The 57,671-nt window shown below is 38.6% G+C and carries 54 protein-coding genes, 1 other RNA gene and 1 riboswitch (1 of these 56 running past the window's edge); of the genes, 22 read left to right on the forward strand and 33 right to left on the reverse strand.

The window, feature by feature from the left end; translation table 11 throughout:
• Positions 1-19 precede the first annotated feature (19 nt).
• Positions 20-988, reverse strand: coding sequence for an IS30 family transposase (locus H5S41_RS03060; RefSeq protein ID WP_085720378.1), 969 nt, complete (start codon positions 986-988; stop codon positions 20-22).
• Positions 989-1,133: 145 nt separating this feature from the next.
• On the opposite strand from H5S41_RS03060, the gene H5S41_RS03065 reads away from it, so the two are divergent.
• On the forward strand, positions 1,134-1,748 hold the full coding sequence (locus H5S41_RS03065; protein ID WP_375139012.1) for an Abi family protein: 615 nt from the start codon (positions 1,134-1,136) through the stop codon (positions 1,746-1,748).
• Between the two features lie 149 nt (positions 1,749-1,897).
• Positions 1,898-3,013, forward strand: coding sequence for a tyrosine-type recombinase/integrase (locus H5S41_RS03070; RefSeq protein ID WP_182602290.1), 1,116 nt, complete (start codon positions 1,898-1,900; stop codon positions 3,011-3,013).
• A gap of 253 nt (positions 3,014-3,266) precedes the next feature.
• Here the strand turns inward: H5S41_RS03070 and H5S41_RS03075 are convergent, their stop codons facing one another.
• The 5 genes from H5S41_RS03075 to H5S41_RS03095 all read right to left on the reverse strand — a co-directional run bounded on the left by H5S41_RS03075 (position 3,267) and on the right by H5S41_RS03095 (position 8,654).
• Positions 3,267-5,741 carry an ATP-binding protein gene (locus H5S41_RS03075; RefSeq protein ID WP_182602291.1) on the reverse strand — a complete coding sequence of 825 codons (2,475 nt, stop codon included), beginning with the start codon at positions 5,739-5,741 and terminating at the stop codon, positions 3,267-3,269.
• Positions 5,741-6,823, reverse strand: a complete 1,083-nt coding sequence (locus H5S41_RS03080; RefSeq protein ID WP_182598306.1) for a carbamoyl phosphate synthase small subunit — start codon at positions 6,821-6,823, stop codon at positions 5,741-5,743. The genes H5S41_RS03075 and H5S41_RS03080 overlap by 1 nt, the downstream gene beginning before the upstream one ends.
• A gap of 78 nt (positions 6,824-6,901) precedes the next feature.
• Complete coding sequence (locus H5S41_RS03085) at positions 6,902-7,813, reverse strand: RluA family pseudouridine synthase (RefSeq protein WP_182602292.1); 912 nt, start codon at positions 7,811-7,813, stop codon at positions 6,902-6,904.
• 1 nt (position 7,814) lies between these two features.
• Positions 7,815-8,261 carry a signal peptidase II gene (lspA, locus tag H5S41_RS03090; protein ID WP_182602293.1) on the reverse strand — a complete coding sequence of 149 codons (447 nt, stop codon included), beginning with the start codon at positions 8,259-8,261 and terminating at the stop codon, positions 7,815-7,817.
• A complete protein-coding gene (locus tag H5S41_RS03095) occupies positions 8,262-8,654 on the reverse strand; it encodes an EbsA family protein (RefSeq protein WP_182602294.1) in 393 nt (130 codons plus the stop codon). It abuts the gene before it with no gap.
• 41 nt (positions 8,655-8,695) lie between these two features.
• On the opposite strand from H5S41_RS03095, the gene H5S41_RS03100 reads away from it, so the two are divergent.
• Positions 8,696-9,091 (forward strand): ribonuclease HI family protein, encoded by a 396-nt coding sequence (locus tag H5S41_RS03100; protein ID WP_182602295.1) that lies wholly within the window; start codon positions 8,696-8,698, stop codon positions 9,089-9,091.
• Between the two features lie 233 nt (positions 9,092-9,324).
• On the opposite strand, the gene H5S41_RS03105 is transcribed toward H5S41_RS03100, so the two are convergent.
• The 5 genes from H5S41_RS03105 to H5S41_RS03125 all read right to left on the reverse strand — a co-directional run bounded on the left by H5S41_RS03105 (position 9,325) and on the right by H5S41_RS03125 (position 12,730).
• The gene (locus H5S41_RS03105; RefSeq protein ID WP_182602296.1) at positions 9,325-10,479 is read right to left on the reverse strand and encodes a THUMP domain-containing class I SAM-dependent RNA methyltransferase; all 1,155 of its coding nucleotides are present in this window, start codon (positions 10,477-10,479) and stop codon (positions 9,325-9,327) included.
• Positions 10,480-10,577: 98 nt separating this feature from the next.
• Complete coding sequence (locus tag H5S41_RS03110) at positions 10,578-11,039, reverse strand: class Ib ribonucleoside-diphosphate reductase assembly flavoprotein NrdI (protein WP_182602297.1); 462 nt, start codon at positions 11,037-11,039, stop codon at positions 10,578-10,580.
• 270 nt (positions 11,040-11,309) lie between these two features.
• An RNA gene (gene rnpB / locus H5S41_RS03115) (RNase P RNA component class B) lies at positions 11,310-11,687 on the reverse strand.
• Between the two features lie 33 nt (positions 11,688-11,720).
• A complete protein-coding gene (gpsB, locus tag H5S41_RS03120) occupies positions 11,721-12,086 on the reverse strand; it encodes a cell division regulator GpsB (protein WP_182598312.1) in 366 nt (121 codons plus the stop codon).
• A 71-nt stretch (positions 12,087-12,157) separates the two neighbouring features.
• Positions 12,158-12,730, reverse strand: a complete 573-nt coding sequence (locus tag H5S41_RS03125; protein ID WP_182602298.1) for an SLOG family protein — start codon at positions 12,728-12,730, stop codon at positions 12,158-12,160.
• A gap of 176 nt (positions 12,731-12,906) precedes the next feature.
• Between H5S41_RS03125 and recU the strand changes: the two genes are divergently transcribed.
• On the forward strand, positions 12,907-13,521 hold the full coding sequence (recU, locus tag H5S41_RS03130; RefSeq protein ID WP_182598314.1) for a Holliday junction resolvase RecU: 615 nt from the start codon (positions 12,907-12,909) through the stop codon (positions 13,519-13,521).
• Positions 13,522-13,532: 11 nt separating this feature from the next.
• Complete coding sequence (locus tag H5S41_RS03135) at positions 13,533-15,797, forward strand: PBP1A family penicillin-binding protein (protein ID WP_182602299.1); 2,265 nt, start codon at positions 13,533-13,535, stop codon at positions 15,795-15,797.
• 72 nt (positions 15,798-15,869) lie between these two features.
• Here the strand turns inward: H5S41_RS03135 and H5S41_RS03140 are convergent, their stop codons facing one another.
• The 4 genes from H5S41_RS03140 to dinG form a co-directional block, all read right to left on the reverse strand.
• Positions 15,870-16,787, reverse strand: coding sequence for a DMT family transporter (locus tag H5S41_RS03140; protein WP_182602300.1), 918 nt, complete (start codon positions 16,785-16,787; stop codon positions 15,870-15,872).
• Between the two features lie 26 nt (positions 16,788-16,813).
• A complete protein-coding gene (locus tag H5S41_RS03145) occupies positions 16,814-17,518 on the reverse strand; it encodes a DnaD domain-containing protein (protein ID WP_182598317.1) in 705 nt (234 codons plus the stop codon).
• Positions 17,519-17,604: 86 nt separating this feature from the next.
• The gene (locus tag H5S41_RS03150; protein WP_182602301.1) at positions 17,605-18,123 is read right to left on the reverse strand and encodes a cell wall elongation regulator TseB-like domain-containing protein; all 519 of its coding nucleotides are present in this window, start codon (positions 18,121-18,123) and stop codon (positions 17,605-17,607) included.
• 88 nt (positions 18,124-18,211) lie between these two features.
• Positions 18,212-21,076, reverse strand: coding sequence for an ATP-dependent DNA helicase DinG, 3'-5' exoribonuclease type (dinG, locus tag H5S41_RS03155; RefSeq protein ID WP_182602302.1), 2,865 nt, complete (start codon positions 21,074-21,076; stop codon positions 18,212-18,214).
• Between the two features lie 217 nt (positions 21,077-21,293).
• Between dinG and mvk the strand changes: the two genes are divergently transcribed.
• The 5 genes from mvk to H5S41_RS03180 are packed head-to-tail and all read left to right on the forward strand — an operon-like array spanning position 21,294 to position 25,977.
• On the forward strand, positions 21,294-22,244 hold the full coding sequence (gene mvk / locus H5S41_RS03160; RefSeq protein ID WP_182602303.1) for a mevalonate kinase: 951 nt from the start codon (positions 21,294-21,296) through the stop codon (positions 22,242-22,244).
• Entirely contained in the window at positions 22,244-23,215 is a 972-nt protein-coding gene (gene mvaD, locus H5S41_RS03165; RefSeq protein WP_182602304.1) for a diphosphomevalonate decarboxylase, read from the forward strand. The genes mvk and mvaD overlap by 1 nt, the downstream gene beginning before the upstream one ends.
• A 27-nt stretch (positions 23,216-23,242) precedes the next feature.
• Positions 23,243-24,367 carry a phosphomevalonate kinase gene (locus H5S41_RS03170; protein ID WP_182602305.1) on the forward strand — a complete coding sequence of 375 codons (1,125 nt, stop codon included), beginning with the start codon at positions 23,243-23,245 and terminating at the stop codon, positions 24,365-24,367.
• Positions 24,368-24,381: 14 nt separating this feature from the next.
• A complete protein-coding gene (gene fni / locus H5S41_RS03175) occupies positions 24,382-25,428 on the forward strand; it encodes a type 2 isopentenyl-diphosphate Delta-isomerase (protein ID WP_182602306.1) in 1,047 nt (348 codons plus the stop codon).
• Positions 25,429-25,488: 60 nt separating this feature from the next.
• Positions 25,489-25,977, forward strand: coding sequence for a DUF1440 domain-containing protein (locus tag H5S41_RS03180; protein ID WP_182602307.1), 489 nt, complete (start codon positions 25,489-25,491; stop codon positions 25,975-25,977).
• Positions 25,978-26,064: 87 nt separating this feature from the next.
• Here H5S41_RS03180 and H5S41_RS03185 read toward each other — a convergent pair whose 3' ends face one another.
• Positions 26,065-28,254, reverse strand: coding sequence for an alpha-galactosidase (locus H5S41_RS03185; protein ID WP_182602308.1), 2,190 nt, complete (start codon positions 28,252-28,254; stop codon positions 26,065-26,067).
• A 162-nt stretch (positions 28,255-28,416) separates the two neighbouring features.
• Between H5S41_RS03185 and H5S41_RS03190 the strand changes: the two genes are divergently transcribed.
• A complete protein-coding gene (locus tag H5S41_RS03190; RefSeq protein WP_182602309.1) occupies positions 28,417-29,430 on the forward strand; it encodes a LacI family DNA-binding transcriptional regulator in 1,014 nt (337 codons plus the stop codon).
• A 121-nt stretch (positions 29,431-29,551) separates the two neighbouring features.
• Positions 29,552-30,430, forward strand: a complete 879-nt coding sequence (gene scrK, locus H5S41_RS03195; protein WP_182602310.1) for a fructokinase ScrK — start codon at positions 29,552-29,554, stop codon at positions 30,428-30,430.
• A gap of 147 nt (positions 30,431-30,577) precedes the next feature.
• Here scrK and H5S41_RS03200 read toward each other — a convergent pair whose 3' ends face one another.
• On the reverse strand, positions 30,578-31,444 hold the full coding sequence (locus tag H5S41_RS03200) for an SPFH domain-containing protein (RefSeq protein ID WP_182602311.1): 867 nt from the start codon (positions 31,442-31,444) through the stop codon (positions 30,578-30,580).
• Between the two features lie 18 nt (positions 31,445-31,462).
• Positions 31,463-32,830: an RsmB/NOP family class I SAM-dependent RNA methyltransferase gene (locus H5S41_RS03205; protein WP_182602312.1), complete on the reverse strand. Its 1,368-nt coding sequence runs from the start codon at positions 32,828-32,830 to the stop codon at positions 31,463-31,465.
• Between the two features lie 140 nt (positions 32,831-32,970).
• Between H5S41_RS03205 and H5S41_RS03210 the strand changes: the two genes are divergently transcribed.
• Positions 32,971-33,783, forward strand: a complete 813-nt coding sequence (locus H5S41_RS03210) for a Cof-type HAD-IIB family hydrolase (RefSeq protein ID WP_153709806.1) — start codon at positions 32,971-32,973, stop codon at positions 33,781-33,783.
• A gap of 55 nt (positions 33,784-33,838) precedes the next feature.
• Here the strand turns inward: H5S41_RS03210 and H5S41_RS03215 are convergent, their stop codons facing one another.
• A complete protein-coding gene (locus tag H5S41_RS03215) occupies positions 33,839-34,075 on the reverse strand; it encodes a cytochrome b5 domain-containing protein (protein WP_153709652.1) in 237 nt (78 codons plus the stop codon).
• A gap of 517 nt (positions 34,076-34,592) precedes the next feature.
• Between H5S41_RS03215 and H5S41_RS03220 the strand changes: the two genes are divergently transcribed.
• Positions 34,593-35,246, forward strand: coding sequence for a LuxR C-terminal-related transcriptional regulator (locus tag H5S41_RS03220; RefSeq protein ID WP_182602313.1), 654 nt, complete (start codon positions 34,593-34,595; stop codon positions 35,244-35,246).
• Positions 35,247-35,293: 47 nt separating this feature from the next.
• On the opposite strand, the gene H5S41_RS03225 is transcribed toward H5S41_RS03220, so the two are convergent.
• Genes H5S41_RS03225 through sufC form a run of 7 tightly spaced genes read right to left on the reverse strand, consistent with a single transcriptional unit; the run spans position 35,294 to position 41,758 of the window.
• Positions 35,294-36,184: a helix-turn-helix domain-containing protein gene (locus H5S41_RS03225; protein ID WP_182602314.1), complete on the reverse strand. Its 891-nt coding sequence runs from the start codon at positions 36,182-36,184 to the stop codon at positions 35,294-35,296.
• 19 nt (positions 36,185-36,203) lie between these two features.
• Entirely contained in the window at positions 36,204-36,536 is a 333-nt protein-coding gene (locus H5S41_RS03230) for a metal-sulfur cluster assembly factor (RefSeq protein ID WP_163704067.1), read from the reverse strand.
• Between the two features lie 54 nt (positions 36,537-36,590).
• Complete coding sequence (gene sufB, locus H5S41_RS03235) at positions 36,591-38,000, reverse strand: Fe-S cluster assembly protein SufB (RefSeq protein ID WP_153709656.1); 1,410 nt, start codon at positions 37,998-38,000, stop codon at positions 36,591-36,593.
• Complete coding sequence (sufU, locus tag H5S41_RS03240) at positions 37,993-38,454, reverse strand: Fe-S cluster assembly sulfur transfer protein SufU (RefSeq protein WP_153709657.1); 462 nt, start codon at positions 38,452-38,454, stop codon at positions 37,993-37,995. Before sufU ends, sufB begins: the two co-directional genes overlap by 8 nt.
• Positions 38,441-39,679, reverse strand: a complete 1,239-nt coding sequence (locus tag H5S41_RS03245; protein WP_182602315.1) for an aminotransferase class V-fold PLP-dependent enzyme — start codon at positions 39,677-39,679, stop codon at positions 38,441-38,443. Before H5S41_RS03245 ends, sufU begins: the two co-directional genes overlap by 14 nt.
• Entirely contained in the window at positions 39,660-40,949 is a 1,290-nt protein-coding gene (sufD, locus tag H5S41_RS03250) for a Fe-S cluster assembly protein SufD (protein WP_182602316.1), read from the reverse strand. Before sufD ends, H5S41_RS03245 begins: the two co-directional genes overlap by 20 nt.
• A gap of 11 nt (positions 40,950-40,960) precedes the next feature.
• Positions 40,961-41,758, reverse strand: a complete 798-nt coding sequence (gene sufC, locus H5S41_RS03255; protein ID WP_153709660.1) for a Fe-S cluster assembly ATPase SufC — start codon at positions 41,756-41,758, stop codon at positions 40,961-40,963.
• A 227-nt stretch (positions 41,759-41,985) separates the two neighbouring features.
• On the opposite strand from sufC, the gene H5S41_RS03260 reads away from it, so the two are divergent.
• The 3 genes from H5S41_RS03260 to H5S41_RS03270 are packed head-to-tail and all read left to right on the forward strand — an operon-like array spanning position 41,986 to position 44,347.
• Positions 41,986-42,192 (forward strand): FeoA family protein, encoded by a 207-nt coding sequence (locus H5S41_RS03260; protein ID WP_153709661.1) that lies wholly within the window; start codon positions 41,986-41,988, stop codon positions 42,190-42,192.
• A gap of 1 nt (position 42,193) precedes the next feature.
• The gene (gene feoB / locus H5S41_RS03265) at positions 42,194-44,185 is read left to right on the forward strand and encodes a ferrous iron transport protein B (protein ID WP_182602317.1); all 1,992 of its coding nucleotides are present in this window, start codon (positions 42,194-42,196) and stop codon (positions 44,183-44,185) included.
• Between the two features lie 6 nt (positions 44,186-44,191).
• Positions 44,192-44,347: a FeoB-associated Cys-rich membrane protein gene (locus H5S41_RS03270; protein ID WP_163704074.1), complete on the forward strand. Its 156-nt coding sequence runs from the start codon at positions 44,192-44,194 to the stop codon at positions 44,345-44,347.
• Positions 44,348-44,400: 53 nt separating this feature from the next.
• Here the strand turns inward: H5S41_RS03270 and H5S41_RS03275 are convergent, their stop codons facing one another.
• Positions 44,401-45,822 (reverse strand): o-succinylbenzoate--CoA ligase, encoded by a 1,422-nt coding sequence (locus tag H5S41_RS03275; RefSeq protein ID WP_182602318.1) that lies wholly within the window; start codon positions 45,820-45,822, stop codon positions 44,401-44,403.
• Between the two features lie 14 nt (positions 45,823-45,836).
• Entirely contained in the window at positions 45,837-46,658 is an 822-nt protein-coding gene (gene menB / locus H5S41_RS03280; protein ID WP_153709665.1) for a 1,4-dihydroxy-2-naphthoyl-CoA synthase, read from the reverse strand.
• A 33-nt stretch (positions 46,659-46,691) separates the two neighbouring features.
• On the opposite strand from menB, the gene H5S41_RS03285 reads away from it, so the two are divergent.
• The 4 genes from H5S41_RS03285 (at position 46,692) to H5S41_RS03300 (ending at position 51,825) form a co-directional block, all read left to right on the forward strand.
• Positions 46,692-47,066, forward strand: a complete 375-nt coding sequence (locus H5S41_RS03285) for a PaaI family thioesterase (protein ID WP_182602319.1) — start codon at positions 46,692-46,694, stop codon at positions 47,064-47,066.
• Between the two features lie 348 nt (positions 47,067-47,414).
• The gene (locus H5S41_RS03290) at positions 47,415-47,987 is read left to right on the forward strand and encodes an RNA polymerase sigma factor (protein ID WP_182602320.1); all 573 of its coding nucleotides are present in this window, start codon (positions 47,415-47,417) and stop codon (positions 47,985-47,987) included.
• Between the two features lie 154 nt (positions 47,988-48,141).
• Positions 48,142-51,030: a YfhO family protein gene (locus H5S41_RS03295; protein WP_182602321.1), complete on the forward strand. Its 2,889-nt coding sequence runs from the start codon at positions 48,142-48,144 to the stop codon at positions 51,028-51,030.
• Between the two features lie 72 nt (positions 51,031-51,102).
• Positions 51,103-51,825, forward strand: coding sequence for a potassium channel family protein (locus tag H5S41_RS03300; RefSeq protein WP_182602322.1), 723 nt, complete (start codon positions 51,103-51,105; stop codon positions 51,823-51,825).
• 105 nt (positions 51,826-51,930) lie between these two features.
• On the opposite strand, the gene ribH is transcribed toward H5S41_RS03300, so the two are convergent.
• From ribH to rihA, 5 genes are all read right to left on the reverse strand, one after another.
• Positions 51,931-52,389: a 6,7-dimethyl-8-ribityllumazine synthase gene (ribH, locus tag H5S41_RS03305; protein WP_182602323.1), complete on the reverse strand. Its 459-nt coding sequence runs from the start codon at positions 52,387-52,389 to the stop codon at positions 51,931-51,933.
• A gap of 2 nt (positions 52,390-52,391) precedes the next feature.
• Positions 52,392-53,573: a 3,4-dihydroxy-2-butanone-4-phosphate synthase gene (ribB, locus tag H5S41_RS03310; protein WP_182602324.1), complete on the reverse strand. Its 1,182-nt coding sequence runs from the start codon at positions 53,571-53,573 to the stop codon at positions 52,392-52,394.
• Positions 53,573-54,175 carry a riboflavin synthase gene (locus H5S41_RS03315; protein WP_182602325.1) on the reverse strand — a complete coding sequence of 201 codons (603 nt, stop codon included), beginning with the start codon at positions 54,173-54,175 and terminating at the stop codon, positions 53,573-53,575. Before H5S41_RS03315 ends, ribB begins: the two co-directional genes overlap by 1 nt.
• Positions 54,168-55,208: a bifunctional diaminohydroxyphosphoribosylaminopyrimidine deaminase/5-amino-6-(5-phosphoribosylamino)uracil reductase RibD gene (gene ribD, locus H5S41_RS03320; RefSeq protein ID WP_182602328.1), complete on the reverse strand. Its 1,041-nt coding sequence runs from the start codon at positions 55,206-55,208 to the stop codon at positions 54,168-54,170. The genes H5S41_RS03315 and ribD overlap by 8 nt, the downstream gene beginning before the upstream one ends.
• A gap of 163 nt (positions 55,209-55,371) precedes the next feature.
• Positions 55,372-55,516, reverse strand: a riboswitch (FMN riboswitch).
• Between the two features lie 51 nt (positions 55,517-55,567).
• Positions 55,568-56,515 carry a pyrimidine-specific ribonucleoside hydrolase RihA gene (gene rihA, locus H5S41_RS03325; RefSeq protein WP_182602326.1) on the reverse strand — a complete coding sequence of 316 codons (948 nt, stop codon included), beginning with the start codon at positions 56,513-56,515 and terminating at the stop codon, positions 55,568-55,570.
• 304 nt (positions 56,516-56,819) lie between these two features.
• On the opposite strand from rihA, the gene H5S41_RS03330 reads away from it, so the two are divergent.
• A protein-coding gene (locus H5S41_RS03330; RefSeq protein ID WP_085720378.1) for an IS30 family transposase crosses the window boundary here: on the forward strand, positions 56,820-57,671 show its 5' portion. Its footprint extends 117 nt past the window's final position; the window shows 852 of its 969 coding nt (coding positions 1-852); it begins with the start codon at positions 56,820-56,822; the stop codon falls past the right edge of the window.

Raw genomic sequence — 57,671 nt, forward strand, 5'->3', positions numbered from 1 at the left:
CCCGAAATGTCAATTTAAATTAGAAAAATGTTGAAAGCTGTTCATCTGTGACGTGACTTAGGAATACTTCAAGTGGTGTGCGGTAGTGAAGTGACTTCCGTGGAATAGTATTTCGTTTGTGCATCAGCTGGGTGATTAGTTCATCTGGTAAATTACGGAAGTCTAATCGTTTACTGAGACCGTCACGACGTAAGATACCATTATTGTTTTCATTCAGGCCGCGTTGATTGGGCGCTCCAACCTCCGCAAAATAAGTATGAAGATCATGTTTATTGGCAATCTCACGCCAGCCCGCGAATTCCTTACCATTATCAAAGGTAATCGACTTAACGAAATGACGAGGTATTTTAGAAAGCCATTTATCCAAGTGATAGTTAACTGCTTCATCAGTTTTACGATGAACGTTAAGCACAATCATCACCTTAGATTGACGTTCCACCAAGGTCATGACCGCACCACGATGAGCTTTTCCTTGAACAGTATCAGCTTCAAAGTGACCAAACTCGTGTTGGTAGTGAGGAAAATCATGGTATCGCTGGTAAATACTCCGACCGAGATGCCCCGCCTTACCACGTCGTTCGACATAGCCATTGGGGTGTCGCTTGCCTTTCATCGGTAATTGCTGGACGGCAAAATTGTACTGTCCACGAGCAAACATCCGATAAAGTGTCCGCATACTACAGCTAATTGTCCGTTCTGCTCGACCAATGATCGTATCAGGTGTCCAGCCCGCTTTAACCTGCTCATTGATGTAGCTGATCTCATCCTTGGCTAGCTGAGCCTGCTTACGACCACAACGCTGCTTATTCCGTTGGTAAGCCTTAAGATACTGTGCAATGGTCTTACCGCTATCAAGAAATCGATAGACTCGGTAAATAGTTTCTTGGCTTCGTTTAAGCAGTTTAGCAGCTTGATAAGCCTTCGTACCTTGGTGCCAAAAATTAGCTATGAGGGTTAGTTCACGTGTGGTAAGATGTTTATAAGTCATTTGTGATGTTCCTTTACTTTTGTTTGTGGTTATTCAAAAGTCTATCACAAATGGCTTTTTTATTTTTCTAACTTAATTTTACAAACGGCGAGATAAAAGAAATTATAGTAAATCTAAATCTCAACGCGGTAAAATAAATGACTTTATACAAGCAATTGAAGATGCTAAGCAAACTAGCAAAATTGCTCAACACTATATTAAAGAAGAAGGCAATCTTCCACCGTGGATTGCAGCAGAGATTATTAGCTTTGGCTCAATGGTAAATTGGTATTCTGCTTTATCAATTAATGAAAAGAAAGAAGTTGTAAATTTCTTTCTCCAGAAAATGTCTACACAAGGATTAGTTAAAACTGATGATAAATTGCAATTCTGTAAAATTTGTTTGGAACAAGTTTATAGGTTTAGAAATCTTTCTGCTCATGGTAATAGAACTTTCAAATTGCAGCTTAGTGAAACTGATACACAAAAGATCCGCTTTTTAGATGAGTTCTCAATTTCATTTCTTTATAAAGCAGGTAATGAAATTGAACTGCCACGTAATGGACTTTTTTCAATTATAGTTAGTATCATTGTACTCTTAGATGATCAATATCTTATATCTAATATGATTGATGAGTTAGAGTCAATTGCTAATACTTATGGAAATAAGAATTTATTCAACGGTAAAAGTATTTATAATTTATTTGACGTTGATGAAAATTTCATTTCAAGGTTAAAAGAATTTATGAACCTGAAATTTTCTCCTAAAAATAATAATTAATTCTTTGTCCAAACCCTGACGACATAAAAAGCTGGTAAATGAAAAAAGCCCATCCCCTACTGGCATAGGAGATGGACCGAGGTTGAATAAGATTAACAGGTCTCAATTCAACCTCTTCATTATAACAATTAAATAATGGAGGGACAACTATGTCTAACGTCAACTTTTACAAAAAGTATGGAAAGTGGCAAGCACGAATTAGATGGACCGATTCAGTCGGGAAGCGTCATTCTAAATCAAAAAATGGTTTTCCTACTAAAGCAACTGCTAATACTTGGGCGATTGACGAACAAGCTAATTTGAGCAATGGTTTAAAGATTGATTCATCTATTACGTTTTCCGCTTACTACCATGACTGGTATGAAAAATATAAAGAGCCTCAACTATCTTTTGCAGCTAAATATTGGTATATCAATGTTGATGATAGAATCAAAAAAGAATTCAAAAATGTAAGAATGAGAAATATCACTCGTTCTTACTACCAAAGATTCATTAACAAATATGCAAAGGATCACTCTCCGGAAAGTGTTAGAAAAACTAACGGAATTATTCGTAGTTGTGTTAAATCTGCTATCCTTGACGGATATATTATCAAGGATTTTACTGAGCGAATATCTCTTGGAGGTAACAAAGATAAAAAATTAAAAGTTGAGTATCTTAATATCAAAGAAATAAAAGCTCTTCTGAAAGAAGCTAAAAATATTAATAGATCTCACCTATATACATCTCGCTATATGATTATTACCGCTATCTACACTGGTATGCGACTAAGTGAAATCCAGGCACTTACTTGGAATGATATAGATTGGATGCATCAAACTATTACAATCAATAAATCATGGGACGCACGCCATCATAAATTTAAGCCAACAAAGAATGCTTCCTCAAATAGAACAATTAAGGTCAACCAAGATTTACTACAAATACTAAGTGAACTTCGTAGTAGAACTAATAGTAACCTAGTATTTACCTGCTGGTTTGGAACCGTCCCGACAACTGATGCCGTTAATAACTGCTTGCATAAAATATTGTCTGACCTTGATATTCACCGTAAAAATTTCCATTTCCATAGTCTAAGACACAGCCATGTAGCATTGCTCTTAGCAGATGGAATTGATATTTACGCTATTTCAAAGCGTCTAGGTCACAATAATATTGCTACCACCAGTAATATCTATGCTTATTTAATTGACGAATATAAAGATAAACTTAATAACCAAGTATTGGATGCATTAGATGATTTAACTAAGGAAAACAAAGCGTGACCAATTCGTGACCAAACTTTCATATTACTAACTATTTTCTTAATTTTTAAGAAATCACAAAATGCTTTGTTCCCTGCAACTACTGGATTTGTTAACTCACTACAATTCCTAACAATTCTCGCTATTGCCTTCACAGGGCAAAAAACCTTGTACGTTACCCCGCATAAATTAGGGAAATAAGGGAAAATTTTATACCATGCGATATAAAAGAACCTCCAGTCTTCCGTAAATAAAGACTGAAGGTTTTTTATTATTATTCATCTAGGAACTGCATTTGAGCACCAATTACCCGATTACGAGCAGGAATTCCTCCTTTTACTCGAAGGGCCTTAAAAGGAAAAGTTGCCCGATAAGTAACAATGCCTGGCACTGCTTTGGTTTCTAACAAAGTATCTAAATTATTTGTATATAATTGGGCGAAAATCCCAGGTAAATTCAAACGTAACGCTTTAGAAAGGAAAGCTACTTCAGGCAATGACAATGGTTGCACTTTTAACAATTCAAATTTATCATTCGTCTGTTCAAAGATTACCTGATATAACCCTGGATTCTCCATTTGTAATACTGCCGCATTAGCCTGATCATTGAGTTCCTGGTAAGTTGGTGAAACAAGATCAGCAGGATAACGAAGCGCTGTTGATTGATAGTTTAATGCAATTGGCGAGAAAAGCTCTGTCGTTGCTCCAAGTGGATATGCGTAGTTACCATCATAAACATAGTTAAATCCGTAACGCTGCTTATCACTCCCCGCTGCATTGGATGGTAATTCATCTGGAATAATAACCATTTTTACATCTAAATCATATTTTTGAAGAGAATTTAATAATTTATCATAACTAGCGGGGATGAATAAATATTGGGGTTGTTCTATCCGTAAAATTTGTAAAATATTCTCAATAGTGGCCGGTTCAATATAGCGTTTTTTTGCCAATTCCGGACTAAGGGTTACTGAACTAGGATTAGAATTAATAACAACATTATTAAAGCCTTCATTTTGCAATTCTTGTAATAACCTAGCTACAAAGTAATCACTAGAATTGCTTAGACCTAATCGTAATCCGCCTGTTCCAACAACAAGTGCACTTGGCTGGGGAGTTCGTTCAATTTCATTTTCTTCCTCGTAAGCAGAATAGAAACTATTAGTATGTTGATCAAATTCTCCCGCAGATGGTTCGATTTCTTTATATTTTGTCATTAATTGATGATCTAGGCTCATTTGATAAACCTGCTCAGGAGTAGTTTCCCATAACCTGGCAATAAGCTGGTTACTAAGTCCATAGCTTTTAGCCTTTTGCAAGAACGGTTCTTTATTAGGATGGCTAGCAATTTCCTGAATTAATGAGCGCATCTTATCAATTTGATCAAAATAAAAGGGATCAATCTTCGTCATTTCAGATAGCTCACTAATTGAGTATCCGCGTTGCATGGCTTCGATTAATACAAAGAGCCGGCCAGCTTCTGGATGAACAATTTTTGCAACTAATTGATCATCTGTCAATTGCTTTTGAGCTGCCAAATGAAAATCGGCTGGTTCGTTATAACGTGATTCAATCGCCTTAAAAAGTGCTTCAATTGTACTTCGCCCAACACCAAACACTGTCCCAACTGAGCGCTTTTCCGTTCCCAGCAATCGGCTTGCTTTGGGTAATTCACTAAAACCCCATACCGGAACACGGGCAGCAATATGATCCATTGTTGGCTCAACCAATGCTGCATGATGAATATAATTCTCGCCTAAATCAATATCACGGAGGCGTTTACCCGCATATAATTGTGCTGTTACCTGTGCAATTGGATAACCCGTTGATTGTGAAGCAAAAGCCGTGATGCGATCAAAATATGGACTGCTTTTAATGACATAAAAGCGGTCACTATTGGTATCAAGTGCAAACTGAATGTGATTTGTCCCTACAATCCGCAGCTTGCGGGTAATAGCAAATGCAGTATCACGGATGTCTTGGATTTGACGGTCCAGAAGTGTTTGAACTGGATTAAAAGCAATTGAATCACCAGCATGGATACCAATCGGGTCCATATCCTCAATCATCGATAGCATCATCATTGTCCCTGAGCTATCTCGCTGAACGACAACTTCAATTTCCTTATATCCGGCTAAACTTTGCTGAACGACAACCTGCTCAGCCCTTGATTGACTTAAACATTGTTTTACCGCATCTGCTAATTCACTACGGTCATGAACAATTTTCCGGGTGCTGCTGCTTTTCGGCAATACCGACCGAATAATGACCGGATAGCCTAATTTAGTAGCTTCATCAAGCGCTTCTTGATAGTTGTTAACAGTAATAATCTTTTTGACCGGTGCTTCCATTTGACGAAGGGTCCTTTCAAGAAGAACTGCACTGTTAACCTGGCGAACGGTGGCTTCAGGAACACCCAGTAGTTGAATGTTTTCTTTTCTAATAATTCCCTTTTCCAACAGTTCCTGTGTAAGCTCAAATGCTTGCCGATTCCCTAAAGTAGGTAAAATTGCATCAGGATGAAACTTATTAATGATATCTACAAGGCTCTCAACTTTTAACGGCACAATACATCCATGATCCACTTTTTCTAAACTTACTGAAAATGGATTATCATCAACGAGAATTGTTTTGATCTTCATTTGTTTAAAGACTTGTGAGACCTGATAGATAGCCGAATCAAGTTCATCCCCGTGCTGAACATCGTTTGCTCCGGCCCCGATAATTAATACAGACTTTAAATTTTGCACTAGTGACGAGCCTCCCTTCTATTCATCGTATCGACAAATTCGTCAAATAAACCATCTGTCTCATCCGGTCCTGGCGCACCATCAGGGAAAAATTGAACAGAAAATGCAGGATAGCGACGATGACGAAGCCCTTGAACACTATCATCAATCATATCAACATACGTAATGAATAGCTGAGAACGATCAACAGAATTTCGAGCGATAGTATAACCCTCTGCTTGAGTAGCATATACAACATGATCAGTAATAATTTCATGAATAGGATGGTTCATTCCATGATGTTCTACGGGAATTTGTTGGACATTTGCACCGTTAGCAATTCCAAATAGTTCGTGCCCTAATCCAATCGCAAACAAAGGTACTTTGGTTTGGACTGTCTGAATCATTTCTAAAACAGACTTGCGGACATTTTGGGGATTACCTGGCCCACTGGATAGGACCACCCCATCTGGATCTAAACGTAAAATTTCTTCGGCAGTAGCGGTATAGGGTAATACGGTAATATTACATTTACGACGACTTAATTCACGAAGAATCCCATGCTTCAATCCGAAATCAATTACAACAACACTCAACCCTGTTCCCGGATTAGGATATGGCTTAGGGGTCGATACTTGAGCAACTTGTTGATTAGTCAGTACAGTTGCATGAAGCTGGTCAAAGGCATGATCATCAGGAACAGGTACAATGCTCCCTTTCAAAGGTCTCCCAGCCTTTCGCAATTTATGAACGACCGCGCGGGTATCAATATTAGTAATCCCCGGAATATTCATTTGCTGAAGATACTTATCCAAAGTTAATTGACGATCGTTGTCATTAGCCGCATCTGATATGGAGCGAATAATAATTCCCTTAATCGTGGGAACAATAGATTCATAAATGTTTCGCTGAATTCCATAACTACCGATATTAGGTTGGGTGAAAACGACAATTTGATTATTATAAACTTGATTAGTAATAATCTCTTGATAGCCAGTCATGCTAGTATTAAACACAACTTCACCAAAAGTAACCGCAGGAGATCCAAAGCCTTCTCCTGCAAAAATTGAACCATCTTCAAATATTAGGTATCGTGCTGCCACTGTACCACTCTCCTAAACAACTTTGTTACCATTTGAACAATATTATTATGAACGTTATTTCTGACAAAAACAAGAAATTTATTGGTCTGTCTTACGCAAATGTTCAAGCATTGCTGTAAAGTACGATGGTAATGGTGCAGTAAAAACCATTTCTTTTCCCGTTCGTGGATGCTTAAATCCAAGTAAACGAGCATGGAGATACTGACCATTACCTGGCAAAGTTTTCCGTGGTCCATACAAAGGATCGCCAGCTAATGGGTGACCAATATACTTCATGTGTACCCTAATCTGATGCGTTCGGCCTGTCTCTAATCGACAAGCTACAAGTGTATAATTCTTAAACCGTTCTAATACTTTAAAATGGGTAATAGCATGTCGCCCATCTAAAACGACAGCCTGCTTTTTACGGTCTTTTAAGGATCGACCTAACGGAGCATCAATTGTTCCCTTTTCTTCTTTAATTACGCCATGAACTAACGCAACGTATTCACGCTTATTTGTTTTAGCTTTTAATTGTGCTGTTAATGACCGATGTGCCATATCGTTTTTAGCAACCATTAACAGGCCCGAAGTATCCTTATCAATTCGATGGACAATTCCTGGGCGAAATTCACCATTAATTGTTGATAACGGTGAGTGAAATAATAAGGCATTAACTAAGGTGTGATCTGGATGTCCAGGTGCAGGATGGACAACCATTCCTTGAGGTTTATTAACAACAATTACATCATTATCTTCATATACAATGTCAAGCGGAATATTTTCTGGAGCAAGGTCAATCTTCTGCGGTTCTTCTGGGATTATTTCTACCTGATCACCAACTAATAATTTATATTTAGGTTTTACTTGCTTACCATTAACTAATACATGACCATCTTCTATCCAGTGTTGAAGCTGTGAACGCGAAAATTGGTCAAAATGGTGCCCCAACTGCTTATCAATACGACCAGTCATTTTGTCATCAATCACTAATTCTAGTTGTTCTGACATTTCAGTCCTTCTCTCTCAAAATGCAAATTAACAGCCAAATAACTCCAAGTGTCAGACACATATCCGCAATATTAAAAATAGGAAAATTAATAAAAATTGTTTCAAACATGTCAACTACGTACCCATGTACAAGACGATCGATAAAGTTGCCAATCGTTCCCGCCATGATTAAAGCCAAACCTGTTAGCATCGCACCATTTTTTCGATACTTCCAAATAAAATAGCTAATAACAATAATTGCTACAATCGTGACAATCGTAAAGAAAACCTGCTGTCCTTCAAACAGGCTCCAAGCTGCACCGGTATTTCGTAAATTAGTTAGGTCAACGATCCCTGGAATTAATGTTTTACTTCCTCCTAAGGCAATGGAAGAGGCAACCCAGTATTTTAATAATTGATCACAAATTGTTAAAATTATAATAGTTCCAATAGTTAGACAAAGTAACAATTACTGTTCCCCCTGTTGCTTGAGTGCTAATTTTAACCGCGCGATTGCTTTAGAAGTAAACGTAAAGTTAAGCACCTCACCATTAACTGTCATCGTGACCGTATGCTTTGTAAATTGTGGCTGACGGATATCAGCAATCGGAATAATAAGATATTCTTTTTGTAGTAAGCGATTAAATATCATCTTAGTTGGCGTTATCACAACTGTCCGCCGGCGCCATTCTAAAATTGCTAAAACTGCAAAAATTGCAAAAAGAAGAGCACTTAGCCATTGGAAGTGAGTAATTTCAAGCCAAACCACTAATCCGGCAATAAAAAAGAGAAAAGTCCAACACCAACAAATAATTGTACCTGTAAGATCTGGTTGGTAAAAATAGCGAGTTTCTTCTTCCATAATATTTAAACGACATTCCTTTCAGAAAAGAGGCATTTTTTATGATTAAAATTTATACAGACGCTGCCACCAAGGGTAATCCCGGTCCTACTGGATTAGGAGTTGTAATTATTGCTAATCATGAGCAAATACAGCTCGCAACTCCGGCAAAATTACGAATAATGGATAACCACCATGGAGAATTTGCTGCAGCGCAATTTGGATTTAAATATCTAAGTGATCATTTTAGTAAAAATGAAACAGTTTTATTTTATACTGATAGTCGAATTTTAAGCGATGCAATCGGCAAAAATTATACAAAACATTACCAAAATGAATTAAATAAGCTTAATGACCTATTGCAAAACTTTACAACGGTTGTTACTCAATGGATTCCAGAGCAACAAAATCACGGTGCTCATAACCTTGCCAATCAAGCACTCCGTAAAATAAAATAGCCTTTTTTGATATAGAAAATACAATCTTAATTATATCATTCACATAACTGATGGGCTACTGATGATTAATATTGCTTCAAGAGCAATTTAACTAAGCCAAAAAGTCCTGATAATCGTTGCAGAACCTCCAGCAATTATCAGGGCTAAATTTTTATTTAATTAAATATATTGGTTTGCCTCCAGTGTACCCCCTCACACTTATTTAAGGCGGCTCAAATTACTTGAACTCCTTGCTATTTCAACGTTTTGAACTTAGAGCGGTCTTTTTTGCCCCAATACTGGTAAAGATCAGTTCGTAAAGCTCCATTATAAAGTTTACGGCGTTTAGTTGCCTGCGCACCATAATACTTTTCAAACTCCATATCAGCTGTCAAAATATATTTACTCCAGGTAGTCAAAGGACGATAAAGATCACCCATTTGCCGGTAAAGTTCATGAACCGATTCCTTATCACTTAATCGTTCACCATATGGCGGATTAGCAACGATAACCCCATTAACTTTAGTCGTATGCCAATCTTTTACTGCAAGCTGCTTAAATGTAATATCATGTGTCAACCCTGCAGCACGTGAATTTTCTTGCGCAATATCGATCATATTTTGGTCAATATCGTATCCATGAATATCTAATTCAATATCGTAATCAGCTAATGAATCTGCTTCATCACGGATCTCATCAGACAAACCATCTGGAACAAGGTTCACCCATTGTTCGCTAATAAATGAACGATTAATTCCGGGAGCAATGTTATGACCGTACAGGGCTGCTTCAATCGGGATAGTTCCAGATCCGCATACTGGATCAACAAAGGGATTATCAGGAAACCAGTGAGCAAGCATCACCAAGGCCGCTGCCATATTTTCTTTAAGCGGAGCACCACCTTTATTCTTTCGATAGCCACGTTTAAATAGTCCGTCACCAGTAGTATCAAGCGTCAATAACACATGGTCTTTATTAATGGCGACCTCCAAAGGGTATGTAGCTCCTGTTTCTGCCAAACGAGTCCGTCGGTGATAAACCTTACTTAAGCGCTGAACAATTGCTTTCTTAGTAATTGCTTGCACGCTTGGAACATTATGCAACTGGGAATTATGACTCTTTCCTTCAACCGGGAAATTTGCATCTACAGGTAATAAGTTCTCCCAAGCAATATTTTCTGTCCGATCAAATAATTCCTCGAATGAACGAGCATCGAACTCACCAACAATAATTTTCACACGGTCAGCAGTTCGTAACCATAAATTAGTTCGAATAACATCTTTCATCGTCCCCTGAAATCGGACACGGCTATTTTCAACTTTGACCTCATAGCCAAGATTTCGTAATTCTTTACCTACTAAAGCCTCTATACCTGAAGCTGCGGTAGCAATTAACTGATATGTTTGCACATTAAACTCTCCTTAAGTCAATATTACTAATTATCATTTTACATTATATTAGTCACAAAATAAAAAGAAGACATGTATAAATAAAAGCACCTGGAATTTTATCCAAATGCTTTTTCATTTAAAATCTTATAAATCCGTTCAATATCTCGAGTGGTGCCACGTGATTCAAATGCTGATAATAATGGTAGATCATAATCATGAGCATAAGTTTTTGCGGTTATAACGTACATTTTTCCAAGCGTTAAGTTACCGCTACCAATCAATCCTAAGCAACGTTCTACATTCTCATCGCACTCCAAATAATCCCTCATCGGAGTTGTCAAAATTTCTGTCAGAGTTGGCATAAACCTAGTTCCTCCAACCATGTAAGTAGGTAAAATCACAAAGAAATCATCCTCAGTTTTCATCGGAATAGTATCTTCAGAAAGCTCTAGCAGTTCGATGATTGGATTTTCATTATTTAAGTGGTGCTGCTGAGTAGCATACTCTTGAAGACGGTGAGTAAACGAACGAACATTCCCAGAAAAAGACATATATACAATTTTTATTTTCTTATCCATAATCCCCTAAATTTAATACCCATAGTTATCAATCGATCGATAACTGTTTTCTAAAAAACAACTTTGATTTATTCCTATACTATTATAGTCTGTATCGTTGATAATTGAAATAGTTATTTAAAAACTATTGTTATTTTTGCTTTTCTGTTGTTAAAGTCGCTCAGAAGCTCATTTATCGATAGAAAATTGAATCTGATTCAACTACCAAATAGCATCTAACGAGTTTTAAAACAAAAAAACCCGAGCGAACTCGGGTGCCTGTATGCAAGTATCTGTAGGCCATGTTTTGTCATAATATAATTATCAGGCAAAATTATATCGAGGTAATCATCTATCTCAGAGTATAAAATACTCTCCCCTGGAATCACTTCAATTCGTTATCCAAAGCTCCCCTACCGTAGTTTGGGTTTACCGCTTGAGGGGTTTACCGCGTTCCACCAGCATTGTTTCCAATACTGTATCGTCACTGTGGCACTTTTCAGGAATACTAAGACATAGTTAAAAACCTTAGTCTGTTTTTCCGCCGTCACCAAATAAATGGTGCCCCGCCTTATTTTTTCAGCGAGCACAAACACTACAGACATCGCAGCCTGTGCGAGCATGGACCTTCCTAACACAACATATAGCTGTGCTCAATTACCCAAAACTTGCAATAACTATTAATAAACTATGTGACACGCACTAAAGCAAATGTGAGTCATTATTGTTTTCATTACCATCTAATTGAGAACCGAATACTCGCCGTTCAAGATTAGACAGGCGCTTTAAAATATCCATATTTGTAGCGCTTGATACTGGTTGACGAGAAGCAGTTTGGTTCCCCATTGAAGAACCTACTTCTACTTGACGGTTAAGTTCGTCAACCTTAGCTCTTAAACGTTCATTATCATCGTTTAAACGTTCAATTTCCTTATTATAGGTGTCATAGTCTTTAATAACATCATCTAAGAAAGCATCAACATCCGCTTCATCATAGCCTTTGCCAATATTTCTCTCCTTAAATTGCTTATGCAAAATATCTTGTGGAGTAAATTTTATGTTATCCAACTTAAACACCTCAATTGTTTAGTTTGCGTAGTCCACTAACTATAATACCAAACCTCAAACAAATTGCAAGACTAAAATCCGCCTTTTTCGCGTTGACGTTCCTCCCATGCTTCGGCTTCCTCTTGTAACTCATCAAAGTCGATTAATTCAAGGGAATAGTCAGTCTGTTCCTCATACTTTTTAATTGCTTGATAGTCGTATTTTGTTTTGCCTTCAAATTCTGGATCATAAAGTAAAATTGCTTCATCAGTATGGGTGAGCATAAATTGCTGGTAATTTCGCAATTGTTGTGGCGATTGATATGGTTTATCTGAAACATCCGCTGAAAAATCAACTTGTTGAATGATCTTTGTAAGTTTTATTTTATTACTATCATTCCATTGACTACCAAATTCAGCAAACGGCTGCATTAATGCTGTTCTGATTTCGGGAAATTCTAATTTTAATTCCAACGCAACCTCAATCCCCCACCTTTCTGCTCCCATCTGCGGACCAGAGATTACCCAAAACTCATCGCTTTCCTGTTCTAATCGCGCTTTTAAGGTTTTTTTTAGTACTTCTTTAATTATTTTTACCTTTGGATCATTATCCTTAAAAACATTTAATTCATAACTGCGATAACCCGTACTCCATACTCGTTTCATAAATTCCTCCATCATAATTACAGTTATTTTAAGGCATTAGTTGAAGCACCCTCAAACTATATCAGTTAACAGCCACCGTCATAACAACACTATTACTAAAAACTTGTAATCATCTTGTATCAATCATCGGGCAAGTAGTCTGGTATAATATAGCTCTAGTTAGGAGAGTGATTATCGTGACCATTCACTATCCCAATGGTCAGCAACCTGTACAACACTATAATACACATAATGAATTACCGACACCACATCAATCTATTTATGCTAAACGTGGAATGTCGCTTGAAGATGAAATCAATCATAGTAATCAATATTATTTATCTCGCCACATTGCTGTGATTCATAAGAAGCCGACGCCGGTTCAACTAGTTAAGGTTGACTATCCAAAACGAAGTGCAGCTGTTATTCGGGAAGCTTACTTTCGTCGGCCATCTACAACAGACTATAATGGCGTATATCGAGGGTACTATATTGACTTTGATGCGAAAGAGACACGTAATAAAAGATCTTTCCCATTAAAAAATTTTCATCCCCATCAAATTCAGCATATGCGTGAGTGTGTAGCACAGGGAGGAATTTGTTTTGCCTTCATAAAGTTCACTGAGCTTGATCTGCTTTATTTGCTTCCCGCTTCAAACCTGTTCAAATACTGGGATCAGCAGCAAAACGGCGGGCGTAAGTCAATTTTACGAGCAGATATAGCTAACGAAGGCTACCAAATTCATTATCAACTTAATCCGCGTTTACCATATTTAAACGCTGTTGATAAAATAATTGCTGCAAAAGCGTAAAGGAGTTTACTATGTCAAATGATAATCAGTCAACGCGTAGTGAGCGTCATAACAATAACAACAATGACAATCAACAACGCAATGTTGGCGGCTTAATAAAGAAAATCCTGCTTTGGGTAGCAGGAATTGTCGTCCTACTAATGGTTGCATGTGCAGCTTTATTTTTCTACTATGCGTCAAGTGCTCCTAAAATTAGTAGAAATGATTTAACAAGTCAAAGTATTACGACTATTTATGATGATCAAAATCGAGTAATTTCCCGTTTAGGAGCACAAAAGCGTGAATATGCTAAGAACAATCAAATTCCAAAGCAACTTAAAAATGCCGTTGTCTCGATTGAAGATCGTCGTTTTTATAAGCACCACGGTGTTGATACTATTCGTATTTTGGGTGCTGCAACATCTAATGTTTTTGGCCGTTCATCCGGAATGCAAGGTGGAAGTACCTTAACCCAGCAATTGGTTAAATTATCCGTCTTTTCTACTGCTGCATCAGATCGAACGTTAAAGCGAAAAGCACAGGAAGCGTGGTTAGCAATCAACGTTGAGCGTCATTTTAGCAAAAATCAAATCCTCGGTTTTTACATTAACAAGGTATATATGGGGAACGGGATTTATGGAATGCAAACTGCTGCTCAATATTATTACGGAAAAGATTTAAACGACCTTGATCTTTCGCAATTAGCACTTCTGGCTGGAATGCCACAGTCACCAACCTACTATAACCCGTTAGTAAGTAATACTAAATACGCTACTCAACGGCGAAATGAAGTTCTGAATGCGATGGTACGGAGCAATTATATTACCCAAGCTCAAGCTAACCAGGCTGCTAGTGAAAGTGTCACTGCTGGGTTAGACCCAGACCATGGTAATATTTCTGGCAGCGGCACCGCTGTCAAAGCAAAAGTTGTTGATCCATACGTAAAACAAGTTTTAGCGGATCTTCAGGCACAAGGATATAACCCTTATAGCGATGGTTTAAAAGTTCACACTAATTTAGACTTAGATGCTCAGCAACACCTATATGATGCCGCAAATGGCGGTGTACAGTTCCAAAGCGATAAAATGCAAACGGGGGTTGCGGTCACTGATCCCCATAACGGACAAATTATCGCAATGCTTGGCGGACGTCATACAGGTAATGTTGTTTATGGCCTTAATCGAGCTGTCCAAAGCAACCGGAGTTCCGGTTCAACAGCCAAGCCATTAATGGATTATGGGCCTGCTATCGAATATCTTCAATGGCCAACATTTAAATCAATCGCTGATACACGGTTTGTATTCCCTGGTACTAATACTGTCTTACATGACTTTGATAAGAAATATAAAGGAACAATGACAATGCGTGAAGCCCTAGTTCAATCACGAAATGTTCCGGCTATCCGTGCACTACAAGCTGTTGGAATTAAACGTGCCACTAGCTTTTTAGATGGTTTAGGAATTTCTCAAAAACAACCATATACCTTGCAAAATGGGATCGCCTTATATATTTCTCCTCTTCAAGTCTCCGCTGCCTACGCGGCTTTTGCTAACGGCGGTACTTACTATAAGCCTTACTACATCAATTCAATTACTACCCAAGACGGCGCTGTAAAGCAATTCAATCCTAAGGGTCAACGGGCAATGAATAAGGCAACTGCCTACATGATTACCGATATGCTTAAGGGAGTATTTACAGATTCTCAAGGTAGTGCGACCGCTGCTAAAATCGATGGTGTAAATCAAGCTGGTAAAACTGGTACGACTAACTATCCAAGCAATTCAGGTCAATCTGGCGTTATGGATTCCTGGATGGCTGGCTACACGAAGAATTATTCAATCGCTGTATGGACTGGATATGATCACCCGCTTGAACCAGGTGGCAGTATCTCTGAACAATATGTGAAATCAGCGCAATTGCTTTACAAAGATCTAATGCAGTATCTTGATAGTCAAAACCATGCTTCTGATTGGACGATGCCTGATACAGTCGAAGCAGTTCGTGTTAAAGGTAAGCGTCAACTGGTCATTCGTGATTCTAAATGGGCTTTTGAATATACTGAAGACACATCAGATAATCATGATAACAGTTCTTCTGCTAGTTCCAGTTCATCATCAAGTTCATCAAGCTCTTCCTCAAGCAGTAGCGAAAGCCGAGCAGAAGAGCGAAATAATGGTTCTAGCCAATCTTCATCGTCGAGTAGCGCCTCAGTAGCTAGTTCTAGTTCATCTGCACCAGCAGAAAACTCAAGCTCAGCTCCTGCGCCAGCAACACAGCCAAGTACTACTCCACAATAATTATCAACTAAAAAAGGACTCAAAGTTTCAACCAGTAATCTGGAGAAGCTTTGAGTCCTTTTTCATTTTCTTTTAATAATGAATCGTATGTTTTCTTCGACCATTCTGTAAGATATAAACGGCAATGATGACTAAGACAATGCCTAGAATTTCTGCCCAGTTTAAGTTTAAGTGAAAGAAAATGACACTTAATATTGAGGTTGTAATTGGCTGAACGGCATCCATAATACTAACCACATCTGATGGGGCATACCTAGTTGCGTGGAGTAAAATTCCAAATGGCAGAATTGTACCAAACAGTACCACAGTGGCAACCGATGCTACTAATGTTGTGGAGATATGTGGTGGATTAACCCAGAATGGACGATATAAATTAAATAGAATTCCTGCAATCATTGTTCCCCAACCTAAAACAACAATCGGCGGATTTTCATCTGCTGCTCGTTGTGGCAACACAACATAAAAGGCAGCAGTAATCCCTGAGCCTAACCCCCACAGCAGCGAAACAAGCGGTAATGCTAATTGTGTAAAGTTCCCGCGTGTAATACATAATGCAACCCCAATTAAAGCAATAACAAATGCAATAATATCACTTCTAAATGGGCGCCGATGCATAAAAATAATTCCGCCAAGCACAATAAATAGTGGCGAAAGATATTGAAGAATCGTAGCTGCTGATGCATTCCCCGTTTGAATAGCATAGTAAAATGTTAGCAAATTAGCCATTAATCCTAAAATAGCGTAACTAATAACTGAAATTGCAGTTGCCCGCGTTTTAAACACGTTAAAAATTCTTTTTCCATATAAAATTACGCTAATTATTAATAAGATGATCCCTGCCGAGAATGTCCGCATAGATAGCATCCACGTAGCAGGAATGGCTAAATTTTGTGAAATCAGCTGAAGGACCGTTCCAGAAATCCCCCACATTGCAGACGCAACCGCTGCCCATATAATTCCCTTCATTACCTGAGAAGAAGATTTTTCCATGTCAACCACCCTTATATTAAATTATTTTATTCACCTAATTTATAAATCGGTATTTTAGGCTTTCCCAATGTCTTCTTTATTGCTTTTTGTCCTGATGCTTTTCGCTGCTCAAACCGCTTTTCATGCTCACCAATATCTCGTTCAGTCCTCAACCCTTGACGATTCCAACTCTGAAGGATTCGATCCATATACTGGAGATTTAAGGCGCTATTCATTACCGCTTGTCGCAGTGCCAGCTTAATCATTACTGCGGAATAATTATCTTTATCAAGCCAGTCATTAACAATTTGTAGTTCCATTGATGAAAGCGGTCGTCCAAATTCTGCTTCAAGCTGATTAAATGTTTCAGCTCGTGTTGCAGTATTTTCAACCTTAATAGATAATTCTTTATCATTCTCATTTAGTAGTGCCAATTTATTTATTAGTAAAGAAAAATCATATATTGCATCTTCTTTGCCATTATCTAGTTTTCGCATTTTTTGTTCTACTAAGTGATTTGTCATCATTTGGTGAAGCTGTTCAAATACTTGTCGTTCTTCTGTTCCTAAATTTTTTGCAATGGTTCGTACATCAGGGTTCATTATCCCCCGATCTTGATAAGATTTAAACTGCAGATAAAGTACAAACTGTGAAGTTGTCATCCCTAATTCTTTATAATGGTGTAACAACAAATTACTGATATTCGTTTCGCCAGCTTGTAAATAATGCTGTAATAAGTCAGTATCTGCCATTTGATCAACTCCTTTACATCACTCTCAGCAAAAGTAAAGAGACTGAGTAATCCCAGCCTCCATAAAGTTATCAGTCCTAATTTATACTAAAGATTATTAATATTTTGAACATATTGTCCAGTCTTAAAATTAATCAAATCGTAGCATAAATTTCCTTTTTGGTTACGATATGTAACTTCCCAGACCGTCTTATCATTAAATATTCCCGGAGCAACTTTTAAGATTTCGCGTGGCTTCCTATTTTCTTTAGTCATTGTTCGTGCCTCTGCAGCGGTGATCCCAGATGATTGTTTTAATACTCTAATCTTACCGCCATGTTGTGGAACGATGACGAGGATAGGCTGATTTTGCTGATTTTTACCACTAATTGCATAATAAGTGCTTTCCCGATTATAAATATAAAACTGATCAGGCGAACGTAAATGCGCATATTTTTCTGCAAGCGATATAGTTTGCCGGCGTGCCGCATTTCGTGGCTGGCTGCTAACAGCAAATACACTCCATACAATTAATAAAATTAGTAGGATTGCAATTAAAAGGTTACGAATCGTCCGCAATGAGGAACCACGACTCTGTTCACGTTGAACTTCTCGTCGACTCTGCATATAATTCCCTCTTATTCTTTACTTTTTTGATCTTGCTTGGCAATCGTTTTGATTATACCAGAAATAACCAAATAAAAGTTGATAAAGTTTATTTAACTTTTTCATTACCGTTATCCATTAAAAAAGTTTGCGTTGTTGTTATAAGCTCACCTGTTTTCTGCGCGCTAACTGGCAAATCGGCTGGTAAACTATTGAGAATTGTCTGACCATATCGTCTAGTTTTCAGCCGTGGATCAAGCACAATTGCAATACCACGATCTTCTTCTGTTCTTAACAAGCGACCAATTCCCTGCCGTAACCGCATCGTTGCTTTTGGTAGTTCTGAATGATAGAAAGGATTCTTCCCTTGCTGCTGCAACAACTTATTATGGGCACGGTTCATAATCTCATCTGGTGAGTCAAATGGTAACCTCGTAATAATTAACAGCTCCAATGCCGAGCTAGGAAGGTCAATCCCCTCCCAGAAACTTGATGCCCCTAGTAAGATGGAATTTTGGCCGCTACTAAATTGCTTTAATATTTTATCGCGGTTACCAGTAATCCCCTGCGCTAAAATATCACGTTGATCAAATAAGTCTGTTTCCCTTAATTGACTATAAACTTGCTCAATCATTACTAAGGAATTAAATAAGATCATTGTTTGATACCGCGCATTTTTAGTCAGCCGATAAATCGTATTACTAAGATATTTAATATAGTCAATATTGTTCTGTGCACTAGGAACCGGTGCATCTTCAGCAATCAGCAGCTTTGCGTTATGCTGGTAATCAAACGGCGATGCAAAGCGCCTAGTTAATGTATTATTACGATCCAGATCTAATTGATTGTATAGATATTGTGACCGTGCCGATGTAAAAAGCGTGGCACCAACAAATAGCGGTTGGGCAAAATAAGGATAAACATTTTTAGTTAAGTAATGCGTTGTTTCTAATAAACCTCCACTAAGCTGTAAAGTACTTTGTTCAGTTGATTGGCGGATGGTTATCCAAAAAGCAGCTGCATCCCCTTGTTGCTGCAGGGTCTCACCAAACTCATTCAATGTTTGATCGGCTTCGGTTAATTTTGCTAACTGGCTTTGAAATTGACTCATTAGGTAACGATCACTTAGTAGCCAACGGTCACTTTGGCTAGTAAAAAGATGGCTTAAAGCGGAGAAATGCAGTTGAACACTGCTTAGTGCCTGTTCTAATTTCATCATGATCGGTCCGCCAATATCTAAGACTTCCATTACCTGATCATTACGAAGCGGCTGCTCAATTAGTTCATTATCCGGGTTGCCAGTTGAATTTGCCATAAATTGACGGTAAAGGGCCTGTTGGAAGAGATCCACGGCTTCTTCAACCGCATTTAAGTCTCCCCGAAGCAGTTCGACATTATAACTACCCAATGCTTGCTCAGCAAAGATATCGGTTAAATTACGATCGCTCCCATTATTAACTAAATTCGACATCACATGAACAGCTGTCCGTAATCGCTGAAAATTAAATGTTCGCCGAGAGCGTTTTAAGATACTTTCGCTTAAGTGTTGCGCCTCATCAATTACTAAATAAGGGCGCCGTGTTCCGTCCCCTAACTCTTGAGCATGGGCCACTAGATAAGCATGATTGGTAATAATAATGTCAGCTTGGTGCAAACGCTTTTCACGCCGAACTAGAAAATCATCATGGTAAAAAGCATTTGCTGAATTAAGGGTCCGAATACCTTGGTGGCGAATCTCAGTAAAGTAAGGTGACTGTTGGGAATTCAAATTAAGTTCATCTAAATCGCCAGTCTGGGTTGATAATAACCAAACTAAAATTTTAGCTTTTAATAATTGAACAAGCTTTGAATCTTCAATTACGCTTAAAGAATGAACAAATCGTGCAAGGTCTAAATAATGGTGATTTCCTTTAATAATGACACTATTCATCTTAAAAGGAAGAACCTTATTTAATTGTGCAATTGAAGTGTCAATAATTTGCTGTTGTAAAACATTAGTTGCGGTACTAATCACGATCTTTTTATTTGGATAAGCAGCATAACTTAGCGGGAATAAGTAACCCAATGTTTTACCAACACCCGTGCCTGCTTCAACGATCATATTTTTAGGTTCATCATGAGTGTAGTTATTGTAAATACTATTCATCATTTTCGCCTGGATTGATCGTAGTTTTAAAGTATCGCGATATATTTTTTCTTTAGCCTTTTTAGTTGAAGGATATTTATATGCTTCTCTTTTACCAGTCGCGGTTATTGGACGTGACTTATGAAGAACAATTCCATGGGAAACATATAGTTCTTCACTTAATGGTCGTGGACTTTGATGCCGTTGCTGTAGCTCAGCATCAAAAACGCCCGCCGTTTGTTGTGGCAAGTTAAGCTTCAATTGTGAAAGCTTCTCAAGTGTAAGCGTAGGAAGAGCTTGGACTTTTTTTAACAGATCATTGAGCAATTCTGCTGTTGCTTCAGCATCTGATACGGCACTATGCGGATGATCGTGTTCAATATGCAGTGAACTTGTCAAATCACGTAGCCGAAAGCTTTTTGCTGTTGGCAGCAGAATTTGACTGAGAGTTACTGTATCGATTGCTGGAATTGATAACGAAGGATAACCCGCTCTTTCTAATTCTGCATTTAAAAATGGAAAATCAAAATTAACATTATGTGCCACAAAAGTTGTTCCCGCTAGCAAACTATATATCGTACCGGCAACATCCTCAAACAAGGGTGCTTTGCGGACATCTTTGTCTTCAATCCCCGTTAATTGGACAATCGAACGCGGTATCTTCTCTCGCGGATTTATCTTTGTTTCAAAGTGATTTATGATTTTGCCATCTTGAACAAGAACACACCCAATTTGAATGATTCGATCACCATGATTAACATTTGTTCCTGTTGTTTCTAAGTCAACAACTGAGTAGATTGGCGCTTTTTTATCACGCTTTTTTGTGCGCTGACTACTACGCTGTGCCACAATATCACCATATTTCTCCGAAGTTATAATATATAAAATTACTAAATATTCTAAAGTAAATAATACACCATTCTACTATAAATTTCTCATTTTTACATAGTCCATAAATTTTCATAGTAAAATATTTAGATTTGGTAACATCCGTAATCATTTTTAGCTAGAATCAATGTTTTATGCTATGATTAAATTTGAATTTTTAAGTAGAAAGTAGGTTACGATGGTGAAACAACAAGGGATTGGTACTAGCCATGCGAAAATCATTTTAATGGGAGAACATAGCGTAGTATACGGTCAACCAGCAATTGCCCTTCCATTGCCAAGTGTCCGCTTAACTGCTACATTAACTAGTCGCCAAGATAACCAGCAAATTATTAAAAGTCGGTATTACCATGGTGATATAGAGAATTTACCATCCTCTATGGCCGGGATTAAAAAATTAGTTAAAGCTTTATCTGCTCGGCTTAATACTCAAGAAAGAGGCTGGGATTTAACCGTTGAAAGCCAATTACCTGCCGAACGCGGTATGGGTTCTTCAGCAGCAAGTGCGATTGCAATCATTCGTGCGTTCTTTGATTACTATGATGAACCGCTCGATCGAACAGTATTGCTTCAGCTTGCCGATGTTGAGGAACAAGTTACCCACCGCAGTCCCTCAGGTTTAGATGCGGCTACCGTTAGTTCTGAAAAGCCGCTTTTTTATATTAAAGGACGAATTGGCGTCCCAATCGAAATGAATTTAGATGCTTCATTAGTTATTGCAGATACGGGAAAGAAAGGCGCTACTAAAGAGGCAATTACTGCCGTTAAAGATGAATTAACAACTAATAAAGAGTATGCTGAAACCCGCATCAGCCACCTTGGCGAATTAGTAAATCAAACTAAGGACTATTTAGCTAAAAATGACGTTGAACATTTAGGGGAAGCACTTAACTTTGCACAGACCGATTTGGCGGCACTTAATGTATCAGATCCTTTATTAGACCATTTGATCCATATTGCACGAGACAATGGTGCATTAGGTGCTAAATTAACTGGCGGCGGTCGTGGCGGCTGTATGATTGCACTTGCACAAACAGCAATGGGTGCTCGGCGACTAGCAAGTATTTTAAAAGAAAACGGAGCACAGCAAGTGTGGCTTCAACCACTTGATAAGCGAGGTAATGACTAATGGCAACAGCAAAAGCACATACAAATATCGCGCTCGTCAAATACTGGGGAAAAGAAAATCAAGAGCTAATTATTCCGCAAACAGATAGTCTCTCCCTCACGCTTAACGAATTTTACACGACAACCACCGTAAACTTTGATGATCAGCTCACTTCCGACCAAGTTTACGTTGACAAACAATTGCTTGATCAGCAAGATGCTAAAAAAGTTGTTCATATTTTAAATCTTGTGCGGGAACTGAGCGGAATCAATTATTTTGCAAAGGTTGATTCTATCAATCATGTTCCTACCGCTGCTGGCCTTGCCTCATCTGCATCAGCGTTTGCCGCCCTTGCAGGAGCAGCTAGTTCTGCCGCGGGATTAAAATTATCGTCCCGTGATCTTTCTCGTTTAGCGCGGCGTGGTTCTGGCTCTGCCACTAGGTCTATCTATGGCGGTTTAGTAGAATGGCAAAAAGGAACCGATGATCAATCATCATTTGCCAAACCAATTTTAGAAGATGTTGATTTTCCTATTGAAATGTTAGCAGTATTAGTCAATACCAAGAAGAAAAAAATTTCAAGTCGTTCTGGAATGCAATCTAGTGTTGCCACTTCACCTTATTATGATGCTTGGCGAAAAGTAGTAGCTCATGATATGACCGCTATTAAAGAAGCAATTAAGGCTAAAGATATTGACTTAATCGGCCATATTGCCGAAGAAAATGCTTTGCGAATGCATGCGCTAACACTGTCTGCCGATCCTGGATTCACCTACTTTAATGCTGAAACACTAACCATTATTAAAGCGGTTCAGGACTTGCGTAACAATGGGATAAACTGCTATTATACGATGGATGCCGGTCCAAATGTAAAAGTTATCTATGACCGTATGAACCGAGAAAAAATCGTTACTAAATTAAGCAATATTATTGGTCATGATCGGTTGGTGGTTTCACAGCCGGGACCCGGAATAAAAATTTGGAATGAATAAAATTTAATGATAAGGGGACTTTAAATTTTGATTACTGAAAAAGCACCAGGTAAATTGTATATTGCCGGTGAATATGCCGTTGTTGAAAATGGTTATCCGGCTATTTTAGTTGCATTAGATCAATTCGTTACTTGTACTATTGAAGAAAGTGCTGAAGAAGTTGGCCAAATTATCAGTCGCCAATATAATAACGATCAGCTTTCATGGCGGAGACGCGGTGATCAAATGGTTGTTGACAAGCGTGATAATCCATTTTCCTATATTCTTTCAGCGATTAAAGTAACAGAAGAGTATGCTCGAACTTTTAGCCGAGATTTACGAATTTTCAATATTCATATCGATAGTCAGCTTGACAGCGCTAATGGAAGAAAATATGGTTTGGGATCCTCTGCAGCCGTTACGGTAGCAACCGTTAAGGCACTTTGCCATTTCTATAACCTGCCAGTTGACAAAGACCAAATTTTTAAATTAGCGGCAATCGCCCACTTTGAAGTTCAAGGCAACGGTTCACTTGGTGATGTAGCTGCTTCCGTATACGGCGGATGGATTTCTTATCATTCATTTGACCGCCAATGGTTAGCGCAACAACGTAAGTATTTGGATTTAAAAACAATTATTGACCTACCCTGGCCCGACCTTGATATTGAATCATTAAAGGCGCCAAAAAATCTAGAACTATTAATCGGGTGGACCGGGAAACCAGCTTCCACTTCCCAACTAGTTGATAAAATTTCACTCTTTAAGGCCCGTCGTCAAAGTGAATACCAGCTTTTCCTCGAAAAGAGTAAATCTTGTATCCAACGAATGGTTGACGGTTTTCATCAGCAAGACCTAGAAGCGATTAAAAACGAAATTCGTTATAATCGGGACCTATTAAAACAGCTTGGCACTAACTCAGGAGTAAATATTGAAACAGAAGCATTAGCAAAACTTTGTCAAATTGCAGAATCTTTTGGTGGTGCAGCTAAAACTTCTGGTGCTGGCGGTGGTGATTGCGGAATTGTCGCAATTGATAGTAATTCAAATTTTGGCAACGTCTTGAAGAGCTGGACTAAGAACCATATTGAGCAGCTTCCTCTTTCAGTTCATTTTATTGATAGTGCTAAAAGCTTTAAGACATCCGTTAAAAATCATCTTTCATATATTAAATAACTCAAAGGAGGACCATGATGGAATCACGTCATGCCCAGCGTAAAAATGAACATCTTTCCTTGGCAGCTAAATATTATGACCAAGTTCACCAGCATCACTATTTTGACCAAGTGCGCTTAATTCATGATAGTTTGCCTGAAATGACAACCGATGATGTTGATCTCCATGTCGAATTGGCTGATAACCTCGAAATTGAAAATCCGTTTTACATTGAAGCAATGACAGGCGGAAGTGATCAAGCACTTAAGATCAATCGGCAGCTTGCTCAATTAGCACATAAACACCACCTCGCAATGGCTACTGGATCATTAAGCATTATTAATAAAGATCCTCAAGCGTTTTCTTCATTTGAAGTAATCAGAGAAGAGAATCCAGATGGTATTATTTTTGCTAATTTGAGTGCCAGTGCAAGCCTCGATCAAGCGCAAGCGGCAATATCACTTCTAAAAGCAAACGCTCTTGAACTTCATATTAACGCTGCCCAAGAGTTAATCATGCCTGAAGGAGACCGAGATTTTAACTGGCTTGATAATATTCAATTTCTAGTGAATGAGCTTGATATTCCGGTGATTGTTAAAGAAGTTGGGTTTGGAATGAGCAAAACTACAATTGCTAAATTGCAAACCCATGATATTCACCTAATTAATGTTAGTGGTCGTGGCGGTACTAACTTCGCTGCAATTGAAAACCGACGCAACCACAACATCAATTTCGCGAGTCTTCTTAATTGGGGCCAAACTACTCCTGAATCCTTACTAGAAGCACACTCTATTCGGCGAGGCAAAACAGAGATTATTGCTTCTGGAGGAATAACTTCCCCTCTTGACGTTATCAAAGCCGGTGTACTGGGTGCCCGTGCAGTCGGTGTTGCCGGTTACTTCCTAAACATCTTACAACGTGAAGGATATGATGCCCTCGATCAAACGTTAGAGGAATGGCAAGTAATCGTAAAGCGTTCACTAGCCCTCCTTGGTTGTACGTCCTTCACTGAGTTATCACGCGTTGAATATGTTTTAGGAACAGATTTGTTATCCTATGCACGTCAAAGACACCTACGCTAGCTTAATTAATTGAATTTATAATCTAGATTGGTACAATTAATTTGATAACTCATATTTGGGATGGTGATTAATATGAATAAAATTAATTGGGGTAAGTCAATCAGTATCGGTGTTACAGCTGGTTTAGTTGCCGGTCTGGTTAAGTTAGGATGGGAGAATATTCTTCCCCCTCGGACGCCAGAACGTAACCAAACAAACCCGCCACAAAAATTACTCGAACAATTTGGCGTACCCGCTAGAATAACCCATGCAACTTATACCTATTCAGGACAACAATTACCATGGGTGAGCTACCTAGTTCACTTTAGTTTTTCTGCTGGTTTTGGTGTTATTTATAGTGTTGGGGGGCAATTGGCACCATGGATTAAAAAGGGCAATGGAGTCCCATTTGGTATTGCGGTTTGGGATTTCTTCCATCTTAAATTAATGCCAATGATGGGAACCGTTCCATCACCAAAGGACCAACCATTAGAAGAACATATTTCTGAGTTTTTGGGCCATGCCATCTGGATGTGGACAATTGATGCGTTAATTAAAGCTAAAAAATAGTAACTTAAAGACTAAAAAGGAGCGTGAAGACGAGCCATTTATGGTTTCGTCTTCACGCTCCTTTTTAATTTTTAAAAGCAGTTAAACCTACTTACCTTTGAAATAGTGTACTTCACTCAAGAAGTCTCCTGTGTGAGTTGGGTCACGGAATAAACCAACATTCATTAATTCATCCCCACCATAAGTTTTATCTGTCATTTCGTCATGGTAATCAATTGTCGGATCAAGTCCAGCCATCTTAGTATTATTTATTTCAAAACGATTTGTATGTAATTGTTTAAACATAAATAATAATGCTTCAGACTTATCTGGGCTTACAAATTCCCAAGCAACTGTATTGCTGTCAAACGGGCTTTCAAGGCGAATGAAATCTCCGTATTGAATTAGATGACGGTGAGCTTTATAAAACTTAATCTGTTCCTTTACCATTTGGCGGTCTTCATCAGTTAAGTCCGCTAAATCTAATTCATAGCCAAAAACACCACTCATCGCAACATCGCCCCGCATCTTAAAGCTTGTGGAACGACCGGTTTGCTGATTAGGCGACACAGAAACATGGGCAGTCATTGAAGAAATTGGGTAAGTTAAGGATGTACCATATTGAATTTTCAATCGTTCTACCGCATCTGTATCATCAGAAGGCCAACTTTGCGGCATGTAGTATAGGATTCCGGCATCAAACCGTCCACCACCGCCTGAACAGCCTTCAAATAAAATATTAGGATAGCGGGTTACCAAACGTTCCATAAGGTCATATAGCCCTAAAATATAACGGTGACTAATTTCGCCTTGATGTTCAGGGTCGGCAGCACTAGAAAAGACCTCTGTTAAGTTTCGGTTAAAATCCCACTTAATGTAATCAAGCGGCACCTTATCTAAAATCAAGCACATCTGATTAAAGATGTTATCAACTACTTCTTTCCGACTAAAATCTAAAACTAGCTGATTTCGTGAAAGAGTCATTCCCCGATTAGGTTCATGCAAAGCATAATCAGGATGTTCTTTATAAAGTTCAGAGTCAACTGAAATCATCTCTGGTTCAAACCACAACCCGAACTTCATACCGCTTTTATGTGTTCGATCTGCAACCCGTTTCAGTCCCCCAGTAAGCTTTTGTTGATTAACAAACCAGTCACCAAGCGAAGAATTATCATCATTACGATGGCCAAACCACCCATCGTCTAATACAAACATTTCAATCCCTAGTGGCTTTGCTTCATCAATAATTTGGTCAAGCTTTTCATCATCAAAGTCAAAGAATGTTGCTTCCCAGTTATTAATTACAATCGGACGATCCGCATATTGGTACTTTCCACGAGCAACCCGGTCACGAAGCAAACTATGGAAGACATGTGACATTCCGTTCAGTCCCTGCCGACTAAAGCCCATGATTGCTTCTGGCGTTTGGAAACTTTCTCCTGGTTGAAGAACCCATTCAAAATCGTAATCATTAATTCCCGTTAATAAACGGATTTGGTCAATCTGATCTTTTTCAAGAGTGAATTGATGGTTACCGGAATAAACGAGCAGAACCCCCATTGCATCTCCTGTAAATTCAGTTGTATTTTTATCAACTAACGCTACAAAAGGATTCATGTGGTGCGAGCTAGAATTACGACGACTGGAAAATTCAGTGATTCCGCGCCGTAGTTCTTGTCGTTCGGGCTGTCGTTCAAGTGCATACTGACCAGGCACTGAGATAACATCATAATCATGTTTAGTTAAGTCTAACTGCATTGAAGCAATCTTTTCAATTTGCAATTTTTGATTACTATTATTAACCAAGCGTGCATTCCTTGTTATAACAGGACGCTCGTTATAGATAGTATATGAAAGGATGAGTTGTGCTCCAATTGTGTTATCAACTAAGGTGACCTCTAATGTTTCAGCTTCATCATCGCTTTTGACATAGGAGGCCGGTAGTCCAGCTAATTTAGGCTTGCCAGGGATAATCTTATATGATTGGTAGCGAAAATCCGTTAATCGTGATCCGTTTTCTGCTTTAATAACAATTGCTGGTACACGATAGTCCCCTGTATTGTTACCGGAATATTCTTGTAATAAGTCATCCTTAGAATAGGTTCTATCCATTGATTCCGGTAAATTACCAGAAAAGCCACGGTCTACTCGAGGATACTTTCGTTCACCATGGTAATTTCGGATTGCTGGTCCAAAGTAAAGGTGACTAAGAAGATTTCCCTCTTCAATCGAAAATAAATATGAAATGGTCTTGTTTTTCAAGTGAAATACACGTTGTTTTTCATCAAATGTAATCATTGCTAGTGACCCCTTTCTTAAATCGATTATATGATAAACGTTTATCTAAATTCAGTCAAGCGCTTTCATCACTGTCAAGAGGCAGACAAGGCGCCATTACGGCTTACTAAACGTTTACTAAAATGTGGTATGCTAGATGGTAATTATAATAGAGGTGAGCACATGATTGGTATTAGAAAAATTGCCCAAGAAGCCGGCGTCTCTCCAGCAACTGTTTCACGAGTCTTAAACAATGATCCGTCTTTTTCAGTTAGTAACCAAACTAAAAAGCGGATTAAAGAAATTGTTGAAAAATATCACTATCAGCCGCATGCGAATAAGTCCGTCAACCGTCCAAAATCTCTTTCGGTTTTAGTTATTACTACCCATTCTCTTGAAAACGAAGCTCACGATCCATATTTTATTCAAGTTCACGACGGGATAATCCAGGAAGCCTCTAAAGAAGGTATTCAAGTTAAAGGCTTTATTCGTTTTCCTAATAAAGATTTTCAGTTTGCTGACGTAAAAAAATATGACGGAATCATTGTGGCAGGTGTATTCACTGAAGAATTTTACGCAGAGCTATATCAGAATAATCCCCGCCTTATTTTGATTGATGAGACCCGTTATTTTTCACAGTATGACATTATTCGCAACTCGTACTTTGAAGAAACCCAAGCCATCTTAGATCATTTTCTTAAAAATAAAATTACTGATATCGGTTTCCTTGGCGGCAATATTCAGCCAATGTCCTTAACTGGAATCGCACCTGACAGTTACCAAGATATCCGTGCAAAAGCTTATTTGATGTGGATGAAAGCTCATCAGTTAACCCCTAATTTGGTAATTAAGGGCTGGACTCCCAAAGATGGCTTTGAAGGGATGAATAGCCTTCTTAAAAATCATTTACAATTAGTTTTAATTGCTAGTGATCAGTTAGCGGTTGGCGCATACCGGGCAATTAAGCAGCATGGACTTACCGTTCCGCAAAATATTCACGTTATTAGTTACAATGATTCAGAAATCGCCGCATATATGACCCCGTCACTTTCATCCATTAACCCGTCTAGCGTAGCAATGGGTCAATTAGCCGTAAGACGACTAGTTCAGCGAATTATCAATCCTGACGAAGTACCGGTTCATATTAACCTCCCTGCTAAGATTACATGGCGTGAAAGCTCAAAATTAATTAACTAGGTGAAACGTTTTATACACAAAAAGCTAATAATTGTTCTTGTGATACCGCTTTCTAAGGTTTATACTCAAACATAGTTATCAATATGATAAACGTTCACTTTAAATAAATGAGGTTTTAATTATGCTATTAGGAAGTATAGAAGCTGGCGGTACTAAATTTGTATGTGCTGTCGGTGACGAAAAGTTTAACGAAATTGATAAAAAGATTATCCCTACCACTACCCCTGAAGAAACGTTAGGAGCCTGCATCGAGTTCTTTAAGCAATATCCAGATTTAGCTGCCCTTTCAATTGCTAGTTTTGGGCCAATCGATACGAACCCTGCTAGTGAGAAGTACGGCTATATCACGGATACGCCTAAGGTCAAATGGCAAAATTGCAATTTTGTTGGAATAATGACAGACGCCCTTGATATCCCAATCTACTGGACAACGGACGTTAATGGTTCAGTATACGGCGAATATGTTAATTTAAGAAACAAGTTTGATAATCCGGCACTCGTTTACTACACTTTAGGAACCGGTGTTGGCGCTGGAGCAATCCAAAACGGTCATTTTATTGGCGGAATAAGCACTCCTGAAATGGGTCACGTACGCCTTCAACGTCACCCTGCAGATATGAACTTTACGGGTATTTGTCCTTACCATCATGACTGCCTAGAAGGTTTGGTATCTGGTCCAACATTCAAAGCACGACTTGGGATCAGCGGTGAAGATGTCCCAGATAATCACCCGGTTTGGAATATCATGGCTTACTATGTTGCTCAAGCCGCTGTTCAGATTACAGCAATTTTACGTCCACAAAAGATTATTTTCGGTGGAAGTGTTTCTCGTCCGGCATTCTTAGAGCGTGTTCGTAAACAGTTTGCAATGTTATGGAATGACTATCTTCCAGTTGGCCCGCTTGACGAATATATTGTTAATCCCTCGGTTCCTGGAAACGGTTCAGCAACCCTCGGTAACTTCGCCCTAGCAAAACAATTAGTTGAGGAAAATAAATAATTATATTTAAAAATAATGAACGGAGACTGCTATGATTTTAGTGGCCTCCGTTTGTGTCTTATTATTTCCAAAGATAATTTAATAATCCGGCTTTAGTCATTCCATCAGCTATACCTGTTCAGCCATTAGAATCGTTAAATATATCATCTATCCTTGATTTCCTGTGTTGATTACTGGTTGCGTTCCACGCTCACTAATTATTGCTACCATTATGTTATTAATAATTTGAAGGCGCTGTTCATCGGTTAAGTTAAGGTTAGCTTCCTTATTCAAACGATTAATTGCTTCTTCAGTAATTGAAACGGCTCCTTCAACAATAATTTTACGTGCTGAAAGGATCGCCGATGACTGTTGTTTTTGAAGCATTGCACTCGCTATTTCAGTTGCATAGGCTAAGTGCGTTAATCGAGTTTCGATAATTTTAACGCCCGCAACATTTAAGCGGTCCTGAAGTTCAGCAGTTAACCTTTCCGACACCTCTGTTGGGTTTCCTCGTAAAGTGACAACATCTTGGTTTTCAAAGCTATCATAAGGATATTCACTTGCAACATGTCGCACGGCAGATTCGCTTTGAATTTGGACGAATTGTTCATAATCATCAACCGAGAAAAGTGCCTTGGCCGTATCAACAACTTTATATACAATAACGGCAGCAATTTCGATTGGGTTTCCTTTTGAATCATTTACTTTAAGAATTTGGCTATTAAAGTTGCAGACCCGTAGAGAAACTGTCTCCTTATTCGTAAACGGAATCGTCATAAATAGGCCGGCATCGCGAATAGTTCCAATATAGTTACCAAAAAAGGTTAGCACTTTTGCCTCGTTAGGCTGGATAATAGTTAGTGACGTACTAAAAATAATCACAGCCACCAACAGGATAATGCCGATTGTTAATAACACTGGCATACTACCAGTAAAGCCAGCAAAAATAAGCCAAAGACTTGCGGCACCAACAAGGATTGCACACAAGAGTCCTAAATAACCATTAACATGAACAGCAGTTTTCTCTTTCATTTTATTATTTCTCCCCCTTTAGAATCGTAAACCTTTTGGATAGAAATTCTTAATAGTCCCGTTAACTAGCTTTCCAAAGCCAACAGAATGACGGTTGCAAACTAAAAGATACCATCCATTTGCCTGATTATCAGCAATATTTATCACATCTCCATGAACATACTGTCGCCATTGATCTTCATCGACTTCAATTACCTGCTCTGCTTCATCAGGGAGGCTAGCCAAAGCCCACGCAAGAGATGGTTCAAAGCGATTTTTCTTAAAAGTTCCTAAATGTAATCCGGGACGCAAAACATTTAATCCCGCCATTTTATCTTCCTCAAGCGGTAAATCATATAACTGATCGCCAAATAAAATTAGCTGATGAGGTTGATAATTGGGAAACACCTTCGCTTGGAATTGTTCAAATAGCCTGAGCTGCGTTTTATCCGGTCTTACAATAGATTGTTTTTTGCGTTTATTTTTCTTTTTACGTTTTTCTGGGGCTGTGGCTGGAGTCTTATTAATCATTTTAGCAATAAAGTGGCCTTCTCCTTTAATATGATGAGGAAATAGCCGCACCGTCTTCTTTAGGTCTCCATTATTATCAGCCCACTCCGGTCGACCGTTATCCATTCCGGCGGCCTTTTTTATTGGTATTAATTCTAAATGCGGATAATTATTAAGCAGCCATGAAATATTTTGCTCATCTTCTTCAGGGGCAAATGTACAGGTAGAGTAGACAAGTACCCCGCCCGGCTTTAACATTTTCATCGCTGAAGCTAAAATTTTTTGCTGGCGATTAGCACATTCCGCTGGGTAATCTGGCGACCAATATTCAATTCCTGCTGGTTCCTTCCTAAACATTCCTTCTCCAGAACACGGAGCATCCACAAGAATCCGATCAAAGTATTGTGGAAACTGTTTTTCTAGATCAGCAGGGCTCTCACTAGTAACAACAGTATTCTTTGCTCCCCATCTTTCAAGGTTCTCTGCTAAGATTTTAGCGCGTTTCGGAAAAATCTCATTAGCAACTAGTAACCCTTCATTATTCATTTTTCCAATTAAATGAGTAGTCTTGCCTCCAGGAGCAGCGCACAAATCAAGAACGCGTTCCCCCGGTTGCGGATCAACCACTTCCCCGACAAACATCGCAGAAGGTTCTTGACTATAAACCCATCCAGTAACATGATCTAAAGATTTACCATTAACTTGACCATAGTAACCGGTTGAAACATACGGTACTTTGCCAGCAGAGTGATTAATCGCTGATGTCGGGTGGCCGTTCTTTAGGGGATTCTCGCGAAATCCACTATAACTTGGCTGATTAAGAGCTGCTAAAAATTCATTTGCTTCTGCCCCCATTAATTTTTTGTATTTCGTGACAAATTCATCCGGTAATTGCACGTTATTTCGCTCCTCTGTATCTTAGTGTCTTTATTGTAACTTATTTTGTTATTTTTTGAGCCAAAATGCTTGGCAAAGCGCCAACTTTTTGTATAAAATATTATAATTGTATATTTTATGGAAAGAGAAGTGATATGGCAATGGATCAACATTTAATAGCCCTCGATCTTGATGGTACAACCTTAAATAATCAGTCTAAATTAACTAATGAAACAATCGTAACTCTTCGCGCCCTAGCACGTGAAGGTCATATCGTTAGTATCATTACCGGGCGGCCATACCGAATCGCTCAACATATTTATGATCAAATCGGAATCAAAACACCAATGGTTAACTTTAACGGCGCGCTCACTCACATCCCGCATGAACACTGGGATAAAGAATATGATATTGAATTAACAAGAGAACTGGCCCTTGACCTCCTTGCTAACCGCCAGGAACTTGGTATTAATACAATCACCGTTGAAAATAAATATCATGTTTGGGCGAACCAAGCAAGCAATGATCTCCCTGAATTTTTACCGAATAAACTAAGAAAGGACCAGTTATTAAACTCGGCTAACTTAACAAGTAACCCTATTGCTCTAACAATTCAATATCAGCCTGAGCATGAAGAGGAGATTATTAAAGCGGTTAATGAAAAATACGGTGACTTTGTTGAGCCGCGAGTTTGGGGTGGTCCCTACAATATTTTAGAATTAATTCATCGTGGGACTCATAAAGAATCGGGCATGTTTTACATTGCAGAACAATATCAAATCGATCGCCAAAACATTATTGCATTTGGTGATGAACACAACGACTTTGAAATGCTTGATGCTGCTGGACGTGGTGTTGCTATGAACAATGCAATCCCTGAACTCAAGAAAATCGCTAATGATGTTACGCCAATTGATAATGACCATAATGGACTGGCAAAGTACTTACGGGATTATTTTAAGGTTGCAATTTAATAATAAAAAGCTGGGGTTACAAAAAATGTAATCTCAGCTTTTTACATAGTTATTCCTAGTCAACGAGTTTTCCAACAACAGGGATGTCTTTTAATACTGATTCCATGTGAATCGAGCGTGGCATCGCGGAAGTTAGATCACGACCAGCAAGGTTTCCATGGTGTTTGCCATTCTTCCATACAGGTACGTTAGAGACATCATAAACAATGCCCTTAACTGCAACGTATGCAGGATGTCCATTTCGACCATCGAACTTAGCAAGTTCGGTTGTTGTAAATGTTTTTTCTGCCATTAATAATTCACCTTTCCATGATTCAAGAATAGCTAATAATTATATTCTAATTCAAAAAGTTAGTAAATGCACCAATTATTAGATTATTGTTATTATTTATTTCATTGATATTACCGTTTCGTAATTAAAAATTTTTATATTCTGAACTTATTTCTCGCTTGGCAAGTCAAAACAAGCAGCCGTTAACTAATTTCTTTAATTTTATAAAATAATTTATACTCAAAAGAAAAATCTTAATTACATTACTATAAAAAATTGTTATAATAAAGGGCGAAGGTGATTCTGCAATCACTTTCGCCAACATACTTCTACTGTGGACCATTGGTGTTGTCATGTCATCAATGATCCTCTTTTATTTTACAGCATTAGTAATTTTCTGCAATAAATTTTCATAATTATTCCAGCCGTTTACTAAAACTATTTCAAATAGCTTTTAGCTAGTGGTAATTTAATTGCTATAACTTTATAATAATCTTTGTAGGGGGTAACTATTCTAAGACTGAAAGCGGGCTTCACGATGTATAAAGTACTTGTTGCAGATAATCATCCAATTGTACGAATGGGCGTAAAAAACCTTATTGACCAACAAGATGGTTTTAAAGTAATAAGTGAAAAATCATCTGGAATTGATGTCTCAATGCGAATAGAGCAAGGAGATATTGACATAATTATCATGGAATTATCGATGCCTCCTGGCGAAAATGGCTTAATTACTGTAAAACGAATCCATGAACGATTTCCCAATATTAAAATCATGATTTTCTCACGGCAAAGCGAACCAAAATATATTAATCAGGCAATCTATAATGGTGCAATGGGTTATGTACTAAAAAGTTCCGCTGTAATTGAACTTGTTGATGGTCTGAAGCGGATTGCTAAGGGTGAGAAATACCTAGATAATAATATCATGGTAACAAAAGAAGACTTGTTAGTTATTAAAGGCGGCCCTACCCAATTAAATTTAGACAAGTATGTTACACTTTCAAAACGTGAGCGCGAGGTTTTACCCTTTATTGTTTTAGGTTACACAAATAAAGAGATTTCAACTAAATTATTTATTTCGCCCAAAACAGTTGAGGCACATAAGGCTAATATCATGCAAAAGCTTAATCTTAGTTCGCACGCCCAGTTGCTCCACTATGCCGTTCATCACAATTTAGTAGATTTATAAAAGGGAAGAAACTACAATTCTGGTTTCTTCCCTTTTGGATTTTATAATTATTTGTTACTAATCGTCTTATCAAGATTATTTAATAACGCCGCTACCTGAACTTCAACTACATTATTTGAATTGAAGCGAGCAAAGACCTCTGCCTCTGTTAGCAGCCGCCGAATCTTGTCAGAACTTTCACCCAGTTCAATTGCATTATTAGCCTCTAGCAATTTAATCCGTGGCAGGAAGTATGTGACATGATTCCCTGCACAAATTTTAGTTGTCGTTTCGAGCACCCGATTGCTAACAGCTAGTCGCTTATTAAGGGCATGGTATTCTGCAGCATAATACATCATCGTTACAATTCGTAAGTAATAATTCCGCTCAGCACCTGCTAAATCTTCATCCGCTTTTGAACGTAAGTATGATATTACCTTTGAAAAGAAGAAATCAGCATGTTCCATTGAATTCTGCCGTGCATAAAGGATTCCTGAGCCCAGATAAGCCAATGGTGAATAGATAGTTCGATGCTGTTCATCTAACTCATCGAGGATCTTAGTAAAATTAAATAAGCTAGTCGACACATTATTATTAGTAAGAGTATATATCATTCCCTTTACGTAATAATACTGCATCTTATCTTGCGGGGATTTCAAATCCGCTAACTGAACCTTCTTTAACTTACTTACTGCTTGCGGAAATTGTTCGATCATTAAGGCTAATTCAATCTCATCAAGAAGATTACGAATATAGCGAATAGATGATGTATTATTTTTATTTAAATCATCAATTGTTAAGCCAAGCCGGTCACAAAGCTGTTCAAGAATTGAAAGTGATGGTATTTGGCCATTATTTTCAAACTTGCTGAGGGTTGATTGCGTACAAATTCCCTTGCTTAAAGCTACCTGTGAATAGCCAAGTCTTTTTCGTTGATGAACAAAGCGCTTAATATCCATGTTTGCCCCCTATTGATCTTTAACCGTGAATGCCTAAAGCAATTTTAGCAAACCTACTCATCCTTGACAAATCCCAAACCGGTTCCCAGACTAAGTTAATATTGCACTTGTTTACTCCATCGACAGAAGTAACTGCCTTAGTGATGTCGCGGTTCAAGATATCACCTAATGGACATCCCATCGTAGTTAATGTCATGGTAACAGTGCATTCCCCACTCTCATCAACTTTAACATCATAAATAAGTCCTAAATTAACAAGGTCAATCCCTAATTCAGGATCAATAACTTCTTCAAGGGCGTCCATTACTTTGTTTTCAATGGGGGAAAAAGGAGTTTCTTTTTCGTCAGCCATAAACGTTCCTCCCAACTTTATTTGTTAGTTCAATTACCGTAATCAAAATGCATATTAACCAATTGAACCTTCCATTTCAAAACTAATCAAGCGATTTAATTCAACTGCATATTCCATTGGCAGCTGCTTAGTAAACGGCTCAACAAAGCCCATAATAATCATTTCAGTTGCTTTGGCTTCAGAAATACCCCGGCTCATCAGGTAATAAAGCTGTTCTTCTGAAATCTTAGATACTTTTGCTTCATGCTCCATGGCTACATGTGCATTATCAATCTCATTATACGGAATTGTATCAGAAGATGACTGGTCATCCATAATAATCGTGTCACATTCAACATGGGCTTTTGAACCATCAGAATGCTTACCAAAGCGCACTGTTCCACGGTAATCAGTCGAACCGCCAGTTTTAGCAATCGACTTTGAAACGATTGAGCTAGAAGTGTTCTTTGCATTATGAATCATCCGTGCTCCTGAGTCTTGGTGAATACCATTACTTGCAACTGCGATAGAGAGCATCGTTCCACGAGCACCTTCACCATTAAGGTAGACACTTGGGTACTTCATTGTCACCTTTGAACCAAGGTTACCATCGACCCATTCCATCGTTGCATTTTCAGCAGCAGCAGCCCGCTTTGTTTCAAGACTATAGACATTATCAGACCAGTTTTGAATTGTAGTGTACCGACAATAGGCATCTTTACATACGTTTACCTCAACAACCGCAGCGTGAAGGCTATCTGATGAATAATTAGGAGCTGTACACCCTTCTACATAATCAACACTTGCTCCTTCATCAACAATAATCAGTGTCCGTTCAAACTGACCAGAATTTTCAGCATTTAAACGGAAATAAGATTGAATTGGGGTCTTTGTTTTAACCCCTTTTGGTACATAAATGAAGGACCCGCCTGACCAAACAGCCGCATTTAAGGCAGCAAATTTATTGTCGGTTGGTTGAACCAGCTTACCAAACCATTTCTTAAATAGTTCAGGATATTCTTTTAATGCCGTATCAGTATCAGTAAAGATAATCCCTAGCTTCTCAAACTCATTTTTCATGTTGTGATAAACAACTTCCGATTCATATTGAGCAGATGACCCAGCAAGATACTTTCGCTCTGCTTCCGGAACACCTAACCTGTCAAAGGTTCGCTTCAAATCTTCCGGAACATCTTCCCAATCCCGAAACTTTTTATCTGTCATTTTTTGATAGTAAAGCATGTTTTTAAGGTCTAGTTCTGACAAATCAGGACCAAACTTAGGCATTGGCAACTTTTTATAAATTTCATATGCTTTTAAGCGGTAATCAAGCATCCACTGTGGCTCATGCTTTGCTGCTGAAATTTGCCGAACGGTTTCTTCTGTTAACCCTCTTCCAGTCGAATACTCGGGTTTTACATCATCATGAAAACCGTATTCATACTGGTCATTATTATTTATGATACTGGCCGCGTCATTACTCATTATTTTCTTCCTCCTCGCTATCCTTTAATAAAGCTCGTTGCAATGCCCACCACGATAACGTAGCACATTTAATTCTTGCGGGGAATTCCATGATGCTTGTCAGGATTTGGGCATCTCCTAATTGAGATAAGTCCGCTGCCGAATGCTCTTTTCCAATTGCCATATCTGAAAAAGTTTTTGCCATTGCTAAAGCTTCATCAGTTGTTTTCCCCTTTACTGCATCAGTCATCATACTGGCAGAAGCCTGACTAATTGTACAACCATCACCAGTATAAGCAATGTCCTTTATCTTATTGTCTTCAACTTCGACTTGGAGATTGATTGTATCACCACATGTCGGATTATGAAGAGTCATTGCATTTGTCGTTGTTGCTAACTCCCCTTTATTATGCGGATGATTAGCATAGTCAAGAATCACTTCACGATATAAACCATTTAACTTAGATAGTCCCAATGTTAAAGAACTCCTTTGTTTCCTTGATTGCCTTAATTAATTGATCTGCATCGCTTTCAGTATTGTAGAAATAAAAACTAGCACGTGCTGTAGCCGTTACGCCTAAGTCTTCCATCAAAGGCTGCGCACAATGATGTCCAGCGCGAACGGCAACCCCATCCATGTCTAAAGCCGTTGCAACATCGTGTGGGTGTAACCCGTTAATATTAAATGCGATTACGCCCGTATGTTTTGCTGGCGATTGTGGTCCGTAAACCTGAACATCAGGAATAGCAATTAATTGTGGGAGCACGTAATCAACCAGTTCCTGTTCCTTTTTCTGAACATTATCCATTCCAATATTATTTAAATAGTCGATTGCCGCACCTAAGCCAACCGCACCAGCAATATTTTGCGTCCCCGCTTCAAATTTAAACGGGATATCTGCCCACGTACTTTGATCACGGTGAACATCATTAATCATTTCGCCGCCAAATTGATACGGGGGCATTTCTCGGAGTAATGATGCTTTGCCGTATAAAACACCAATTCCCATTGGGGTCATCATTTTATGGCCAGAAAAAGCATAAAAATCAACATCAAGGTCTGTCACGTCAACCGCCATATGTGGAACAGCCTGTGCTCCGTCACCGACGATAATAGCCCCATGCTGGTGCGCAATCGTGGCTAATTCTTTCAATGGCGTAACTGTCCCCAATACATTGCTTGCATGAGCAACAGCAACAATTTTTGTTTTATCAGTAATTTTATTTCTGGCATCTGCAAGATCAAGCTCTCCATCTGGAGTTAACTCAATATACTTTAAAACGGCATTCTTTCGTTTAGCTAATTGCTGCCAAGGGATTAAATTACTGTGATGTTCCATTATTGAAATTACAATCTCATCACCAGATTGAATATTTTGCTCTCCATAAGTTGATGCAACCAAGTTTAACCCATCAGTACATCCCTTAGTAAAAATTATTTCATCAGAACTTTGCGCATTAATAAATTGCTGAACCTTTTTTCGTGCTTCTTCGTAGTCCTTAGTAGCTCGTTCCGCTAATGTATGAACCCCGCGATGCACATTTGCATTATCTTGCTCGTAAAAGTCGGTTAACGCCTTAATCACTTGTCGGGGACGTTGAACAGTTGCCGCATTATCAAGATATGCCAGACGTTCATCATTAACTTGCTGGTTCAGTGCCGGAAAATCTGCTAAGTAATTATTCGTATTGTTGTCCATCAGCGAGCTTCCTTTCGAGAATCGTTATTAATTTACTACGTACATCTTTAGATGGGATTGCACTTAAAACGGCACCCAAGAATCCTCGAATAACCATTCGCTCAGCCTGAGCACGTGGAATTCCACGACTCATTAAATAGTACATTTGATGAGGATCAACCGGACCAACACTAGCGGCGTGACCAGCTTCAACATCATTTTCATCAATCAAAAGGATCGGATTGGCATCGCCGCGGGCTTGATCAGACATAATCAATACTCGATTTTGCTGGTCTGCTTTAGCCCCATGCGCACCATGAATAATTTGACCAATTCCATTAAAAATCAGTTCAGATTTTTCAAGAATAACACCACGCTGATTAATTAATCCGGTTGTATGTCGACCGTGATTAGTAACACGATTATTAACACCAACTTCTTGATCCCGTGTCGTCACTGCAATCATCTTTGAATTAGCATAACCACCATCGCCAAGAAGCTCAGAATCCATGTCGCCAACAGTATTACCATTATTCATCAGCCCAACTGCCCATTCAACATGTGCGTCACGACCAATATCAGCCCGGCGCTTAAAGTAAGTATGAGTATGAGGACCAAATTCATCGAGTGAAGAAAAGTCAATCTCACTGTTTTCCTGAGCCATCAATTCGATCATCATATTAGCCGTGTTTTCATGATCCCCCACTGTTGTAAGGTGTTGGATAAACTTAATCCGACTGCCACGATCCGCAATCACTAAAATATGAGAAATCAGTGGTTCATTATTTGTACTGTCTTGAATAATCTCTGCTTCAATCGGCTTTTCGATTTCAACATCTTTGGGAATATACAAAAATAATCCCGAGTTTAAATATGCAAGATGATAAGCCGTTAACAAGTTTTCTTCTGGCTTTATTGCAGTCATAAAAAACTTATTAAATAGTTCAGGGTATTCACGAGCAGCAGTAAAGATATCAGTGAGAATAATCCCTTGGTCTTTCAGTGTTTGTGGCAAGTTAACATGGAGCAGCGTTTGCCCAAATTGCGTTACTTTAATCACTTCATCATCCGAAGCAGGTGTTTCAACCAAGGCTGGGTCAGACTTAAGCCATGTTAACGGATGATCAGGTATTAAAGGCCAGTTACGGAAGTTAAAACGCTGCATTCGTGGTAATTGCAGTTTTTCCATCAAATTCCGAGCAGCCAGGCGGCGATCAAGCAATTGCTGAGACTCATTATTTTCTTTACTAGCAGCAATTATTTGTTCCTTTGCTGAATTTAATTCTGTCATTAAACTGCCTCCTAGTCTTCATCATCTACAAGTTTAATGTCTAAGCCTAGTTCGTCACGTAGTCCAGCGTAACCTTCGTCTTCAAGTTTCTTGGCAAGTTCAGGTCCACCGGTCTTAACGATTCGACCACCCATCATTACGTGGACAGTATCAGGGACAATATAGTTTAATAGGCGCTGATAGTGGGTAATAATTAATGATCCAAAATTATCGCCGCGCATCGAATTAACACCTTTTGAAACGACCTTCAAAGCATCAATATCAAGCCCTGAATCAATTTCATCTAGGATAGCAAAACTAGGTTCAATCATTAAAAGCTGCAAAATCTCGTTTCGCTTCTTTTCACCACCAGAAAAGCCTTCATTAAGATAACGCTCAGTCATTGATTGATTCATATCAAGCAATTCAAGGTTCTTATCGAGTTTCTTGATAAAGTCCATAACCGAAATTTGATCATCTTCAGGACGACGAGCATTAATCGCGGCACGGAGAAATTCGGCATTGGTAACCCCTTGAATTTCAGCCGGGTATTGCATGGCGAGGAACAAGCCTTTTCGTGCACGTTCATCAACAGGCATATCAACAATGCTTTCGCCATCTAAGAGAATATCTCCTTGCGTAACATGGTAATTAGGGTGCCCCATAATCGTTTGCGAAAGTGTCGATTTCCCTGTCCCATTCGGTCCCATAATCGCATGGATCTCACCAGTCTTCATCTTAAGGTTAACCCCTTTAAGAATCTCCTTTTCTTTCTTGCTTTCTTCATCCTTAACTGAAACATGTAGGTCTTTTATCTCTAATGTTGCCATATAGTTCATCCTCCTGATCGGAAATATTCCAAAATATTCATAGTGAATATTCTATAAAATACTTATAATTCCTTTACATTCTTATTATATCCGAATATTAAAAAAATAAAACTATGCATTTTAAATTATTTCAAGCGCTTTCTTATAAATAATCTTAAGTGTATAATAAACATATATAATATGTCACTTATATACTTTAGGAATATTTAGTGAGGCGAATAGTAACAATGGCTCAACAAAATTATATTCTCCATTCTTTTGATTGTTTAAATGGCGCAACGGCTGCTCGGCTTCATGACATGGGATTATGTGAAGGCTGTCCGATCAAAGTCGTGCAAAAATATCCTTTCCATGGACCGGTTATAATCGAAAACGACCACCAACGAATCGGTTTGCGGTACGCTGTCTTTACATCACTTACGGAGGCCGAGTGATATGGCAACAGTTGCACTCATTGGGAATCCTAATACTGGCAAAACCACGCTTTTTAATTCTTTAACTGATAAATATGCATACGTTGGCAACTGGACTGGGGTTACTGTCGAAAAGAAACAAGGAACATTAAAGGGGACAGACATTGTAATCATCGATTTGCCCGGTGTCTATTCCCTTGACCCGCTTACCAAAGATGAAGCAGTTGTGACTAATTATTTGATGCATAATCATCCAGATATGATTTTAAATGTAACTAATGCTAGTCAGCTGAAACGAAACCTGTTATTAACAATCGAGGTCCTTGAACTCGGCTACCCGGTTGTTTTAGTTCTTAATATGATTGATGATTTACGCCGTGCTGGTTACGAATATGATTTAGATATCCTAGAAAAGACGCTCGGTTGTAAAGTAACAGCAACTAATGCGCGGGGACACCAAGGAATTAATAAGGTTCGTGAAGAAACGGTTCGTTATGAAGCACTCCACCCTGTCCAGCTGAATTTGGAATATCCGCCAATGATTCAGCAGGCAATCAGGCAGGCAAGTGCTGCTCTTGTTAATGATTTTTCTTTCTCACCCCAGATCGCACGGTGGCTGGCTATCCAGTTTATGAGTAAAAATAAAGTTATTCATAAATTTGCTCAAGAAAAAAAGTTAACACCGCTACTTAACCAGCAAAAATATTATGAGGCGCAAAAATTCGCTGATAAAATTTTTGAAGTTCGCTTACAATTCATTGAAGAAACATTAAAAAATGCCCGCCAGCCTTTAAACGGCAGCAATCAAGTAGAATTAACCAGCCGGATCGATAAAGTTGTTACTAATCCTATTTTAGGTTTACCAATCTTTGTCTTAATCTTTTTTATTATGTTTAAGTTATCCTTTGATTGGGTTGGCACCCCGCTCTCGGATATGCTTGATCATTTTATTTCAGGACCTGTTTCATCAACGGTCGATAATTTCTTAACTAATTTAGGCGCTATCCCCGCACTAAGGTCCTTAATAGTAAATGGAATTATTGCGGGAGTTGGTGGTGTCCTTGCCTTTATTCCGCAAATCTTCATGCTTTTCGCTTGCATTTCGCTTCTTGAAGATTCCGGCTATATGGCACGGGCGGCACTTGTAACGGACCGGATTATGCAAATGATTGGCTTAAATGGTAAATCCTTTATCCCCCTCATCATCGGGTTTGGTTGTAATGTTACAGGGATTATGGCAGCAAGAACGGTTGAACAGCCTAAAGAAAGGTTAATAACTACCTTAATTATGCCTTTTATGAGTTGTTCTGCCCGCCTGCCGATATATAGTTTGTTTGTTGCTGCTTTTTTCCCTCGTCACCAAGCTCTAATTGTATTGTCTATTTATTTTCTGGGGATAGTTATAGCATTAGGAATGGCAAAGTTTTATCAAATACTTTTTAAGGTAAAAGAAAGTTCTGTTTTTGTCGTTGAGCTACCTCACTACCATCTTCCCCGCTTGGATATAATTTGGCATGGAACCTGGGATAAAGGTAAGGGATTTATCAAAAAAGCAGGTACCATTATTTTTGCAGGGACCGTGTTAATTTGGGTATTATCAAGTTTTGGCACTAGCGGATTTGTAACTAATTCAGCTAATAGTTTTGCAGCCGATCTTGGAAGAATTCTTGTACCCGTCTTTAAACCAATTGGCCTCGTCCAGTGGCAGGCAATTAGTGCTCTTTTTACCGGAGTTTTGGCAAAAGAGGTTATTACTTCTAGTATGATGGTAATGTTTCATACAAGCAGTAAAGCATTCTTGATTGCATCACTAGGTCAATTTATGACGCCGCTAACTGCCTACGCTTTGTTGATTTTTATTCTGTTATATGCGCCATGTTTTGCAACTTTGGCAACAATTAAGCAGGAAACCGGTTCAACTAAATGGATGTTATATTCAGTTGCTTCAAGTTTAGTAATTGCCTATGCCGTTGCGTTTATTTTCTTTCAAGTTGGACAACTATTTTTCGGGTGATTTCAAATGAAACTTATTATCAATATCATTATTATTATGTTAATTATCGCGTTTGCTCTTTATCTCCTTATCAAAACTTTCCAACGTGGAAAACAAGGAAAATGCGCTGCCTGTGATTATGATTGCGAGCTAAAGAAACAGCTGGCAAAAAATAAAAAGTAATAAAAATGAGTGTAAATCGCTGCCATTACAAAGCAGTTATTTACACTCATTTTCTAGTTCTTATTAAGTTTTTCTTGAAGAATAAAACGACGGATTTTGCCGCTAGCATTTTTAGGCAATTTATCAACGTAAATATAGCATCGTGGTACTTTATAATGGGCTAAGTGCTGATATCCATAATTTATCAACTGCGCTGGTGAAAATCGCTGCTCACTGATTATAAAGGCAACTGGGACTTGCCCCCATTCGGCATCGTTTTTTCCGACGACCGCAATCTCTTTAATCCCGTGGTAATGCTGATATACCTGCTCAACTTCTTGCGGAAAAATATTTTCACCGCCAGAAATCAACATCTCATCCGCACGTCCATCAATGTAAAGGTAGCCGTCCGCGTCTAAATGTCCAATATCACCAGTCCTATACCATCCATTAATCATTTTAGCTGATAGTTTTGCTGGCAGATTAAGATAACCGGGAGTTAAAGCTGGTGTTTTTAGTAATATTTCTCCCTTTTCACTTAACTTCAATTGTGTAGTAAACAACGGCTGACCAACCGAACCGACTTTTTCCAGTGCATCCGCCGAACGTAATGCAATAATTTGCGAACAGGTTTCAGTCATCCCGTAACACTGAACAACCGGAATTGATAACTGAAAACATTTTGCTAATGTTTGCTGGTCGATGGTCCCGCCACCAAGCAACATGCAACGAAATGCCGGGTTGTAATGAATATTAGTGTGTTCTTGTTGTAGGATCAGTTTTTTGAGCATAAACGGGACAACTGACATAATTGTTACAGCTTCATTTGCTAGAACTTTTTCAATTTCTTCAACGCGGAATTTTTTTACAAGCCGAACAGTCATCCCATATATCAGGCCACGCATAATAATGGAAAAACCGCTAATATGAAAAATCGGCGCTACACATAACCATTTATCAGACGATGATAAGCCGAGATTTAATGCGGAAGACACGGCAGAATAAAAGTGATTGCCAAAAGTTTGTAATACCCCTTTAGGATTGCCAGTTGTTCCTGAAGTGTACATAATACTTGCAACCTGTTCGGCGTTAAACGTTGGGACGAGTACACTTGGCTCAGCCACAATTGCCATAAATGCCGAATATGATTTAAATGGTTTTTCCATTTTTGGACGCCATAAAGAATCTTCAACTAAACATAAACATAATTCACTATCATTAATTTGTCGTCTTAATTCTTCATCAGCCAACCGCCAATTAAGCCAGACAATTGTTCGCCCGCTACAAATAATCGCTAATGCAAGCTGGTAGCTTATAAGGGTATTAGTTGCAAGCAAGCCGACGCGTGAACCGGGGTTAAGCTGGTCAATTTTCCCTTTCAACAGCTCAACTTGTTTTTTTAATTCTGCAAAAGTTAACTGTTCATTTCCGTCATCAACCGCAACATGGTATGGTTGAGTAGTCGCCTGTTTTAGCAGCCAATTTTGCGTTTCCATTTAACGACCTTCTTTTATGGGAACTTTGGGAACTGGTCAAAATCAGGGTCCCGTTTTTCATTGAAGGCATCGCGCCCTTCCTTACCCTCATCAGTAGTATAGAAGAGCATCGTTGCATCCCCGCCTAATTGTTGGAGGCCAGCTAGTCCATCAGTATCAGCGTTCATCGCTGCCTTAATAAACCGTAAAGCTGTTGGCGACTTCTTTAGGATCTCATTACACCAGTCAAGAGTAACCGATTCGACCTGATCTAGCGGAACAACCTTATTAATCCAATTCATCTGATATGCTTCTTCTGCACTATAAAAGTGATTTAAGAACCATACTTCCTTAGCCCGCTTATGACCAATAACCCGTGCTAAATATCCTGACCCGTATCCAGCATCAAAGCTCCCAACTTTAGGACCGGTTTGACCGAATTTCGCATTATCAGCTGCAATGGTTAAATCACAGACTAATTGCAAAATATTTCCACCACCAACAGACCAGCCTTTCACCATTGCAATAACCGGTTTAGGAATGATCCGAATTAAATGCTGCAAATCCAGAACGTTAAGCCGTGCAATTTTATCTGGGCCTACGTAACCGCCATTTCCCCGGACACCTTGATCACCACCAGATGAGAAGGCTTTATCGCCGGCACCGGTTAGGATAATTACGCCAATTGTGCTATCATCACGACAGATCGTAAATGCATCGATCATTTCTTGGATTGTAACCGGCGTGAAGGCATTCATTTTTTGCGGACGGTTCATTGTTATTTTTGCAATTTTCCCTGCCCGTTCAAAAATGATCTCTGAATAGTCCTTAACTGGTTGCCAATCAACTGTTGTCATAATCAATCTACTCCTTTTGTGAGGTTAATAATAATGAATCTATTAGAAAATTTAGATATTCAAACTCAATCAGTCACAGCTAGCAAATGCGTTATCACTGTCAAAGTAAGTGATAAAATCAAACAACCCTATGGTATCGTCCATGGTGGAATGAATGCTGTTCTCGCTGAAACCGCCGCTTCCTTAGGTGCAAATCAGTGGCTAGCTGATCATCAACAAGATCAAATAGCTCTCGGAATTAATATTACCACAGAGCATTTAATTGCGGTATCTGATGGCAAATTAAATACTATTGCAGTACCGATTAAATGTGGTCGCCGAATTCAAACTTGGCAAGCTGACGTTTACTGTAATAACCAGCGGACCAGTACAAGTATCGTTACTTTAATTAATCAGCCTCACCCTTAGAAGTTATATTTTTCTGATCATTTATTTAACTACTTTAACTTAGCCAAAGTTATTATAATTATTAAAAATAGTTATGACCTTTATTTCATGCCCTTTTTAATCCTTAACGTTCGATTGACCGTTCTAATTCCACTAATTTTAATATTGTCTTAAAATAGGACGTTTGATAAATTAGTACCAACGCGAGGCGAACTGCGTGATAAAATTTAAAACGTTTTATCTTGCCTAATAAAGGATTGAGCCCCTTTTTTAGGTCGTCAGTTTACCTATTCTTGGGAGAAAGAGTAAATAGGAGTATGATGGGAAGCATATCGCGTAAATTACAATTTTAAAGGAGAGCATTTTGAGATGCGCTTCAAGGAAAATGAAGAAAAATACCTTAAATTAATTAATAATTCTCGGCGAGGAAGCAATGAGGATTTCAAAGAATTATTTCAATGTTACTGGCCGCTGGTCCGACGTTTATGGCAACGTTATAATGTTAACAACTTAGAACTTGCTGATTGGGAACAGGAAGCCAGAGTAGTCATGCTAGAGGTAATTCGTTTGTACAACAACCAGGGTCCGCGAATGTTTAGCTGCTTTTTCAAGGAATGTTTAACAAACCGTATTCGTGACCTACAACGTCAGACACAAGCTTATAAACGTATCCCCGCTGAGCGTCTTTATGCTTTAACAGACGAGTATTCAGAAATAATTATTGATTATTTGCGCCATTCTCCTGATGATATTATTTACTGCCGTCAAAGCCTAAATTATCTTCTTAATTATTGTTCTAAGTTTGAGCGAAAAGTATTAGTTTATCTCCACAGCGGTTATTCAGTTACTGAAATTGCTACGACCCTTAAATGCTCTAAGCGCAGCATTCAGAGTGCTTTGCATCGTTGTCATATTAAACTTCTAAAAGTATTAACAAAATAATGCTAAAAAGCTATGACCATGTTTTTGAAAATAACGTGACCATAGCTTTTTATATTGACTTTTCCATCTTTCTTTCAAATATCAACATGATCCGTCTTTTTTTGATAGAATAGTGAAGATATCCTAAAAATGATTGTTAGTTCAAGGAGTAATTATGGATTTCTCATTTAAAAAACGACCAGTTAAGAAATTGTATATTGAATATTCCATTTTATTTATTTTCTTAGCTATTTGTATTTTCGGTACCTATTTAGTAACCGGTCACACTTTTATTCTCAGCAAGGATGCTTTAAACCAGCACCTGCCATTATTAGCTAAATATCGTGAAGCGCTAGTTAGTTTCATTCACCACCCCCATTTAAATTTTTGGTCATGGCAAATGGGACTAGGGAGCGATACTTTCCAAGTCTATTCGTATTATACGATCGGGGATATTTTTGCCTACCTAGCACTTCTCTTTCCTGCCGCGAAAATCACTTTAGCATACCAAGTTATTAATGTTATTCGGATGTACTGTGTAGGCTTAGCGTTTATTTATTTTGCCCAGCATTTTAAATTTCGAAATAGCGTTATTTTAATCGGTGCAACTACTTATCTCGTTAATTCATTTTTGCTATATGCTTGTATTGCCCAGCCTTTCTTTACTACCCCGTTTATCATCTTTCCCCTAATCGTGGTGCAAATTGAGCGAATTTTACAAGGAGGGTCCGCTTGGCCACTTGCAGGTGCTTTTACCTGGATGCTAATTAGTAATTATTACTTAGCATACGTCTTAGGAATTGGTTCCATTCTTTATCTTGTGTTACGTGTAGGAACTCACTATCGGCGAACGCTTAACTATGGCCGGACTTTTTTGAAGCTTGCTTTTGCCACGGTTACAAGTGTACTCCTCTCGGCGGTTTTGCTGGTGCCGGAGTTAATTGCGGTAACTAATTCAACGCGAACCGGGTCCTTATTTGCAAATGGACTAAAAACTTACCCGCTTTATTATTACTTGTTCTTACCAAAATCGCTGATTAACGGTGGTCAATGGTACTTTATGTTTTGGTCAGCCCTTGGAATTGTCTCAATCGGCTTTATTGCGCTGGTTTACATTTATTCACGTCCACGGCAATATCCATTAATCACGATTAGCCTTGGCCTAGCCCTCATTATGTTATTAATTCCGGCTGTCGGCGCATTTTTTAACGGGATGATGTCTGCATCAAATCGGTGGACGCTTTTGATCTACCTGCCACTAGCAATGGCCGTCTGCATTCTAGCCGAAAACGCACTGACGCTTGATCACCGGACCATGCAGATCTTAAGCTGGGCAACAGCAATCTACCTTGCTGTTCTCATTGCGACCTTCTTTTTTGAAAATGAAGACGATATCTTTATGCCGGTCATTTTTCTCATCATCTCACTAATGACGATTTGGCTAATTCATTTAAACAAGCTAGCTCACCCTTATCGTTGGCTATTGGCGATTACCATGCTCAATGCCGGCGTTAATGCAATTTACGCTGCCTTCCCTTATAACGGGGATTTCTCTAGCAGTATGCTTAACCGCGGCGAGTACCAGGCCATTACTAATAACCGTTATGGAAATCTTAACCAAGATCTCAGTAAGGAGCCTTTCTATCGTGTATCGACAATTAGTCAAAACAAAATCATTGACGGTCCTAATTTAGATAACGACCTTACTTCGGGCCTTCATAATATCGATTCCTATTACTCGTTACAAAATAAGTATCTGGGGCAATTCAATACTAGCTTGCAAAACAATCAGTATCAGGCCAATATCCCCATTCGGCAAGCTGACGACCGGACAATTATGAACAATTTCTTTGGGGTAAAATATCTCTTTGTGCAAAGCAACGGCGACAATGCGACAAAGATTCCTGCCGGCTACTTCTTAGATAAAGCTACCGACCCGGTTATTAATTACGATGAAGGGCAGCCAAGCAACCCGCAAAGCAAGGATGACTTTGTGCCCACACAAACCATGCGGTATAAAACAAAGTACGCATTCCCATTACTTTACTGGCAAGATAACTACATTAGCCAAAAAGATTACCGCTCACTCTCACCAACCGAAAAGGAACGGGCTTTAGCTACGGGTGTCCTCGTTGATAAGCAAGGAAACTTACAGGGGATGAAGGCAGCAAAGCTAAATAGCCATGTTTACCCGCTTAAGAGTGAATTAGTTTCTAATCGGTTAAATAAGGTTAATCCTGCCAAGCTAAACTATACTGATAGCGAAGAAACCTACCAATTGCAGTTGCCGGAATTACAAAGCAAGAAAATGCAACAGAAATTACGGGGAAGCGAGCTGCACATTGAATTTTCTAAAATTAAGTACACGCCATTCTCAATGAAAAAGCAGATTGCATATGAACAAGCACACCTAAAGGAAACTGCAACTAATCCGGGCAGCGTTATTAATGAACGCTATACTCATTACCGTTACTGGCGTTACCATGTCTTAAACGGCTCGCCTGATATTAGTTTTAAGCTGAATATCGGTAGTAAGTTTGGTACGGCAACGATTGAGCAAGCCCGCCAAAGTACCTTATCCTTATTTAAGCATGTTACTAATTCAACGCTGAATATCGGATATTATGATGGAAAGCTCCCAACCTCACTTACCTTCCAACCATCAAAGCTAGGAACTTACCAGCTCAAATACCGTGTTGTTGCAGAAAAACTCGATAATAGTTACTATCATGAAGTTAAGACATTACAGAAGAACCGGCTTAAAAACGTCAAATTTAGTCGTAACCAAATTAAGGGTTCAATTAAAACTACCCGTCCAGGTGTCTTAACATCTTCTATCCCATATTCTACTGGCTGGTCGGTCAAGGTTAATGATAAGAGTGCCCCTACCCTGCGAACAAATCAAGCTTTCCTAGGAGTATACTTACCAGCCGGCACCCATCAAATAACATTCAGCTATCAACTTCCCGGGATAAAAGCTGGGGCTATTATTAGTTTAATTGGTCTTGGATGGACACTAATTGCCGGTGTTATTACGCTTATCTGGAATTATAAGCGCAAATAATATAATTAAATCTTGCATCATCTCATAGGGACGCTTAAGATAAAATTATATTTACGGGGCAGGGGAAAGATTGTGCATAAAAAGTTTACTTACGTTATCTATCAAATCATCATGGCGATTTTGGCAATTATATCAATTGGAATGCTAATTGCTTATTACGCAAATCGCATTAATATTGACGCATATCCATATAGCACGATTGATAATAGTATTTGGCTAATTTTCTTTATTGATTACTTTATTCGCCTTATCATAGCGCCAAATAAGCGTGAGTTTGTTAAAGATAATATTTTTGATCTTCTTTCAATTATTCCTGCAAGCAGCCTTTTCTTCTTTTTCCGCATCGCCCAGATTGGCCGTACATTCCGCCTGCTCAAACTGATCCGTATCATGCGATTAGTTGGTTTTACTGGTCGTTTAGGAGTATTTTTTGAGCGAAATGAATTACTATATTATCTCTATATCAGCATCGCCGTTATTATGGTTGCCGCTGCAATGTTTTGCATTTCAGAAAAGGTATCGTATGAGACGGCATTGTGGTGGGCAATTACTACTGCCACGACAATCGGTTATGGGGACGTAATTCCAAAGACCGGAATCGGACGTGCAGCAGCAATTGTCCTTATGCTTTTGGGAATTGGTTTTATCGGAATGTTGACCAGTACGATCACTGAGTTTTTCGCCAAAAAAGATGAACGAAAAATCTCTTCTCAACTAACTAAGATTCAACAAGAAAATCAGCAATTAAAAGCGGAATTAGATGAAATTAAGAATCTAATTAAAAATAAACATTGATAAAACATCCTCATCTATGACTATGCTTTAGTCATAGATGAGGATGTTTACTCTATTAAGGATTTTACTACTATAGCCATACTAATTTAGAGTCCCACTATTTCTTTAATTTACTTGACGATTTAGTGAAATCATTTCTAATAGACTTTGTGCAGTGATAGAGCCCTCATTCCCCGCTTTAAGTCCAGCTCGTTGCATTGCCTGTTCAATATTATCAGTAGTAAGAATGCCAAATGTAATTGGAATATTACTCGTTAAGTTAAGATTCATTACGCCGCTAGCAACATTCTGACAAATTAAATCGTAGTGGTCCGTCTCGCCCTTGATGACAGCGCCTAATGTCAAAATGCCGTCATATTCCTTTTTCGCCAATAATTGTTTTGTCATAAACGGAATTTCAAACGCTCCCGGCACATGGTATACATCAACATTTTCAAGGTTAAACTTAGCCAACATTTCTGTAGCTCCCTGGACTAATTGTTTAGTGACTGTTTCGTTAAAATCAGCAACAACAATCCCAACTTTTGCAGTTTGTACATTAAATTTTCCTATAAATTCTTTCATAATTAAGCCTCCAAGTGTAATAAATGATGAAATTTATTTTTCTTTGTAATTAAGTAATTCGCGTCATACCTGTTTGGAGCTATTTCTAAAGGCAAACGTTCATTTATTTCAATATCACCAAGCTGTAATTTTTCAATTTTATCTGGATTATTGGTAAGCAAGTTAATCTTTGATATCCCTAATTGATGAAGGATTTTAATTGCTTGGTCATACTGTCGTTCATCAGGTGCAAAGCCTAATTTTTCATTTGCTTCCACAGTATCATAACCGTGCTCTTGCAAGCTGTAAGCTTTCAATTTGTTTTCCAACCCAATTCCACGACCCTCTTGTCGTAAATAAATAATAATCCCACTGCCATTTTCCTCAATCCGTCTCATTGCCTCATGAAGTTGCGGGCCACAGTCACACCGAAGAGAACCAAGAACATCTCCAGTAAAACATTCTGAATGTATTCGAACCATTATCGGTAAATTAGGATCAATTTTCTCCTTTATTAAAGCTAGATTGTCATCTTCAAACCATTGTAAGCGAAAGTCACCATACTGAGACGGGAGGTGGACTTCTTCTATTGATCTACTCACTTCACTTTGTCGATATTCTTGAAGCTCTTTGATCGTAATAATTGGTAAACTAAACTCGGCTGCTTTCTCATGAAGCTCTGATGAACGAGCCATTTCACCATTACTCTTTAGTATTTCACAAATATATGCTACTGGTTCAACACCGGCTAAACGTGCTAGATCCACTGCCGCTTCAGTATGACCATTCCGTTCCAATACCCCATTTTTCTTAGCAACCAGCGGAAAAATGTGTCCGGGTTTGTAGAAGTCCTCATTTTGAGCAGTCGGGTCTGCTAAATGGGTAATTGTACGCCAACGATCAAAAGCAGAGATTCCCGTAGTAGTTGAATGGTGGTCAACGCTGATTGTAAACGCAGTACCAAATGGATCTGAATTATTTACGGTCATTTGAGGTAATGCTAAGCGTTCAGCTACTTCTGGCGCCATAGGAACACACATTAGGCCACGAGCATACTTAGTCATAAAGTTAACCTTTTCGGGGGTAGCTTTACTTGCAAGACCAACCAAGTCTCCTTCTGCTTCTCGATCAAGGTCATCCATTACAATAACTAGTCCGCCTTGTTGAAGGTGTTTAATTGCTGCTTGAATTTTCTTTACATTCATTATTTTCTACCTCCCGATAAATTTGTAACTACGTACTTTCCTAATATATCGGTTTCCAAGTTAACCTCGTCACCAACTGCTAACCTATCAAGATTCGTTATAAATTGAGTATGGGGAATAAGTCCAACCGTAAACCATTTTGAGCTAGTATCCATTACCGTCAAACTCACTCCATTAATTGCAATACTCCCTTGAGCAATAATCTGACCTACTAAGTGTTGCGGAAGATTAAATTTTAGTTCTATTGCATTTTCATTTGCTTTTCGCTCAATAACTTGTGACACCTCATCCACGTGGCCGGTTACAATGTGACCTTCTAAACGACTACCAACTTGTAATGAACGTTCAAGATTAACTAGTGAACCAGCCTGCAAATTCTTAAAGGTTGTTTTCTCAAAAGTCTGTGGCATCAATGTCGTACTAAATTGATTATCAATAATACTAACGACAGTTAAACAAGTACCATTAACAGCAATTGAATCCCCATGTTTTACGTTTGTTAAAAAATCAGCAATTTGCGGTCTAACCATCAGTTCAATTGTCTTACCCTGTTTAATAATTTTTGTTATCTCTCCTGTTCCTGCAACTAAACCACTAAACATTTTCTATCTTCCTTTCCACAATCCTAATATTATTTCCTATTACCTTAATATCCTGTTCAGTAAATGATACTTGACCATCCGACTGCATCCCCATTACGCCACCTTTACCGATAAGCTGGGGAGCAACATAAGTTATTAACTCTTCTACTAAGTTTTGTCTTAAAAATGCATGATGCACACTTGGTCCTCCTTCTACATATACAGATTGCATCCCTTCATGGCCCAGTTTTTGAATGATACCTTCGATCGTCCACTTTTGCTTGAAAAATATACTAACATTCGTATTAAATTTCCCTTGTAATTCTGAATTTTCAGTAAATATCCATGTTGGTGCCCTCTTATCCGTAAGTAAATTTAGTGACGGATAGTTTATTAATCGTCCTCGCCGATCTAATACAATACGTACTGGCGGGAAATCTGAAGAAATAGTTGTTAATAAAGTTGGATTATCAATAATTGCAGTTTGACTACCAATTAGAATTCCTTGGAAATTACTGCGTTCGGTATGGACAAACTCTGACACCTGAGCATTAGTAATTGCTGTCCGCTGTCCTTGCCTAGCTGCCACTCGATAATCGAGACTAACTGCCTGTTTAAGTGTTATCCACGGTCGCTGATGATGGTAGAAGAAGTCATAATGTAGATTTAACTTTCTCGCAATATCTTCTAGCACACCAGTCTTAACGGTAATATTTTTCTCTTGTAAAGCAGCAATACCTTTCCCAGTTACAAGCTTATGCGGATCTGTTTCGGCAATTACGACTCGTTCAATTTCTGCGTCAATTATAGCCTGTGTGCATGGCGGCTGCTTACCATAATGGTTACAAGGTTCTAACGTCACATAAAGAGTTGCACCCTTTAATTTTTCACGGCTGACTTTACGAATAGCATCTTTTTCAGCATGAATACCACCATATTTATGAGTATGGCCTCGTGATAACACCCGATTATTTTTTACAATAACTGCACCAACACGAGGATTCTTCCATGTTTCAATTCCAGCAGTAAATGCTTCATCGATCGCTATTTGCATAAAATACTCATCATCATTCAAAATTAACCACCCTTTCTAAAATAAAAACGCCCTAGAATTTCTCCGGGGCGTTTGATAATTATAAAAATAATTCGGTAAAAATAATCCCGGATAACACTACTGCTATCCGGGACTTTATACTTACACTACTAGTATAATCTTTATTTTTCTTCTCCCATCCAGACTATTACTGTCGGTACCAGATTCGCACTGGTTCAACCGTTAACAATATACTTGCCAACGGGTCACGGACTTCAAGTTAACTTGTTACCGTCGGTTGGGAATTTCACCCTGCCCCGAAGAAAATCAATTATTAAATTTACATTTAGTTTAACTCTTCACATTCTCTTTGTAAATACTTATTTATTTTTTGAAAAACTTTGGAGAGTTTCCATAATCAAGTTAATAAACTTATCTCGATCAATATCAAGAAGGACTTCGGTATTCTGAGGCTTATCAGTCAATTGATAGTAATCACAAACAGTTTCTCCCCGCGTTAGATCTCCTTGAGTTTCAACGTCAACATTCATTTTATCGGTTTCAAACATTGCTGGATCAATCAACCAAGCAATCGTACATGGGTCATGAAGCGGTGCGCCTTTGAACCCCCATTTAGGATTTTCGTGGTATTGCTCAAAGAAATTTAATAGTCCATAAAAAGCCTGACCAACTGGGTTATCAATTTGTTTAATTGCTTGAATTTCATCCTTCATGATCTGTGCCTTATGAGTAACATTTAATGGAGCCACTACTAAAGGTAAACCAAAGTTCATTACAATTTTGGCTGCTTCAGGATCGACGAAGATATTAAACTCAACTGATGGTCGCCAGTTCCCCAGCCCCATAGCGCCACCCATAAAGACAATTTGGTCAATCTTTTCCTTGGCTAAATCAGGATATACTCTGAGGAATAAGGCTGCGTTTGTCATCGGACCGGTAACAACTAATGTTACTTTCTCATCACTTTCCTGTAGTGTCTTAGCAATCAATTCAATAGCCGGAATTGGCTGAACCTTGAAATCCGGATCAGGTAAGTCGGCACCATCAAGTCCTGTTTCTCCATGAACTTCAGGAGCTGTCTCGAGCGGTTTCACTAATGGTGTCTGGTTCCCTTGGGCTACTGGAATGTCCTCTCGATGTAACAAGGTTAGCATTCTCATTGCATTATTCAATGTTTTATCTGGTGTCTGATTACCCGCAGAAGTCGTTACAGCAAGTACATCAATCTTTGGTGAAGCAACAGCCATCGTTAATGCTAATGCATCATCGTGCCCAGGATCACAGTCAAGAATTATCTTTTTAGTCATTTGCTATCGTTATCCTTTCCTAATTAATTATAAATATAGCGGTTACATTAATTATAACAAAATAAAAGAGCCACATAGCTGTGACCCTTAAAACTTATCATTTAGGCTTTCTTAAATAAATACGCCGGTAACGCAACGGCTCCTGCTAACAGAGCTAAAGTAACAAATTTCTTTTTTGAGTGTTTTTTAGGCTGTGTAGTTTTATTTTTCTTCACGCCGTTTGTAAAATTAAGTTAGAAAAATAAAAAAGCCATTTGTGATAGACTTTTGAATAACCACAAACAAAAGTAAAGGAACATCACAAATGACTTATAAACATCTTACCACACGTGAACTAACCCTCATAGCTAATTTTTGGCACCAAGGTACGAAGGCTTATCAAGCTGCTAAACTGCTTAAACGAAGCCAAGAAACTATTTACCGAGTCTATCGATTTCTTGATAGCGGTAAGACCATTGCACAGTATCTTAAGGCTTACCAACGGAATAAGCAGCGTTGTGGTCGTAAGCAGGCTCAGCTAGCCAAGGATGAGATCAGCTACATCAATGAGCAGGTTAAAGCGGGCTGGACACCTGATACGATCATTGGTCGAGCAGAACGGACAATTAGCTGTAGTATGCGGACACTTTATCGGATGTTTGCTCGTGGACAGTACAATTTTGCCGTCCAGCAATTACCGATGAAAGGCAAGCGACACCCCAATGGCTATGTCGAACGACGTGGTAAGGCGGGGCATCTCGGTCGGAGTATTTACCAGCGATACCATGATTTTCCTCACTACCAACACGAGTTTGGTCACTTTGAAGCTGATACTGTTCAAGGAAAAGCTCATCGTGGTGCGGTCATGACCTTGGTGGAACGTCAATCTAAGGTGATGATTGTGCTTAACGTTCATCGTAAAACTGATGAAGCAGTTAACTATCACTTGGATAAATGGCTTTCTAAAATACCTCGTCATTTCGTTAAGTCGATTACCTTTGATAATGGTAAGGAATTCGCGGGCTGGCGTGAGATTGCCAATAAACATGATCTTCATACTTATTTTGCGGAGGTTGGAGCGCCCAATCAACGCGGCCTGAATGAAAACAATAATGGTATCTTACGTCGTGACGGTCTCAGTAAACGATTAGACTTCCGTAATTTACCAGATGAACTA

It is taken from the genome of Limosilactobacillus albertensis, from assembly GCF_014145555.1.
GTDB classification, from domain to species: Bacteria; Bacillota; Bacilli; order Lactobacillales; family Lactobacillaceae; genus Limosilactobacillus; species Limosilactobacillus albertensis.

Bases quoted from the DNA above. Each gene is read 5' to 3' on its own strand.
- H5S41_RS03060 (WP_085720378.1), bottom strand. From the start codon at position 988: ATGACTTATAAACATCTTACCACACGTGAACTAACCCTCATAGCTAAT.
- H5S41_RS03070 (WP_182602290.1), top strand. From the start codon at position 1,898: ATGTCTAACGTCAACTTTTACAAAAAGTATGGAAAGTGGCAAGCACGA.
- H5S41_RS03085 (WP_182602292.1), bottom strand. From the start codon at position 7,813: ATGTCAGAACAACTAGAATTAGTGATTGATGACAAAATGACTGGTCGT.
- H5S41_RS03095 (WP_182602294.1), bottom strand. From the start codon at position 8,654: ATGGAAGAAGAAACTCGCTATTTTTACCAACCAGATCTTACAGGTACA.
- H5S41_RS03100 (WP_182602295.1), top strand. From the start codon at position 8,696: ATGATTAAAATTTATACAGACGCTGCCACCAAGGGTAATCCCGGTCCT.
- H5S41_RS03110 (WP_182602297.1), bottom strand. From the start codon at position 11,039: ATGGATAAGAAAATAAAAATTGTATATATGTCTTTTTCTGGGAATGTT.
- H5S41_RS03125 (WP_182602298.1), bottom strand. From the start codon at position 12,730: ATGAAACGAGTATGGAGTACGGGTTATCGCAGTTATGAATTAAATGTT.
- H5S41_RS03135 (WP_182602299.1), top strand. From the start codon at position 13,533: ATGTCAAATGATAATCAGTCAACGCGTAGTGAGCGTCATAACAATAAC.
- H5S41_RS03140 (WP_182602300.1), bottom strand. From the start codon at position 16,787: ATGGAAAAATCTTCTTCTCAGGTAATGAAGGGAATTATATGGGCAGCG.
- H5S41_RS03145 (WP_182598317.1), bottom strand. From the start codon at position 17,518: ATGGCAGATACTGACTTATTACAGCATTATTTACAAGCTGGCGAAACG.
- H5S41_RS03150 (WP_182602301.1), bottom strand. From the start codon at position 18,123: ATGCAGAGTCGACGAGAAGTTCAACGTGAACAGAGTCGTGGTTCCTCA.
- mvk (WP_182602303.1), top strand. From the start codon at position 21,294: ATGGTGAAACAACAAGGGATTGGTACTAGCCATGCGAAAATCATTTTA.
- mvaD (WP_182602304.1), top strand. From the start codon at position 22,244: ATGGCAACAGCAAAAGCACATACAAATATCGCGCTCGTCAAATACTGG.
- fni (WP_182602306.1), top strand. From the start codon at position 24,382: ATGATGGAATCACGTCATGCCCAGCGTAAAAATGAACATCTTTCCTTG.
- H5S41_RS03180 (WP_182602307.1), top strand. From the start codon at position 25,489: ATGGTGATTAATATGAATAAAATTAATTGGGGTAAGTCAATCAGTATC.
- H5S41_RS03185 (WP_182602308.1), bottom strand. From the start codon at position 28,254: ATGATTACATTTGATGAAAAACAACGTGTATTTCACTTGAAAAACAAG.
- H5S41_RS03190 (WP_182602309.1), top strand. From the start codon at position 28,417: ATGATTGGTATTAGAAAAATTGCCCAAGAAGCCGGCGTCTCTCCAGCA.
- scrK (WP_182602310.1), top strand. From the start codon at position 29,552: ATGCTATTAGGAAGTATAGAAGCTGGCGGTACTAAATTTGTATGTGCT.
- H5S41_RS03200 (WP_182602311.1), bottom strand. From the start codon at position 31,444: ATGAAAGAGAAAACTGCTGTTCATGTTAATGGTTATTTAGGACTCTTG.
- H5S41_RS03210 (WP_153709806.1), top strand. From the start codon at position 32,971: ATGGATCAACATTTAATAGCCCTCGATCTTGATGGTACAACCTTAAAT.
- H5S41_RS03215 (WP_153709652.1), bottom strand. From the start codon at position 34,075: ATGGCAGAAAAAACATTTACAACAACCGAACTTGCTAAGTTCGATGGT.
- H5S41_RS03220 (WP_182602313.1), top strand. From the start codon at position 34,593: ATGTATAAAGTACTTGTTGCAGATAATCATCCAATTGTACGAATGGGC.
- H5S41_RS03225 (WP_182602314.1), bottom strand. From the start codon at position 36,184: ATGGATATTAAGCGCTTTGTTCATCAACGAAAAAGACTTGGCTATTCA.
- H5S41_RS03230 (WP_163704067.1), bottom strand. From the start codon at position 36,536: ATGGCTGACGAAAAAGAAACTCCTTTTTCCCCCATTGAAAACAAAGTA.
- sufB (WP_153709656.1), bottom strand. From the start codon at position 38,000: ATGAGTAATGACGCGGCCAGTATCATAAATAATAATGACCAGTATGAA.
- H5S41_RS03245 (WP_182602315.1), bottom strand. From the start codon at position 39,679: ATGGACAACAATACGAATAATTACTTAGCAGATTTTCCGGCACTGAAC.
- sufD (WP_182602316.1), bottom strand. From the start codon at position 40,949: ATGACAGAATTAAATTCAGCAAAGGAACAAATAATTGCTGCTAGTAAA.
- sufC (WP_153709660.1), bottom strand. From the start codon at position 41,758: ATGGCAACATTAGAGATAAAAGACCTACATGTTTCAGTTAAGGATGAA.
- H5S41_RS03260 (WP_153709661.1), top strand. From the start codon at position 41,986: ATGGCTCAACAAAATTATATTCTCCATTCTTTTGATTGTTTAAATGGC.
- feoB (WP_182602317.1), top strand. From the start codon at position 42,194: ATGGCAACAGTTGCACTCATTGGGAATCCTAATACTGGCAAAACCACG.
- H5S41_RS03270 (WP_163704074.1), top strand. From the start codon at position 44,192: ATGAAACTTATTATCAATATCATTATTATTATGTTAATTATCGCGTTT.
- H5S41_RS03275 (WP_182602318.1), bottom strand. From the start codon at position 45,822: ATGGAAACGCAAAATTGGCTGCTAAAACAGGCGACTACTCAACCATAC.
- menB (WP_153709665.1), bottom strand. From the start codon at position 46,658: ATGACAACAGTTGATTGGCAACCAGTTAAGGACTATTCAGAGATCATT.
- H5S41_RS03285 (WP_182602319.1), top strand. From the start codon at position 46,692: ATGAATCTATTAGAAAATTTAGATATTCAAACTCAATCAGTCACAGCT.
- H5S41_RS03290 (WP_182602320.1), top strand. From the start codon at position 47,415: ATGCGCTTCAAGGAAAATGAAGAAAAATACCTTAAATTAATTAATAAT.
- H5S41_RS03295 (WP_182602321.1), top strand. From the start codon at position 48,142: ATGGATTTCTCATTTAAAAAACGACCAGTTAAGAAATTGTATATTGAA.
- ribH (WP_182602323.1), bottom strand. From the start codon at position 52,389: ATGAAAGAATTTATAGGAAAATTTAATGTACAAACTGCAAAAGTTGGG.
- ribB (WP_182602324.1), bottom strand. From the start codon at position 53,573: ATGAATGTAAAGAAAATTCAAGCAGCAATTAAACACCTTCAACAAGGC.
- H5S41_RS03315 (WP_182602325.1), bottom strand. From the start codon at position 54,175: ATGTTTAGTGGTTTAGTTGCAGGAACAGGAGAGATAACAAAAATTATT.
- ribD (WP_182602328.1), bottom strand. From the start codon at position 55,208: ATGCAAATAGCGATCGATGAAGCATTTACTGCTGGAATTGAAACATGG.
- rihA (WP_182602326.1), bottom strand. From the start codon at position 56,515: ATGACTAAAAAGATAATTCTTGACTGTGATCCTGGGCACGATGATGCA.